We start from the raw sequence: 57,671 nt of genomic DNA on the forward strand, positions 1-57,671 counted from the left end.
GCGCCGCCGCGCTGGCCGGCACCGCCCTGGCGCGCCGCTTCGGGCCCGCCGCGGTCGAAGCCGACCGCGCCGCCCTCGACCTGCCCGAGGCCGACCTGCCCGCCCCCGCTCCCGGGCCCGGCGCCGACTTCGACGTCCCCGGCCTGGCACCGTGGCAGACCCCCAACGACGACTTCTACCGCATCGACACCGCCATCACCGCCCCCGCCGTCGAGGCCGACACCTGGCGACTGCGCGTCCTGGGCATGGTCGACGCCCCCCGCACCTACAGCCTCGACGACCTGCTCGGCCGCGAACTGATCGAACGCGACATCACCCTGTGCTGCGTGTCCAACCCCATCGGCGGCGACCTGATCGGCAACGCCCGCTGGCTCGGAGTCAGCCTCGCCGAGCTGCTCGCCGAAGCCGGACCCCGCCCCGAAGCCGACCAGCTCGTCTCCCGCTCGATCGACGGCTGGACCGCCGGCTCCCCCACCGGCCTGGTCTTCGACGGCCGCGACGCCATGATCGCGATCGGCATGAACGGGCAGCCGCTCCCGATCGACCACGGCTGGCCCGCCCGACTGATCATCCCCGGCCTCTACGGGTACGTCTCGGCCACCAAATGGCTCACCGAACTCGAACTGACCCGCTTCGACCGCTACGATCCCTACTGGATCCAGCGCGGCTGGGCCGGCCCCGGCCCGATCAAGACCGCCTCCCGCATCGACACGCCCGCGCACACCGCGCCGGCCGGCACCGTCACCGTCGCCGGCGTCGCCTGGGCCCAGCACCGCGGCATCAGCGCCGTCCACCTCCGCGTCGACGACGGACCGTGGACCGAATGCGAACTGGCCACCGCCCCCAGCGGCGACACCTGGCGGCAATGGCGCACCCAATGGGACGCCCCGACCGGCACCCACACCCTCACCGTCCGCGCCACCGACGGCACCGGAGCCGAACAGACCGAGAAGATCACCGCCGTCAAACCCTCCGGCGCCACCGGCCTCCACAGTGTCACCATAGAAGTCGAGTGAATTTCTCCGACCGAGCGACACCAAAAAGGCCCTACCGGCGGTAGATTGGCTCCATTACCGCCGACTCGGCATGGTCAGCCCCAGGCCGCGCCGATCGATCCCCAAACGACCGACCGGGAGCAGTGTGGTGAACGAACCAGACCACTACCGCGTCCTCGGGGTGAGCCCGCAGGCCCCACGAACCGAAATCCAGGCCGCCTACCGCCGCCGACTCCGCCAGACCCACCCCGACCACGGCGGCGACGAAACGGCCTTCCACCAAGTCCAGACCGCCTGGGAGACCCTCGCCGATCCCGACAGCCGCCGCGAATACGACCTGCTGCGATTCGGCCGCCGCGCCGCCAAACGCTACGGCCGCGCCGCCGCACGCCCGGCGCACCGCAAAGTCAAAGGCTGGAAAGTCAAACCCACCACCCCGCCGCCGTCGAACCCGGCCGCGCACAAGGCGCCCGGCGCACTCGTGGCCGTCCCCTGGTATGCGCGACTGCATAAACGCCGCCCCACCACCAAACCATCACTGTGGACAGAACTGGGTGTGTGCGCCGCCCTCTCGGCCGCATGGGCCGCCTCCGGCATCGCCTTCGTCCTCACCGCACTCGCCTCCACCGCCACACCCCTGCCCATCCGGGCCCTGTCGATCCCACTGGCGCTGGCATGGGCCCTGCTCACCATCGGAGCGGCCCTGCGCGGGCGCCGCAGACCCGCCTCCCCGGACCGCCCGACCCCGCCCAAAGCCCGCCTGACCGCCGCCGCGCTCGCCGCCGCGACCGCCGTCTGGGCCGCGGGCCCGACCTCACCGATCGGCTGGCAACTGGCCGCCTTCACCATCACCGGCGCCGCCCTGGTCTGGCCCGCCCGCCGCGTCCGCTGGGCCGCCGGACTGCGCCGCTCGGTCGGCGCCGCCCTGCGCGAATACAACGCCTTCGGCCCGGCCGGCACCCGACCCAAAGCCGACCGCCGCACCGGCCGGCTCCTGCGCGAAATCCTCACCAACCTCCCGGCCTCACGCCTGTTCGTCGCCCTCCCCGCCCACGAGCGCGCCCGCATCCCCCACGCCATCGTCTGCGGCGACCGCATCGCGCTGCTGTGCGCCCCGGTCGGCCGCGACAGCGACGACATCGACTCATCCGACCTGCCCGAAGCCGTCCGCACCCTCACCGCCGCGATCCCCGGCGCCCACATCCGAGGCTGGACGCTCTGGCCCACCCTCCCCGACACCGCCGACGGACACCGCGACGACGGCACCGACCACGCCGCGGTCGACACCGCCGCCGCCGACATCGGCCCCTGGCTCGCCGCCGGCGGCGACCACTACGACCTCAAGGTCCTGCTCGCCCTCCGCACCCGATTGGCCAACGTCCCGACCCAACGCGGCAACGACCGCGCCCCGGCCGTCAGGACCTGACCCAACCGGCGGGCCACACCGCACCAAAGTGAGTACAGTGCAAGGCGATGGACACCCACCGCCGCGCCGACGCGCTCGTCGCCGCCCGACTGCGCCTGGCCGCCGCCCGCGAACCGCTCCCCGGCACCCCCACCGGTCACACCGCCGCCGCCCTCGCCGAATCCCTCAGCGCCGGATCGCCCCACCAGGCCCGCTTCCAATCAGAGATCGCCGCCGCCGTCCACGGCACCGCCCTGGCCCTCCAGGCCGCCAGACCGCACCCGAGCGACCTGTGGGCCGCAGCGGCCCGGGCCCACCCCGACCCGTCGGTCTGGTTCGAACAGGCACCGGTCATCGGCCACCCGACCCACCCCCTCGCCCGCAGCCGCGGCACCATGACCGACGAGGAGATCCGCGCCTTCGCCCCCGAACACCGCCCCCGACTCGACCTGCCCCTCCACCCCTTCCCGACCGCCCGCACCAGCGCCGACTGGCCCGCTCGCACCCCACAGGCGCCCCTGATCCCCCTCCACCCCTGGCAAGCGGCCCGACACCACCTGACCGAACCGGCCGCAGCCTGGACCGACGCCGCACCCCTGATGAGCCTGCGCACCCTCTCGACCGGCCCGAGCCACATCAAATGCGCCATCGACCTCCAACTGACCTCCGCGATCCGCCACGTCTCAGCCGCCGCCTGCGCCAACGGCCCGGCCCTCACCCGAGCCCTGACCGGCCCGGCCCGAGCCGCCGGCATCACCCTCCTGCCCGAACAGTCCGCCATCCCCCACGACCACCACGGCAACGCCCGACCCGACCTGGCCGCCATCATCCGCCCCGCCCCCCACACCCTCGGCCACCACCGCGCCGTCCCCCTCGCCGCCCTGGCCGAACCATGCCCGGCCACCGGCCGCCCCATCGCCGCGGCCATCGCCGGCGACCGGCTCGACCAATGGTGGACGGCCCTGACCGCGCTCACCGCCGCCCCGCTGCGACTGTTCCAGGCCACCGGCGCGGCCCTCGAAGCCCACGGCCAGAACCTCCTGATCGCCTTCGACGGCGACCGGCCCACCGCACTGCTCTACCGCGACCTGGGCGGCGTCCGCGTCCCCACCGCCGGCTTCCCCCCACTCCAAGGCGACCTGCAGACCGACGACGAAGACGAACGCGTCCGCAAACTCCTCGCCGCCCTCTACCCCACCACCATGACCAGCCTCGTCGACGCCATCGCCGCCTGGACCCACACCGACCCGCTCCGCTGGTGGAAGACCGTCGCCGACACCGCACGCGCGGCCGCCGGCACCGGAGCGCTGGCACACGCCCTCCTCGAACAGCCATGGCCGCTCAAAGCCACCTGCGCCATGCGCCTGGCCGACCAGCCCACCCGCGACCTGTGGACGAGCGTCGACAACCCCCTGGCGGCCACGTGAACCTCACCGCCAAGACCCTCGCCGCCGCCTGGCGCGAAAACCTCGCCGCCTTCCGCGACCGGCCCACCGGCCTCGACTACACCGCCCACGAAGGCGCCTTCAACCAGCTCACCGTCACCCGCGCCCCCGACCTGCCGCCGCTGGAACTGCTCGAGACGATCCTCGGCACCCCGGTCCCCTCCCACCTGGCCGCCGAATACGCCAGCGCCGAAGTCGGCGGCGCCATCGCCGCCGCCCGCGCCCGCACCCGCGCCGCCCACCTCGCCGGCCTGGCCGCCCGCGCCGGCACCGGCACCCTGGTCGAACTGCTCGAACGGTGCAACCGCGGCGCCGACCAGACCGCCCGGCTCCTGGAGACCCTCGCCACCGACGGGCACCTGCTCCACCCCTGCGCCCGCACCAGACTCGGCTGGAGCCGAGCCGACTTCGAACGCTACGACCTCGAGACGCCCCGACCGTTCGGAGTGCGGCTGCTGGCCGACCCCACCGGGATACTGACCCGCTCCGGCGCCGACTTCCGCGACCACCCCATGCTCGCCGGCCTCGACCTGCCCGACCCGGTCGTCCCGGTCCACCCCTGGCAGCTCAAACACCGCATCCTCCCCACCCACCGCGAACTGTTCGCCGACTCCCGCCTCATCCTGCTCGACCAGCGCCTCCCGGCGTGGCCGACCGCCGCGATCCGCACCGTCAGCGGCCACACGGCCCCCGGCTACCTCAAACTCGCCCTCGGCATCCACATCACCTCCACCCGCCGCGACATCTCCCCGGCCACCGCCCAACTCGCCCCCGCCCTGACCGGCCGCATCGCCTCCCTCATCGAACCGGGCCACGCCCACGCCATCGCCGCCGACGAATCCGGCGCCCACCTGCCCGGCTCCCGCGACCTCACCGCGATCGCCCGCGCCTCCCTGGCCGAAGTCGCCCCGCCCGGCGCCGTCGTCGTCCCCGCCTCGGCCCTGACCGCCACCTCCCCGGTCTCAGGAGTGAGCCTGGCCGCCGAATACGCCCACCGCCACGGCGACCCCGACGCCTGGCTGCGCGCCTACACCGCCCTGGTCGTCCCCCCCGTCCTCCACCTGGCCTCCCACTACGGCATCGGCCTCGAAGCGCACCTGCAGAACACCCTCATCGCCTTCAACGGCCCGGCCCCGGCCCGCCTGATCACCCGCGACCTCGGCGGCGTCAGACTCCACCGGCCCGACCTGCCGTTCACCATCGACATCCCCGAAGGCAGCCCCGTGACCGCGCAGAGCCGCGACCAGGTCACCGCCAAGGTCGGGTACACCCTCTTCCAGAACCAGCTGGCCGCTATCGTGGACGTGCTCGAACGCGACTGCCGCATCCGACCGGCCCGGTTCTGGTCCGACCTGGCCGACCTGATCGCAGGCCTCGACCTGCCCGCAGCCGACCGCGACGCCTACCTGGCCGAACAAGTGCCGACCAAGGCCCTGCTGACCATGCGCCTCAAACCCGGCGCCGAAGCCGAGGCCACCGTGGACAACCCGCTGGCGAGGAGCCGCCGATGAACAACGTGGTCGAACTGGCCCGCACCCTGCCCTCCCCGGCGTGCGCGTGGATCTACACCCCCGCGGCCTTCCGCGAACGCCTCACCGCCCTCCGAGAGGCCCTGGCCGGACACCGCATCCTCTACGCGATGAAAGCCGGCCCCAACCCCGCGCTCCTGTCCGCGGCCGTCGAAGGCGCCGACGGGATCGAATGCGCCTCGGCCGGCGAGATGACCCAGGCCCTGGACGCCGGAGCGCGCCGCATCGCCCTGTCCGGCCCGGCCAAGACCGGCCGCGAATTCGCGCTCGCGGCCGAATCCGAAGCGCCCGTGTGCGTCCACGTCGAATCGATCGGCGAACTCCACGGCCTGGCCGAGGCCGGATTCGCCGGCTCGGCGGCCCTGCGCGTCAACCGCGGACCGGCCCTGCCCGGCACCCACCGCATGACCGGCGAGGCCACCCCCTTCGGCATCGACCCCGGCCACGTGAGCGATGCCGTCGACACCGCCCGCGGCCTCGGCATCGACCTGGTCGGCTTCCACCTCCACGCCGTCTCCAACTGCCTGGACGCCGACGCCTACGCCGACCACGTCGCCGACTCCCTGGCCTGGGCCCGCCGCACCGCCGCTTCGACCGGCATGGAGCTGCGCTACGTCAACGTCGGCGGCGGCCTCGGCGCCGACCCCCGCGGCGAGGTCATCGACCTCGACCGCCTCGCCGACCGCATCGACCGCATCGACACCGCCAGCGTCGAACTGGTCTTCGAACCCGGCCGGTACCTCGCCGCGCCCGCCGGCTGGTACCTCGCCGAGATCGTCGCCCTCAAGACCATCGCCGACCAGGCCTTCGCGCTGGTGCGCGGCGGCACCCACCACTTCCGGCTCCCCGCGGCCTGGGGCTACTCCCACCCGTTCACCGTCGTCTCGGTCGACCAGTGGCCGCACGAGCGCCCCAGAGACCGCTTCGACGAGGTCGACCTGCGCGTCTGCGGCGAACTGTGCACCCCCAGAGACGTCCTCAACGCCGGCCAGAGGATCAGTTCGGTCGCCGTCGGGGACCGGCTCCTGTTCGCCAACGCCGGGGCCTACGGTTGGGAGATCTCCCACGACCGTTTCCTCAACCACCCCCGGCCCCTCCAGATCACCGTCGACGGGCCCTGACCGACCACCCGCCCACTGCTTGTACCGCTCCCATTCCTTAAGGGCTGCAGCGAATATCACCATCGCCCGGGTCTACCATGAGGCGTCCGCCGCCCGGCCGATCGCCGAACGGGCGCTCCACCCGGCCCGACGTCGGCCACCGGCCCGGACTTCACCGAAGGTCGAGTGACCGGCACCAGGCGTCACATGACAATCTAAGAGCCTCTGTGATCCCCCTCCTACGAGGAGCAGTCATGCCCAACAAGCGTCACGCTCGGAAACTGCACCGGGACGCGGCGCGGCAGGCCTCCGCAGGCCACTTTCGGACTGCGCTGACCGTATACGGCCGCGCCGCCGACGAATACCGCGACCACCTGGCCACCCGCCCCGACGACCACACCGCCCGAACCGAATTCGCCGACCTCCTCGCCGCCATCGCCGACGCCCATCTGGCCCTCGACGACGCCGCCCGCGCCGTCGCGGCCCTGACCGAACGACGCGCCCAACTGATCGAGGCCGGCGCCCCCCGATCCCAGATCAGCGCCGTCGAACTCGACCTGGCCGAGGCCAACCTCCGCGCCGGCCGCCTCCTGACGGCCGCCACCGGCGCCGACAACGCCATCCGCGCCTACGACCGGCGCGACGCGATCGACCCGACCGGCCCCGGCTTCGCCGAACTGGCCGTCGCCCTGGCGCGCAACGCCCGCATCCTGCACCGCGCCGCCGACCCCGACCTGGCCGTCGGCGCGGCCGACCAGGCCGCGCGGATGCTGCTGGCGATCCCGGACCTGGAGAACGACGCCGAACGCATGGGGCACCTGCGGCGGACGTTGGCGCTGGCGGTGGAGTTGCATTCGGCCGCGGGCCGTTCGGCGCACGCCGCTGGTGCCGCGCGGCTGCTGGCCGCGCATTTCCCGGGGGTCGATCCGACGCCGCCGTCCTCGGAGCGGCCGTTGACGCTGCGTTCGGCGCTGACCGCGTCGCGGCGGCTGGGGGTGTTCGCCGATCCGGGCCTGGTGGACCGCTTGTGCCCCGACGCCGGGGCGCACGATGCGCCGCCGGCGATTTCGGCTCGCTGTGATCCGGGGCTGGCGCCGGTGGCGTTGCACGCGGTGCACGGGGCGGTGGAGGCGCTGCGGGTCTCGCACGCGCCGGTGGCGTGGCGGATGGCCACGGAGATCCATTACCTGTTGACCGCGGCCGATCGGCAGGGGGAGCGGAATCTGCGGCTGAATTTCCGCGATCACGGGCCGGTGTGGCTGGGCATGCTGCTGTGCCTGACCGACACGGCCGCCCGCACCGAGCCGCTGGGCGCGGACCTGGCGCAGGTGCTGGCCGAGCTTTTGGAGCGGCTGCGGTCGCGTCATGCCGCCGACGGGCACGGGCCGTTGGCGGCCTCGGCGACGAAGTTCATCGCGCGCTACCGGCGGGTCTGACCGGCCCCCGGCCAGGCCGGGGGCCGGTGGTGGCTAGGCGGCGCGGACGGCGGCTTTGCGGAAGTCGCGGTTGAGCTGCCCGATGACGTCGAGGCCGATCTCCTTGGGGCAGGCCGCGGCGCATTCGCCGGTGTTGGTGCAGCCGCCGAAGCCGGCCTCGTCGTGGGCGGCGACCATGCCGAGCACGCGGGTGTGCCGCTCGGGCTGGCCTTGCGGCATCCGGGCCAGGTGGGTGACCTTGGCGCCCATGAACAGCATGCCCGAGCCGTTGGGGCAGGCCGCGACGCACGCCCCGCAGCCGATGCAGGCGGCCGCGGCGAAGGCCGCGTCGGCGTCCTGTTTGGGCACCGGGGTGGCGTGGGCGTCGGGCGCGGTGCCGGTCGGCGCGGAGATGTAGCCGCCGGCGGCGATGATCCGGTCGAACGCCGACCGGTCGACCACGAGGTCTTTGACCACCGGGAAGGCTCCGGCCCGCCACGGTTCGATGTCGATCACGTCGCCGTCGCGGTACTGGCGCAGGTGCAGCTGACAGGTGGTGGTGGCCGCCTGCGGGCCGTGCGGCTGCCCGTCGATGACCAGTGAGCAGGCCCCGCAGATCCCTTCGCGGCAGTCGTGGTCGAACGCGACCGGGTCCTCGCCCTCGGCGATGAGGCGCTCGTTGAGCACGTCGAGCATCTCCAGGAACGAGGCGTCCTCGGAGACGTCGTCGAGCACGTAGGAGACCATGGCGCCTTCGGCCTCGGCGCCTGCCTGACGCCAGATTCGCAAAGTGAGTTTCACTTGTAGCTCCGTTGGGTGGGCTTGACGTATTCGAATTCGAGTGCCTCTTTGTGCAGCACGGGCCCGCCCTCGCCGGCCTCCCAGGCGGCGACGTAGGAGAAGCGCTCGTCGTCGCGGGCCGCCTCGCCGTCCTCGGTCTGGGATTCGGCGCGGAAGTGCCCGCCGCACGACTCGGTGCGGTGGAGCGCGTCGATGCACATCAGTTCGCCCAGCTCGAAGAAGTCGGCCACTCTGCCGGCCTTCTCGAGCTGCTGGTTGAGTTCGGCGCCGGTTCCGGGGACTTTGACGCGACGGTAGAACTCGTCCTTGAGGTCGCGGATGAGGCCGATGGCCTTGCGCAGGCCCTCGTCGGTGCGCTCCATGCCGCAGTACTCCCACATGATCTTGCCCAGTTCGCGGTGGAAGGAGTCGACCGAGCGGTCGCCGTCGTTGCGCAAGAAGAACTCGATGCGTTCGGTCACCGCGCCCTTGGCGGCCCGGACGGCCTCGTGGGTCTCGTCGATCTCGTCGAACGGGCCGTCGGCGAGGTAGTCGGAGATGGTGTTGGGCAGCACGAAGTACCCGTCCGACAGGCCCTGCATGAGCGCCGAGGCGCCGAGCCGGTTGGCGCCGTGGTCGGAGAAGTTCGCCTCGCCGGCCACGAACAGGCCGGGGATGTTCGACTGCAGGTCGTAGTCGACCCACAGCCCGCCCATGGTGTAGTGCACCGCCGGGTAGATCCGCATGGGCCGCTCGTACGGGTTCTCGCCGGTGATCCGCTCGTACATGTCGAACAGGTTGCCGTATTTGGCTTCGACGGCGTCCCTGCCGAGCCGGGCGATGGCGTCGGCGAAGTCGAGATAGACCCCCAGCCCGCCGGGGCCGACGCCGCGGCCTTCGTCGCAGACGGCCTTGGCCGCCCGGGAGGCGATGTCGCGCGGCACGAGGTTCCCGAACGCCGGGTAGCGCCGCTCGAGGTAGTAGTCGCGTTCGGCCTCGGGGATGTCGCCGGGCTCGCGGTCGTCGCCGCGCCGGACCGGCACCCACACCCGTCCGTCGTTGCGCAGCGACTCGCTCATGAGCGTCAGCTTCGACTGGTGGTCGCCGGACTGCGGGATGCAGGTGGGGTGGATCTGCGTGTAGCAGGGGTTGGCGAAGTAGGCCCCTTGCCGGTGGGCCCGCCAGGAGGCGGTGACGTTGCAGCCTTTGGCGTTGGTCGACAGGAAGAACACGTTGCCGTAGCCGCCGGTGGCCAGCACGACCGCGTCGGCGATCTCAGTGCTCGTCTCGCCGGTGACCAGGTCGCGCACGACGATGCCGCGGGCGCGCCCGCCTGCGACGATGAGTTCGAGCATCTCGTGGCGGGTGTGCAGTTCGACCGTCCCGGCCGCGACCTGCCGCTCCAGGGCCTGGTAGGCGCCCAGCAGCAGCTGCTGCCCGGTCTGGCCGCGGGCGTAGAAGGTCCGCGAGACCTGCGCGCCGCCGAAGGACCGGTTGTCGAGCAGCCCGCCGTATTCGCGCGCGAACGGCACGCCTTGGGCCACGCACTGGTCGATGATCTCGGTGGAGATCTCGGCCAGGCGGTGGACGTTGGACTCGCGGGCGCGGAAGTCGCCGCCCTTGATGGTGTCGTAGAACAGCCGGTGGACGCTGTCGCCGTCGTTGCGGTAGTTCTTGGCGGCGTTGATCCCGCCCTGGGCGGCGATGGAGTGGGCCCGCCTCGGCGAGTCCTGGAAGCAGTAGTTCGCCACCCGGTAGCCCAGTTCGCCGAGGGTGGCCGCCGCCGAGGCGCCGGCCAGGCCGGTGCCGACGACGATGACGCGGAGTTTGCGCCGGTTGGAGGGGTTGACCAGCCGCCCGGTGAAGCGGCGCCGCTCCCACCGTTCGTTGATGGGCCCGCCCGGGGCCTTGGTGTCGGCGATCGGGTCGCCGTCGGTGTAGTACTCGTTGTCGTTCATGCTCAGCTCACCAGCCCGAAGGTCACGGCCACCGGAACGCTCGCGAATCCGGCGGTGACGATGATGGCGACCGCCAGCGCGGCCGCCTGGGTGCGCCGGCGCCATCGGTGGTCGGGTCCGGCGATGGTCTGCACGGCCGACCAGATGCCGTGCCGCAGGTGCAGGCCGAGTGCGACCAGCGCCAGGAGGTAGAAGACGGTGACCGGCCAGCGGTCGGGCGCGAAGGTGGCCACGACCGCGCCGTAGGCGTCGGGGACGTCTTTGACGGGGTTGACGGTGCGGAAGGTCAAGTCCAGCAGGTGCCAGATGACGAACAGGACGATCACGACCGCGCCCCACCGCATGGTGGCGGCGGCGTGGCGGGATTCGCCGCGGGAGGGCCGGCGGTGGGCGTAGCGGACCGGGCGGGCCTCCACGGCGCGGCGGGTCAGGGCCACGGCCGCGGCGATGTGCGCGGCGGCCGCGGCGATGAGGCCGATGCGCATGACCCACAGCAGGCTTTCGTGGGGCAGCAGCGGGTGGCCGAAGGAGCGCAGCCCTTCGGCGTAGGCGTTCATCTCTTCGCGGCCTTCGAAGACGTGGAGGTTGCCGGCCATGTGGGCGATGATGAAGCCGACCAGGAGGATGCCGGAGACGGCCATGGTGACTTTCAGGCCGATCGTGGAGCGCAGTCGGCCCGCTCGGGCGCCTCGCGGCCGCGCGGGCGCTGTCGGGCGCGTTTTCAGATCCGTTGACACAGATGCCTACGCTAGACGCGACGCACGTCACGAGTCCAATTCATGGTGAGCGTCGGTTCCATGCCTATAGGTTATGAGGATGCGCGCCCAGCAACTCAGAGCCTTCCTCGCCGTCGCGCAAACCCGTCATTTCACGCAGGCGGCCGAAAACCTCGGTGTGACACAACCGTCATTGAGCAAGCAGATCAAGGCGCTCGAGAACGAACTGGGCGCATCGGTGTTCACCCGCGAGCGCGGACGCATCGAACTGACCGACATCGGCCACGCCCTCATCGGCCACGCCCGCCGCATCACCGCCGCCCACGAGGCGGCCCGATCCGACATCGACGACGTCCTGGCCGTCCGCGCCGGGCGATTGCGACTGGGCGCGACCCCGAGCCTGTGCTCATGGCTGATCGCCCCGCTCCTGCACCGCTACGCCGAAGCCCACCCCGGCGTCACCGTCACCCTCACCGAAGACGGCTCGGGACCCCTGACCGAACGCCTGGCCGCCGGAGACCTCGACCTGGCCTTCACCATCGGCCTGACCGGATCGGACGCCGGACTGTCCATCCGGCCGCTGCTGCGCGAAGCGCTCGTCGTCGCCTCGGCCGCCTCCCACCCGCCGCTGACCGGCCAGGCCCACATCGACCTGCCGCAGCTGCGCGAGCAGCCGTTCGTACTGCCCGCCCACGGCTACGACCTGCGCAACATCACCGTCACCACCTGCGAGGCGGCCGGATTCACCCCGATCGTCGCCGTCGACGGCGGCGCGACCGACGCCGTCGCCAGCCTCGTCGAGGCCGGCCTCGGCATCGCACTGCTGCCGGCGATGATCGCCGAGGCCTCCCCGGGCCTGCGCGCCACCCCCATCGCCCCGCCCGGCGCCAGCCGCACCATCACCCTGGCCGCCCGCGCCGAAGCGCCCCTGACCAAAGCCGCCGGCGCCTTCGCCGACTGCCTCGAAGCGCACCTGACCGACCTGCACGCCTGGGGCCGCCTACCCGAAGGCATGCAGACGGTCTAAATCGAACAGGTCCCGGTCGAACATCGCCGCGATCTGCCGCGCCGAAGGCGTCCCCGCATCCGGATCGGCCCCCGCCTCCAACAGCACGCCGACGACCGCCCCGAAATCCTTGAACACCGCCCCGGCCAACGGCGACTGGTCCCGGTCATTGCGCCGATCCACATCAGCGCCCCGGTCGATCAAGGCCCGCACCGTACCGGCATGACCGTGATAGGCCGCCAGCATCAACAGCGAATCACCGGTCCCGTTGACCAGATCCACCGGCACCCCGGCGTCCACGAACCGCGCCAACCGCTCAGTCTCACCGGCCCGCGCCAGATCGAACACCGCCTCGGCGATGTCACCGAAATCCTCATCCTCGCTCACGCCCAACAGCTTGACACAGCCGCCCCGGCACCGGCCCGACGATCGGTCAACTAACGGGTACCCGACACAGCACCGTCTCATCGGCCGTATACAGCGCATTCACCCTCCCCAGGGCCCAGGCGGGTATTGACATCGCCACACCACCATGGCGAAGATGGACCCGAGCGCGACCCCCGCCCCAGGCGGGAGCCTCGCGCCGCGACGGTGGGAAACGGACATGGTGAGGACCAGCGATGAACGAGCCGAAAATACTCGGGCAGTTCCAACTCGAACACCGCACCATCCAAGTCAGCGGCGACGACCACGGCACCACCGTCTGGCTCCGCAGAGTCCACCCCGACCCGCCCATGGCCCTCGGCTGCGTCGTCGAACTCGACACGGCCACCCCCCGGCTGCGCCTCTACCGCGCCGAATGGCCCCCCGCCCTGCGCGAATCGGCCAAAGCCCACACCATCGACATCTGGAACCGCTCACGCACCGGCACCTGACAGCGCCGCCACCACACCGCCGGCCTTCGACTCGGCCTCGGCGACCTCCGCGACCGGATCCGACCGCCACGTAATGCCACCACCGGCCCACACATGCACCCACCCGGCCTCGACCGCCACCGTCCGGATCGTCAACCCCAACCGCAACCGCCCGGCCGAACAGAACCCCATCGCCCCCATCGCCGGACCCCGACCCACCGGCTCCAGACCCGACAGCAACTCCAGCACCGACAACTTCGGCGTACCGGTCACCGACCCCGGCGGACACACCGCCCGCAACAACGCCGCCACGTCCGTGCCCGGCACCAGACGACACGACACCGCCGACTCGGCCTGCCACAGATCAGCCCACCGCCGCACCGTGAACAGCCCCGACACCGCCACCGAACCGGGCTGCGCCACCCGCGCCAGATCATTGCGCTCCAAGTCCACGATCATCACATGCTCGGCCCGCTCCTTCACACTCGCCAGCAGCGCCCGCCGGCCCGAGGCCGTCGCCGGAGCCGTCCCCTTGATCGGATACGTCACCGCCCGCCGGCCATCGGCCTCCAGAAAACACTCCGGCGACCCAGAGGCGACCATCCAGTCCCCGCCGGCCACCACCCCGCCCCAGACCGCGCCGCTCACACCGGCCACCGCCGAAGCCACCCCCGCCGCATCCCCGCGCCACCGCGCCCGCCGATGCCCGACCACGCACGCCTGATACACCTGACCGCGCCCGATCGCCTCCTGCACCGCCGCCACCGCCGCGGCATGATCGGCCTCACTCCACGACCGCCGCCACGGCCCCACCGCGAACGACCCCACCGGCCGATCCGGCACCGCATCCCCGTGCGAGTAAGCGACCAAAGCCACATCCGGCACCGCCGGGCACGGACTGGCCGCACCGACCGCCCCGCCGATCATCGCCGCCCCCGCCGCGGCCGACACCATCACCGCCACCCCGCACGGCTCCCCGACCCGCCCCGAATGCACCGACCCGTACCGGTCGCAGAAATCAGCGACCAACCCCGCCGGATCCCCGCCGTCGCCCACGCGCCACTCCAACCGGTCGACCTCCACCAACCGGCCGCCACACGCAGGGGGAACCCCCGGCGGGGCAACACGAACCCTCGAGAACATCGGCACCCCACCAGTGTGATCGGCCCACTCCGCCACCGCCCGGCCACAGCCACGCCAGTGCCTCAGTTCACCAACCGCTCCCGCAGATGCGCCACCAGACCACCCGAAGACGGCGCCGGAATATACGACCCGCCCGTCGCCTCGGCGATCGAGGTCAAATTCTCCACATCCGCATCCCCGAACCCGACCGTGTACACCGACACCGGACCCGACTGCTCAGCGGCCCGCTCGACCAACGCCGCCGTCGTCTCCTCGATCGTCGGCGCACTCACCTCATCGACCCCGTTCGCGGTCAACACCACGATCACATTGTCGGCCCCATCGACATAATTGCCGGCCATATAGTCATAAGCGGCCGTCACCGTATCGAACAGCGGCGAACCGCCCGGATACAAACCCGCATCCCCCAGCGACCACAACGCCGACTCCAACGACTCGGCATGATCCCCGCCAAGCTCGGCCGACTCGACCACCGAACGCCGATTGCCCTCACCGGCACCCACCCCGAACTCCCACAGACCGGCCCGCGAGGTCGACCCCAACTCCCGCACGAACGACACCGCCAACCGCAACTGCGCATCCGAAGCCGCCACCTGCTCACCCCCGTACTCCACCGTCTGCGAACCACCCCCCGCCGACCGGTCCACCACGACCAGCACATGCAGATCCCGCCGCATCAACTGCCACTGACGCACCGCCTCACGCACCGTCTCACCGGTGATCGGCGACTGCGAAGCCCCACCATCGGCCACCGGCGCCACACCATCGTCGGCGAACTCCGACAACGCCCCCGACGTCTGCAGATACTCACCGAACATCCCACCGATCGCCGCATCACTGGGCGAGACCCAACCGGCACCGTCCAACACCAGATACGGATACACCGCATCCAAACCCGTACCACTGGGCGTAATCGGCACCAACTCGAACTCAAGATCCGAACCCGCATTGAAATCCGCCACCTGATAATCCAACGCCGTGAACACATTCGCGAACGACCCCGGATCCTCGGCCTCACCCCACGCCGAGAACAACGCCTCCGCGCTCTCAGCGACCTGCCCCCGCTCGATCGCCGCGTTATACCGCTCCATCGCCTCCAGATCCACCCCACCGGACCCGTCACTGACCGCATTCAACATCGACTGCAGCCCCTCGGTCGACGTCCGCGGATTCGCCGCCGCCAACCGCACCTCCCCCGACTCCGAAGCCTCCAACACCGCATCCCACGACGGCGGCTGACCACCCAGCCAACCCAAATCCCCCGCCACCGGCTCCGGCACCGCCAACACCGTCTTCGACTGACCCAACACCACCGGCTCCGACGAGAACAGATCCGCCGTCGCCTCAGTACCGGTAACCCACTCCGGCCACACATCCGAATCCGGCACCCACGCGATCGGCCGCGGACCCAACGACACCGTGTCCCACTCACCGGTCAGACCACGAGACGCCTCCACCGCCGACAGCGCATGCACCTCCACCCCCACACACTGACCGTCCAACTCAGGAGCCCCCCGCTCCCACTCAGCGGCCAGATCATCCAACGTCCCGTGAATATTCCCCGCAGCCACCACCGACACCCGATACGTGTCCCCACCACAACCCGCACGCAGCAACATCACATACCCGGCCGTCAACGCCGACGCCACCAGCACACACGCCAACGTGATCACGATCCACGGCGCCACCGGCAACCGCGCACCGCCCTTCTTCCGCCGCCGCCCGGTGCGGTGCGACTTCACTGCGCGCGTATGCCCGAAAACCATCAGCTTCACTCCTGGGGGAACCGTCGGCAGCCAGTCTAAAGCCCACACCCCACCGCACCCCAGACGAGGCACCATCGGCCGAACACACGACCCACCCGACCCACCGGCCACAACCCCGCGCAACGAACGCGCCGAACAACGCACCGAAACGCGAACTAACCCCCGAACGCCTCCACCGGCGGACACGTACACGCCAGATGCCGATCCCCCCACGCATTGTCCACCCGACCCACCGGCGGCCAATACTTACCGCCGGACACCCCCACCGGCCACACCGCCTCAGCCCGCGAATACACCCGATCCCACTCCCCGGCCGTCACCGCCGCCGCCGTATGCGGCGCATGCCGCAACACCGAATCCTCCACCGACACCACCCCGGACGCGACCGCATCGATCTCACCGCGAATCGCGACCATCGCCGCACAGAACCGATCCAACTCCGCCAAATCCTCCGACTCGGTCGGCTCCACCATCAACGTCCCCCCCACCGGAAACGACATCGTCGGCGCATGAAACCCGTAATCGATCAACCGCTTCGCCACATCCTCGACCGTCACCCCCGTCTCCTTGGTGACCTGCCGAAGATCCAGAATGCACTCATGCGCCACCAGGCCATGCTCCCCCGCGTACAACACCGGGAACACCTCCCGCAACCGCGCGGCCACATAATTCGCCGCCAACACCGCCGACGACGTCGCCGCCACCACCCCATCAGGGCCCATCATCCGCAAATACATCCACGGAATCTGAAGAATCCCCGCCGACCCCCACCGGGCCTGCGCAACCGGACCGACCCCACCCGACTCGGCGGCCATCGGATCAGACGGCACGTACGGGGCCAGGTGCTCGGCCACCGCCACCGGACCGACGCCCGGCCCACCCCCACCGTGCGGAATACAGAACGTCTTGTGCAGGTTCAGATGCGACACGTCCGCGCCGAACCGGCCGGGCTTGGCCCAACCCAGCAGCGCATTCAGGTTCGCGCCATCGACGTACACCTGGCCGCCCGCATCATGGACCCTCCCGCACACCTCCACAATCGACGACTCGTACACCCCGTGGGTCGACGGATAGGTGACCATCAGCGCCGCCAGCGACTCGGCGTTCGCCCCGATCTTCGCCTCCAAATCCGCCAGGTCGATATTCCCCGCCTCATCACAGGCCACCACCACCACGCGCATCCCGGCGAGCACCGCCGAAGCCGCATTCGTACCGTGCGCGCTGGCGGGGATCAGGCACACGTCCCTGCCGCCCTCGCCGCGGTCCTCCTGCCAGGCCTTGATGGCCAGCAGACCGGCCAGTTCGCCCTGAGAACCGGCGTTGGGCTGAACACTCACGGCCGCGTAGCCGCACACCTCGGCGAGCCAGCCTTCGAGCTGGTCGATCAGCCGCCGCCAACCGGCCGTCTGGTCCTGCGGCGCCAACGGGTGCACATCGGCGAACTCGGGCCAGGAGACCGGCTCCATCTCGGCGGCGGCGTTGAGCTTCATGGTGCACGACCCCAGCGGGATCATGCCCCGGTCCAGCCCGTAGTCGGCGTCGGCCAACCGCTTGAGGTAACGCATCATCGCCGTCTCGGAGCGGTGCGAGGAGAACACCGGGTGAGTCAGGTAGGCGCTGTGGCGGCGCAGCGACGCCGGGATCGCCGGCTCCCGCTCGCCGGCCAGCAACTGCGCGCCGAAGGCCTCGCAGACGATCCGCAGATCCGACTCGCGCGTCGTCTCATCGCACGCCACGGCCACCGAGTCGGCGTCGACCCGGCGCAGATTGACACCACCGGCCGCCGCGGCGGCGACCACCGCCTCGGCCCGGCCCGGCGCGGCGGCCACGACCGTGTCGAAGAACGCCTCACCGTCCACCTCGACGCCCGCCGCCTCCAGCGACGCCGCCAGCCGCGCGGCCTTGCCGGCCACGTCCTCGGCGATGCGCCGCAGACCCTCGGGGCCGTGCCAGACCGCGTACGCCGAGGCCATCACCGCCGGCAGCACCTGCGCGGTGCAGATGTTGCTGGTGGCCCGCTCACGGCGGATGTGCTGCTCGCGCGTCTGCAACGCCAGCCGCAGCGCCGGCGCCCCCTCCGCATCCCGCGACACGCCCACCAGCCGACCCGGCAGCTGCCGCTTCAGGTCCTCGCGCACCGACATGTAGCCCGCGTGCGGCCCGCCGAAGCCCATCGGAACACCGAACCGCTGCGTGGTGCCCACCGCGATATCGGCGCCGAACTCCCCCGGCGGAGTCAGCAGCGCCAACGCCAGCAGATCGGCCGCGACGGCCACGGCCGCGCCCCGCTCATGGGCGGCCTCGACCGTCGCCGACCAGTCGCCGACGGCGCCGTCCGCGCCCGGATACTGCAGCAGCAGCCCGAACATCCCCTCCGGCAGATCCGAGACCTCCGCGCAGTCGGACACGATCAGCTCGATGCCCAGCGGCTCAGCGCGAGTCCGCAGCACCGCCAGCGTCTGAGGCAGCACTCCCGAATCGACCACGAAGACATCGCCCGCCCCGCGACCGGCGGCGCGTCGCGCCAAGAGCATGGCCTCGGCCGCCGCGGTGGCCTCATCGAGCAGGCTCGCCCCCGCGACCGGCAGACCGGTCAAGTCGGCGACCGCGGTCTGGAAGTTCAACAGCGCCTCCAGACGGCCCTGGCTGATCTCGGCCTGGTACGGCGTATAAGCGGTGTACCAAGACGGGTTCTCGAGAATGTTGCGGCGGATGACCGCCGGCGTGTGGGTCCCGTAATAGCCCAGCCCGATCATCGAGCGCATGGGCCGATTGGTCTCGGCGATCGCCCGCAGCTCCGCCTGCGCCTCGGCCTCCGAGACCCCCTGCGGCAGGTCCAGGCCCCCGGCGGTACGAATCAGCTCGGGCATGCAGGCGTCCATGAGCGCCTCGACACTCGGATAACCGACGACCTTGAGCATGGCGTCGCGGTCGGCGGCGCTGGTGCCGATGTGGCGCTCAGGAAACGAAGACGAGAACACGGAAAAACGACCTCCGGCGACAGTACGTGCGATTACGTCCCCTCATCTGTCACCGGCGTGCCCGGTTTCAGAGCGGCCAATTCCCGGCGGTCCTGGTACCTGAGAGCTTCGGAGAGGGACTTGCCCCTTCGGTGCCGCGCCCGGCCGCTGCACTTGCCTCAGCGAACCCGCGCGGTCTCTCCCGCCTGGTTTTCCGGCTCTGAACCCATCGTATGTCAGGAGGCGCTGCGTCGTCGATGCGGCACGGGACCGGATTCAGGGCCCCGCCGCGAGGCCAGCTGCTCCGGCGGCGAGACCGGGATCTCGGCGCCCGGCAGCGCCGCCAGGCGCCCCATGACCTCGGTGACCGTCGAACGCACCGCGATACCGAAGACCCCCTGCCCACCGCGCAGCAGATCGATGACCTCACCGGCCGAGCGGCACTCATAGACCGTCGACCCGTCCGACATGAGCGTGATCTCGGCCAGATCCTTCACCCCGCGGCTGCGCAGCGCCTCGACGGCCTTGCGGATGTTCTGCAACGACACCCCGGCGTCCAGGAGGCGCTTGATGACCTTCAGCACGATGATGTCCCGGAAGGAGTAGAGACGGTTCGAACCCGACCCGCTGGCGCGCCTGATGCTCGGCTCGACCAGACCGGTGCGCGCCCAGTAGTCCAACTGCCGGTAACTGATGCCCACGACCCGACAGGCGGCCGTACCGCGCCAACCGCGGATCTGGGTCGGTGCCGCCGTGCTCCGGCCGCTCGATTCACTGTGGGCATCCATCGCGTCCTCCGCACCGTCGGGCTCTACGAAGGTGAGAGTAACGCGCAGACTCAGCACAATGGGCCGAACGAGGATATTGACCGGCAGGTCAGAACCGACGCAACTCAGTGATGTTCATCGAAGTCTTCGGGCGAGACCTCTTCGAGGAACTCGCGGAATTTCTCCACTTCGTCCTCCTGCGTGTCCGGCAGGACCACACCGGCCTCATCGAGGACCTCATCGGCACACCAGATCGGAGCATCCGCCCGCAACGCGAGCGCGATCGCGTCCGAAGAACGCGAGGACACGCGAGTCTCGCCGTCGAGGACCAGCTCGGCGTAATACACCGTGTCACGCAGCTCGGTGATCTCCACCGACGACAGCGACACCTCCAGCGCCTCCAGCACATCCCGCATCAAGTCGTGCGTCAGCGGCCTCGACAGCTGCACGTCCTGCTGCTGATACGCGATCGCCGCCGCCTCGACCGTGCCGATCCAGATCGGGAGGTAGCGGTTGCCGTCGGTCTCCTTGAGCAGGACCACCGGTTGGTTGCTCGGGAGTTCCACGCGGACCCCGACTACGGTCATCATCCGCACCGGTTCGCCTCCAACGGGTGCCGTCGTCGCTGATGCCGGACCCGCCCCGGGTGAGACCCGGGCGGGCCCTGTGTCTCTCAGCCTACTCGCAAATCGTTCGACTTGATCCGAGCGGACGCCCATCGGGGCGTCTGGGTCAGGCCGCGGCCGGCTTGGGACCGCTGATGAAGACCAGACGGAACTTGCCGATCTGGACCTCGTCGCCGTTGCCGAGCGTGGCGGTCTCCACGCGCTCGCGGTTGACGTAGGTGCCGTTGAGGCTGCCGACGTCGCGGACGGTGAAGCCCGAGACGTCGCGGTGGAACTCGGCGTGGCGCCGGGAGACGGTCACGTCGTCGAGGAAGATGTCGGAGTCGGGATGGCGGCCGGACGTGGTCACTTCCGTGTTGAGCAGGAAGCGGGCGCCGGCGTTCGGTCCACGGCGGACTACCAGCAGCGCGGTTCCCGCCGGCAGGGAGTCTGCCAGCCTCGCAGAGTTCAGCTCCGCGTCGACCTCTCCGCTCTCCTGCAAGGCGGAGAGGTTCATCGTGGCCGTCACATCCGGCGGAGGGAACTCGTCATTCGAACGCGTCATGGATTGCCACCTTCTACAAGTCTGGACCCTCTGGTCACTCCGTAAGCTTCGCATACGCAGCGGCGTCGAGCAAAGCGGTGAGCGAGCCCGGATCGTCGACTTCGATGTCGAACATCCAGCCCGCCTGATAGGGGTCGCTGTTCACCAATTCCGGGGATTCCGACAATTCGTCATTGCGTGCGGTAATCCTACCGGTTACAGGAGCGTACACGTCCGAGACGCTCTTGGTCGACTCGACTTCGCCGACCACGTCCCCCGCCTGCACCTGCGAGCCTGCCTCCGGGAGCTGCACGAAGACGACGTCTCCGAGCGCGTTCTGGGCGAAGTCGGTGACGCCGACGCGGACGACGTCGCCGTCGCGCCGCTCGACCCACTCGTGTTCCGCGGTGTAACGCAGCTGCTCCGGATTCACCTGTGCTCCCCTCTACGCCCGCCTGGAAGCGGATCGGCCGCACATGACCGTATCGCCAAGGCCGCCGGCCCCGTCGGCGGGTCCGCGTTTGCGTGATCATGACAATCTATGTGTTCGCCGTGCAACGGTTCGCATCGGCCCGGGCGTCAGGCCGCCACGCCGGACCGTGAGCGCTTCTCGCGGATGAGTTCGGCGGCCTGGCGGACGTAGACGAAGGCGGCCAGCCAGTACAGGCCCAGGCCCCACCAGGCCAGTGCCCACCCCAGCGGGGCGGCCCAGACGGCGGCGTCGTTGACCAGTCCGGCGACGACCAGGACCGGGAACGACATGAACACGACGGTGGTGGCGCACTTGCCGAGGAAGTGCACCTGTGGCGGGGCGTAGCCGTGCCAGCGGAGGATGACGACCATGCTGACCAGGACCGCTTCACGGGCGAGGACGGCGATGGTGAACAGCCACGGCAGCAGGCCGACGAAGGTCAGGGCCAGCAGCGCGGTGAGGATGTAGAGGCGGTCGACGAACGGGTCGAGCAGGCGGCCGAGCTTGGAGACCTGGTTGAGGCGGCGGGCCAGCTGCCCGTCGACCCAGTCGGTGCCGCCGCCGACGGCCAGCACGACCGCGGCCTGCCAGTAGTACTCGGTCGCCAGCAGCAGGTAGCAGAACAAGGGGATGCCGAGCAGCCGGACGGCGGTGACCAGGTTCGGCCACGTCCATACCCCCCAGCCGGCGGGCGCTGCTGCGTTGTTCAAGTCGGTCCTCTCAGCGGCTGCGGAAGCCGTGGTTCCTTTGTGCTCGGCCCAGTGCGAGCGTGTCGTCGACGGGTGTGCGGTGGGTGTATCGCGATTCTAGCCGCAGGGGTCCGACGGTGTATTCCGTAAATTGCGAGCCGGTGTGGGGTCGCTGACGGGCGAAGCCCGGCGATATCGGACCTTTGCGGTGCAGACGGCGTCGGATTCGACCGAGGTTCGAAACCTCGGTGTCGATATATCTCTAGTTAAAAGAGTGATAGAAAACAACCCGGGCCGGAGTGCGGCCCGGGTTGCGCGGTTCGGTCCTTACTGGGGCGGGGCTCCGGGGATGTACTGCTGCGGCGGCTCCTTGCGGAAGTACGCGTTCGAGGCCGGCACGGCCAGCAGGATGATCACCAGCAGCGAGCCGACCGTCGCCAGGAGGATCACCGCCCAGTCGACGATGACGCTCCACGCCGGGTAGGCGCTGTAAGCGGCGTCGACCAGGGCCTGGGCGTCGAGGCTCTCGAGCTGCTCGTCGCCGGAGTTGTCGAAGGTCCACTGCATCAGCTGGGCGGCGAAGACGCTGCCGGCGAAGATGAAGCCGCCGCAGATGAGGATGAGCGGCTGGAAGATCCAGGTGAGGATGCGTCCGGGACGGTTGCCGGCGGCGTTCAGCAGCCCGAGCACGATCAACAGGACGGCGAGGATGCCCGGGAAGATCAGGTTCGCGGCCGAGTCGAAGCCGCCGGCGCCGGCGGCCATCTCGTTGCCGCCGACGCCCTGGGCCGCCAGCTCGTTCTCGAACGCCTCCTGGGCCTCGGCACCGTACAACAGGCCGAGCACGCCCGAGACGATCAAGACGGCCGCCAGCGCCAGCTGCAGCACGACCGCGACGGTCACGGAGCCTGGGCGGGGCTTCTTCTCCTGGGCCTGGGGTGGGTTGGTCATGGTCTCCTCCAAGGTTCGGGTGTCCTCAAGCTACCAATTGCCCACCACCGCCGCTGGAAGGAGCTCCCTTCCTCCTCGAGCAGGACTCGTCTCTAGGATTGGCGGGCTTCCAGGCGGCGGCGCACCGCCAGGGCGGCGCCGGCCAGGCACCCGCTCATGGGGACGAAGAGGATCCACAGCGCCCAGGTGGAGACGACGAGGACGAGCAGCCCGCCCAGGAGGATGCCGGTGCCGGTCAGGTCGCTCCTGGCGTCTTCAACGGCGGTGGCGAACAGGTCCTTCCAGGAGGCACCCGGACGCCAGGAGGCGCCGGCACGGAGCAGGACGGAGGCCGCGGCGGCGGCCACGGCCATCGTCAGCACGGCGACGACCGGGCGGCCGGGGACTCCCTCGATGGTGAGCAGCGCCAGGTCGCCCCCGATCAACAGCGCCGCGCCGAGGACGGCCAGGCCGGCCTTCCAGCCGCCGCCGGTCCAGGCGGTGCGCAGGTCCCGCAGGAAGATGCGCAGCGACGCCGGCGTGCCGTCGAGGAAGGCCGCCAGGTGGCGCGTCGAGGCGGCGAGGGCGGCCGGGGCCGTGACCACCGCGAGCGAAGCCGCGGACAGCCACAGTCCGGTGAGCACGCACTCGGCGAAAAGCGCGAACGGTCGCGTCTCGTCGTCACCTCGGCCGCGCGCTCTTCCGGTCGCCCTCGCCATGTCGGCCTACCCCTTGACACCGGAGGTGGCGATGCCGCGGATGAGGAACTTCTGGAACACCAGGAAGAACAGCACCACCGGCACCAGCGACAGCAGCGTCATGGCCATCATGCCGCCCCAGTTGGTGACCCCTTCGGAGTTGTTGTAAGCCTGGAGCAGGCGGGGCAGCGGGAACTTCTCCATGTCGTACAGGTAGATCAGCGGCCCCAGGAAATCGTTCCAGGACCAGATGAACGTGAAGATCGAACTGGTCACGACCGCCGGCCGCATCAGCGGCAGCAGGATCGAGAAGAAGATCCTGAAGTGCCCGGCCCCGTCGATCTTCGCGGCCTGGTCGAGCTCCCTGGGGATGCCGCGCATGAACTGGATGTAGAGGAACACGAAGAACGCGTCCAGCGCAAGGAACTTCCCGATCACCAGCGGCACGTACGAGTTGGTCAGATCCAGCTCGGAGAAGATCAGGTACTGCGGGATCAGCATCACTTGGCCGGGCAGCAGCAAGGTGGCGATCACGATTCCGAACATCGCCGTCCGGCCGGGAAATCGCAGCCGTCCGAGCGCGTAGGCGGTCATCGAGCACGAGGCCACCACCCCGACCACCGAGAGCACGGCGATCAGCGTCGAGTTCCAGAAGAAGCGCCATAGCGGGACGCCGGCGAGGCCGTCGAAGGCGTCCGCGAAGTGGTCCCAAGTCATCGTCTGCGGCCACAGAGACGTGTCGGTGATGATGTCGGCGTTGCCCTTGACCGAGGCGGTCATGACCCACAGCAGCGGATACAGGACGACGGCGAGCACGATCAGCAGCGACACGTGCCATACCACCGATTTGGCCCGCTCGGAGGCCGGGGGCGTGTTGCGGACCAGCTCCCGGCCCCCGGCGGTCTTGACGACGCTCATCGGTCCTCCCCCGCGTAATACACGAGCCGTTTGGCGGCCCGGAACATGAACAGCGTGACGATCCCGACGGCGATCACCAGCATCCAGGCGTACGCCGAGGCGTAGCCCATCCGGAAGTCGGTGAACGCCAGGGTGTAGATGCGCACGGTGTAGAACAGCGTCGACCAGGCCGGGGCGCCCGACTCGCCGCCGATGATGTAGGCCGGCCCGAACAGCTGGAACGCCCCGACCGTCTCCATCAGCACGTTGAAGAAGATCACCGGCGACAGCATCGGCAGCGTGATGTGGAAGAACTTCCGCACCTTACTGGCCCCGTCGACGTCGGCGGCCTCGTACAGCTCCTGCGGCACCTGCATCAGCCCGGCCAGGAAGATCACCATCGGAGCGCCGAAACTCCACACCGCCAGCAGTACCAGCATCAGGATCGACACCGACGGATTCCCCAGGAACCCGCCGCCGTCCCACCCGAACCGGCTCATGACGCTGTCCTGGACGCCGTTGTTGGAGAACAGGGCCCGCCAGATCAACGCCACCCCGACGCTCATGGCGATCAGGGAGGGCATGTAGAACGCCGCTCGGTAGAAGCCCATCCCGCGACGGCGCTGTGACAGCAGCATCGCCACCGCCAGCGACGCGACCAGCTTGATCGGCACCGACACCAGCACGTAGACGAGCGTCACCCGCACCGCGCGGCCGAACATCGGATCGGAGAACATCGCCGTGTAGTTCGCCAGGCCGATCCACTCACCGCCGCGGACCAGGTGGTAGTTGGTGAACGACAGGTACAGCGACCAGGCCATCGGCCCGATCGTCAGCACCGCGGTGCCGATCAGCCACGGGAGCATGAACGTATAGCCGGCCAGGCGCTCACCGCCGCGGACCGCCGTGGAGCGGCGTTTGGCCGCCCCACGGCGATTCCCGCGATCCGGCGGTGCCTCGGCCTCGACGACGGACCCGGTGCCCGGGTCGGTCGCGGTGGAGGGAGAAGCAGGCACGGTCACAATTCCTTAATACTGGCTACTGTTCGGATTCGAGCAGAGTAGCGGCCTCGGTGAAGAAGGCGCTGACGGCTTCTTCGACCGACTGTTCTCCGTACAGCACCGTCTCGTAGAGCTCGGCGAACTTGACCTCGATGGCTCCGGTCGCGGCCGGCGGGGCCGGCGGCGGCGAAGTCAGGTACTGCGAGACGCTCTCCTCGTAGTCGAGGACCTTCTGCGAGATCTCGTCGATCTCGACGTTCTCGCGTCCGACGTTGGTGGCCGGGATACCGCGGTTGGTGCCGAGGATCTTGATCGCCTCCGGATCGGTCAGCAGGAACTCGATGAGCCGTCCGGCCTCTTCCGGGTGCTCGGTGTTGGCACCGATCGTCAGCTGCATCGCGGGCTTGAGGTAGAGGCCGATGTTGTTCGGGTCCTCGGTCGGCGGAGCCATCAGGCCCAGTTCGCCGCCGTTCTCGGCGACGGCCGGGGCATGCCAGGCCAGGAAGTTGTCCCAGCCGATCTCCGAGGCCTGCGCGTCGAGCACCAGAGCGTTCTCCTCCCACTGGGAGGTGATGTCGACCGGCGGCACCGCGCCGCTCTCATGCAGGTCGGCGGTCTTCTGCCACCATTCGGTCAACTGGGCCTCGTCGAAGTTGAGCGCCGTGCCGTCCTCGGTGTAGAAGCTGCCGCCCTGCTGGCGCAGCCACAGCTCCATGAAGTGGTACTGGCCGGCGTAGTCGCCGCCGCCCCACTGCTCGTCGGTGCCCCAGGCGGCGGTGACCTCGGCCATCGCCTCGTGGTAGTCGTCCCAGGTGTATCCGGCCTCGAGCTCTACTCCGGCGTCTTCGAACACGTCGGTGCGGTAGATCAGGCTGAGGGTGTTCCCAGCGATCGGGACGGCCACGAGCTCGTCGTTCACGTACCCGGTGTCGAGGAAGCCCTCGACGAAGTCGGAGGTGTCGACGTAGTCCTCGAGGGGCAGGAGCATGCCGTTGTCGCCGAACTGCAGCAGCCGCGAGTAGTCCATGTTCATGACGTCCGGCAGATCCCGAGCGGCCATGCGGGTCGTCATCGACGACCAGTAGTCCGGGAAGTCGGCGAAGTTGGTCTGGACTTCGATGCCCGGGTTCTGCTCCTCGAACAGGTCGACCGCTTCCTGGGTGATCTCGGCGCGGTCTTCGTTGCCCCACCATTCGAAACTGATGGTGATCGGGTCGTCGGCGGTGCCCGCCGGACCGTCGTCGCCGCATGCGGCGACGGTGCCGAGCAGCGCTGTCGCGCTCACACCGGCCACGACGGCGCGCCGTGTGGCGTTGGATCGGATGCGGATCATCGTTGATGCTCTCCTTCTATGCGAGGGGTCCCGCTCTCGCGGGCCTTCGGGATCTATTCGGTTGTTCCCCGGCTCGCGCCGGGGAGGTCGGTGAGTCGGGCCGACGCGGCCCGCCATTGGTCGGACGTTCCGGCCGGCTCGAAGCGTCGCGGCCGCGCGGAGGCTCGGGCGGCGTGCCGCCGGGCCTCGGCTCCCGGTCCGATCAGGCCGAGGGCCTGAGCGGTCACCAGGGCGTTGCCGAGCGCGGTGGCCTCGTCGGGCCCGGCCAGGACGGTCCTGCCGGTCGCGTCGGCGGTGAGTTGGCACAGCAGCTCGTTGTTCGAGCCGCCGCCGACGATGTGGATCAAGTCGACCTCGGCGCCGCCGAGCGCCTCGAGCCGTTCGACGGCCCCGCGGTGGGCCAGTGCGAGCGAGTCGAGCACGCAGGCGGTGATCTCGGCGGGCGTCTCGGGGACGCGCTGGCCGGTGCGGGCGCACCAGTCGCGGATGCGCCCGGGCATGTCGCCGGGTTCGGCGAATGACGGGTCGTCGGGATCGACGATCGAGCGCAGGCGCGGGGCCTTGGCCGCCTCGGCGATGAGGTCGCCGAGGTCGAGGCCGAGTCCGGCCCGTTCCCAGGTGCGCAGCGACTCTTGGAGGAGCCACAGCCCCGCGACGTTGCGCAGGAAGCGGACCGACCCGTCGGCGGCGCGTTCGTTGGTGAAGCCGGCCTCCATGGCCTCGGCCGAGAGGATCGGCCGGTCGCGTTCGACGCCGACCAGGGACCAGGTGCCGCACGAGATGTAGGCGGCGTTGTCGGTCTCGTAGGGGACGGCGGCCACCGCCGAGGCGGTGTCGTGGCTGGCGGTCGCCACGACCTCGGTGCCGCGGGCCAGGCCCGTCACTTCCGCGACCGCGTCGGTCACTCCTCCCAGGACGGTGCCGGTCGGAGTGATCTCGCCGAGCAGGCCGGGCCGGACGCCGGCCAGGGCGCACAGTTCGTCGCTCCAGGTGCCGGTGGTTTGGTCGACCAGGCCGGTGGTGGAGGCATTGGTGGCCTCACAAGCGGTGTTATCGGTCAGCCAGTACCCGAAGAGGTCGGGGACGAGCAAGAGCCGATCGGCCGCTTGGAGCGTCTCGGCCCGCTCGGCGGCCAGCTGGAAGACCGTGTTGAACGGCTGTGGCTGGATCCCGGTGCGCGAGTAAAACGTTTCAGCGCCGGTCTCCGCCAGGAGCGCGTCCCGCGCGGCTCTGCCGCGCGGGTCCCGGTAGCACACGGGGGTGCCGACCAGGTGGCCGTCGGCGTCGATCAGGGCGTAGTCGACCGCCCAGGAGTCGACGCCGATCGCCGCGGCCGAGCCGAGGGAGCGGAGTCCTTCGATGACGCCGTTCCACAGTCCGAAGACGTCCCAGTAGAGCCGCCCGGCCGCTGAGACGGCGCGGTTGGGGAACCGGGCGGCCTCGGCCAGCTCGATCCGGTCCCCGTCGACGGTGGCGGCCATGACCCGGCCCGAGGAGGCTCCCAGGTCTACCGCGGCCAAGACAGTACTCATCAGCGCTCACACCTGTCTGGGGAGAGGCGCCGCGAAGCGCGCCGGCGGGTGGGGCGACGGGTGCGGGTCATCGGAGGAATCCCTGCGGGTTGCCGGAGTCCACGGGGATGTGGACGCCGGTGGTCAGTCCGAGGTCGGGTCCGACCAGGGCGTAGACGGCGTCGGCGACCGATTCCGGCAGCACCTCTTTCTTCAGCAGGGTCCGTCCGGCGTAGTACTGGCCGAGTTCCTCCTCCTTGACGCCGTAGACGGCCGCGCGCTGCGCGCCCCAGCCTCCGGCGAAGATGCCCGAGCCGCGCACGACCCCGTCGGGGTTGACGCCGTTGACTCGGATGCCGTGCTCGCCCAGTTCGGCGGCGAGCAGGCGCACCTGGTGGGCCTGGTCGGCCTTGGTGGCCGAGTAGGCGATGTTCTTGGGGCCGGCGAAGACGGCGTTCTTGGAGACGATGTAGACGATGTCGCCGCCCAGGCCCTGGGCCATCATGAGCTTCGCGGTCTCGCGGGAGACCAGGAAGGAGCCCTTGGCCATGACGTCGTGCTGGAGGTCCCAGTCGGCGGCGGTGGTCTCGACCAGCGGCTTGGACTGCGACAGCCCGGCGTTGTTGACCACCAGGTCGATGCCGCCGAAGGCCAGGGCCGAGCGGGCGATCGCCCCGGTGATCGCCGCTTCGTCGGTGACGTCGGCGGCGACGCCGACGGCGACGTCGGCGCCCCCGATCTCGGCGGCGGCCGCGGCGGCCTTCTCCTGGTCGAGGTCGGCGACGACGACGCAGGCGCCTTCGGCGGCCAGGCGCCGGGCGGTGGCCTTGCCGATGCCGCCGGCCGCGCCGGTCACCAACGCGATCCGGCCGGCCAGCGGCTTGGGCGCGGGAAGTCGCTTGAGCTTGGCCTCTTCGAGGGCCCAGTACTCGATGCGGAACTTCTCGGACTCGTCGATCGGCCGGTAGGTCGAGATCGCTTCGGCGCCGCGCATGACGTTGACGGCGTTGACGTAGAACTCGCCGGCCACGCGGGCGGTCTTCTTGTCGGCTCCGAAGGAGAACATGCCGACGCCCGGCACCAGGACGATCGCCGGGTCGGCGCCGCGCATCGGAGGGCTGTCGGGTTCGGCGTAGCGCTCGTAGTAGGCCCGGTAGTCCTCGCGGTAGGCCGCGTGGCGTTCCTTGAGGTGCTCGATGACCTCCTCGAGCGGCGCGTCGGCCGCGGTCTCGAGGACCAGGGGCCTGACCTTGGTGCGCAGGAAGTGGTCCGGGCATGAGGTTCCCAGCGCCGCCAATGCCGGCATCTTCTCGCGTGAGAGGAATTCGAGGACCGCGTCGTCGTCGCAGAAGTGCCCGACCTGGCGGCGGTCGGTGGAGACCAGACCGCGAATGACCGGGGCCAGGGCGGCGGCGCGCTCGACGCGAGCGGCGTCGTCCAGCGGAGAGCGCCCGGGGACGGTCCGGCCGAAGGGGTCGGACCTGCCGCGCTCGGCGATGAACGCCTCGCAGCCGCGGATGATCTCCAGGGAGGCCGCTTCGCACTCCTCGGAGGTGGCGCCCCAGGCGGTGATGCCGTGGCCGCCGAGGATGCAGCCGATGGCCTGCGGGTTCTCACGCTTGATCTGCGCGATGTCGAGGCCCAGTTGGAAGCCGGGGCGGCGCCAGTCCACCCAGACCACGCGGTCGCCGAAGCACTCCTTGGTCAGCGCAGGCCCGTCGACGGCGGTGGCGAAGGCGATGCCGGAGTCGGGGTGGAGATGGTCGACGTGGGGCGCGTCGACCAGGCCGTGCATGGCCGTGTCGATCGACGGCGCCGCTCCCCCGCGTCCGTGGAGGCAGTAGTCGAAGCGGGAGACCATCTCGTCTTCACGTTCGAGGCCGGGGTAGGTGTCGACCATGGCGCGCAGGCGGTCGAGCCGCAGGACGGCCAGGCCTTCGGGTGTGAGGGTGCCGAGGTCGCCGCCGGAGCCCTTGACCCACAGCAGTTCGACGTCCTCGCCGGTGACCGGGTCGACTTCACCGCCCTTGGCGGAGGTGTTGCCGCCGGCGAAGTTGGTGTTGCGCTTGTCGGCGCCGAGGCGGTTGGACCGCGCGATGAGGTCCTGCATCACGTCGTCTCCCATTCCTTAAGCACCCCATCCCGCCTGAGCGCCGCCGATGCGCTCGTTCTTGATCTTCTCGGCGTAGCCGCTGGCGGCGTAGGCGGCGATCGGGTCGGCCTCCAGGCCCTGCCCGGCCCGCAGCTCGGCCAGCAGCGGCCGCACGTCGGTGTTGAACGCGTCCATCAAGACCGCGTTCGCGCCCAGCACGTCGCCGGAGGCCTGGGCCGATTCGAGTGCGTCGCGGTCGACCAGCAGCGCCTTCGCCGTGGCCTCCTGCACGTTCATCACCGAACGGATCACCGCCGGGATCTTCGGCTCGATGTTGTGGCACTGGTCGAGCATGTAGGCGATCCCCGAGTCCGCACCGATCGCCTCGCGCAGCGCGAGTTCGTGCATGATCCGGAACAGCTGGAACGGGTCGGCCGAGCCGACCATGAGGTCGTCGTCGGCGTAGAACCGGGAGTTGAAGTCGAAGCCGCCGAGTTTGCCCGAGCGCAGCAGCACCGCCACGATGAACTCGATGTTGGTGCCGGGGGCGTGGTGGCCGGTGTCGATGACGACCTGGGCCTTGTCGCCCAGCGCCTCGCAGTGGGCGAACGCGGTACCCCAGTCGGGCACGTCGGTGTGGTAGAACGCCGGCTCGAACAGCTTGTACTCCAGGAGCATCCGCTGGTCGTCGCCGAGGCGGGCGTACACCTCGGACAGGACCTCGGCCAGGCGGTCCTGCCGGGCCGCGATCGAGTCCTGGCCCGGGTAGTTCGTGCCGTCGGCGAACCAGAGCTTCAGGTCCTTCGAGCCGACCGCGTCCATGATCTCGATGCATTCGAGCAGGTGATCGGTCGCCTTGCGTCTGATGCCGGGATCGGGATGGCAGACACTGCCGACCATGTAGTCGTCGTCCTGGAAGGTGTTGGAGTTGATCGTCCCGATCCGCACGCCCTGATCGGCGGCGAAGGCGGCCAGGTCGGCGTAGTCCTCGACCTTGTCCCACGGGATGTGCAGCGCCACCGAACCGGCCGCGCCGGTGAACCGGTGCACCTGTGCGGCGTCGGCGATCTTCTCGTAGGGGTCGCGCGGCACGCCCTCCTGGGCGAACACCTTGAACCGCGTCCCCGAGTTGCCGAACGCCCACGACGGCGTCTCCACACTCTGACCGGCCAGCACCGACCTCGCATACCCGACACGATCACTCATCTACCGGCTCCTTCACCGCTCGCCGCCGCCAATTGGTCCTCGAGGTTGAATACCTCCGGAAGCACTTCGAACGACTCGTCGGCCGCGGCTCCTCCGGTCCCTTCGAAGAAGGGGGCCATCTCGGACTGCCAGCGGTCGTTGACGTCGCGCTCGGCCATGGCGGCCCGTGCGGCGTCGAAGTCCTCGGTCTCGAGATAGCCGACGAGGAGTCCGTCGTCGGACAAGAAGAGCGAGTAGTTGCGCCAGCCGGTCTCCTCCAGGGCATGGAGGAACTCGGGCCACACCGCGGCGTGACGCTCGCGGTATTCGTCGAGGCGGTCACGGCGCACTCGAAGTGTGAAACACACTCGCTGTGTCACGGGGTACCTCCCTGAGGTCGTGGTCACGATTATTACACCGGTGATTTTGAATCGTTTCACGTGGGGTCTGGTTAACATAGAACGCACTGGCCAGCCCTGTCAAGAACCGTCCCGTGACTTTTCAGTGACTTGCTCGCGATATGCTGCCACTGCTCTCCGCGGCGGGTTGAGTCGTTTCAAACCCCCCGGCTCCGCTCCGGCGCGGGGACGCGGCCACGGCTCATGAGCGTCGCCCCGACCGGTCCGGCAACCCAGGAGCCTCTGGATAGACTCGATGAGGTGACGATGACCACTAGCAGCATGAAAGACGTCGCGCGCGCCGCCGGCGTCTCCGTCGGAACGGTCTCCAATGTGCTCAACCGGCCCGAAGCCGTCGCCGAGAACACCAGACGGCGGGTGCAGGCCGCGATCGCCAAACTCGGCTACGTTCGCAACGACTCGGCGAGGCAGCTGCGGGCCGGACGCAGCCGGAACGTCGCCATCGTGGTGCTGGACGTGGCCAACCCGTTCTTCACCGACGTCGTGCGCGGCGCCGAACCCCTCATCGACTCGGCAGGCGGCGTGGTCACCGTCTGCGACTCCGGCGAGGACGTGGCCAGGGAGCAGCGCCAGCTCGAGATCCTCGAGGAGCAGCGCGTGCTCGGCCTGCTCATCACCCCGGTGGACAACTCCTCCCCCGAGCGACTGGAGCGGTTGACCAAGCACGACATCCCGGTGGTCCTGGTCGACCGCGGCGCCGGTCTGCACCCCCATTGCTCGGTCGCGGTCGACGACGTGCACGGCGGCCGTCTGGCGGCGCGGCACCTGGTCGACAAGGGACATACTTCGATCGCCTTCGTCGGCGGTCCGACCTCGATCCCGCAGGTCGGCGACCGTCTCGCCGGATGCCGCGAGGTCTGCGACGAGGCGGGGGTCGCCCTGAAGACGTTCACCTCGTCGAGCTTGAACGTGGACGGCGGCCGCGAGGCGGTCGAGCAGATGCTCGCCGGACCCCGCCCGCCCACTGCGGTCTTCTGCGCCAACGACCTGGTCGCGCTCGGCGCGCTGCAGGGGCTCACGATGCACGGGGTTAAGGTCCCCGAGGAGTGCGCCATCGTCGGCTACGACGACATCGACTTCGCCGCCGCCGCGGCCGTGCCGCTGACCTCGATCCGCCAGCCGCGCGCCCAGCTGGGGCGCACGGCCGCCCAGCTGCTGTTCGACGAGATCTCCGAGGGGCCGGGCCACACGCACCGCAACGTGGTCTTCCAGCCCGAACTGGTGGCGCGTGCGTCGACGGACGCCGAGATGTAGTATGTCGCCGGTATATTTACCGATAAAGTGCTTGGCGGCCCGGTGGCGGCTTCGCACGCGCATCGGTCCGGAACCTCCTGGGAGGCAGACATGGCGCAACAGCACAGCGCACGCATCGCATTCGACCCCCGATTCACCGTCGCAACCGTCCCCGACCGGCTCTTCGGCTCCTTCGTCGAGCACCTGGGCCGGTGCGTCTACACCGGGATCTACGAGCCCGGTCACCCGACGGCGAACGCCGACGGGCTCCGCGGCGACGTGCTCGACCTGGTGTCCGAGCTGGGCGTGACGATGATCCGCTACCCGGGCGGCAACTTCGTCTCCGGCTACCGCTGGGAGGACGGGGTCGGCCCGAAGTCCGAGCGCCCCCGCCGCCTCGACCTGGCCTGGCGCGTCACCGAGACCAACCAGTTCGGGCTGAGCGAGTTCATGAAGTTCTGCCGCACCGTCGGCGTCGAGCCGAACATGGCCGTCAACCTCGGCACCCGCGGCCTCCAGGAGGCCCTGGACCTGCTCGAGTACGCCAACCACCCCGGCGGCACGTACTGGTCGGACCTGCGCCGCTCCCACGGCGACGAGGAGCCCTACGGCATCAAGCTGTGGTGCCTGGGCAACGAGATGGACGGACCCTGGCAGATCGGCCAGATGACCGCCGGCGAATACGGCCGCATCGCCGACCAGACCGCCCGCGCCATGCGCATGTACGACGGCGGACTCGACCTGGTCGCCTGCGGCTCCTCGTCCCGCGCGATGCCGACCTTCGGCGCCTGGGAGGAAGAGGTGCTCACCAATGCCTACGAGTCGGTCGACTACATCTCCGCCCACGCCTACTACCACCCCGGCGACGGCGACGTCGTCAGCTTCATGGCCAGCGCCCAGGACATGGAGCTGTTCATCGACGGCGTCATCGCCACCGCCGACGCGGTGGGCGCGAAGCTCAAGAGCGACAAGAAGATCGACATCTCGTTCGACGAGTGGAACGTGTGGTACCAGAACGAGTGGGAGCACAACGCGCAGTACGAGCTGTGGTCGGAGGCGCCGCGCCAGCTCGAGGACCGGTACTCGGCGATGGACGCGGTGGTGTTCGGGTCGCTGCTGATCACGCTGCTGCGCCGCAGCGACCGGGTGACGGCCGCGTGCCTGGCGCAGTTGGTCAACGTGATCGGGCCGATCATGACCGAGCCGGGCGGTCCGGCCTGGCGGCAGACGACGTTCTACCCGTTCGCCGAGGCCAGCAGGTTCGGGCGCGGTCGGGTGCTGCACGTCGACGCCGAGTCCCCGCAGTTCGCGACCGACAAGTACGGCTCGGTCTCGGCGCTGCATTCGGTGGCCGTGGCCGCAGAGGACGGTTCGGTGACGGTGTTCGCGGTCAACCGCGATCTGGAGGCGCCGATGACGCTCGAGGTCGACGCCGGGGCGCTGCCGGGTGTGGGAGAGGTGACGTGCTCGACGCTGACCGACGCGGACCCGGATGCGAAGAACACGCTGGAGGATCAGGAGCGGGTGACGCCCTCGGCGAACGGGACGGTGGCCGTCGCCGACGGGAGGATCACCGTGGAGTTGCCGGCGATGAGCTGGAACACGATCCGGATCCTGCCCGGTTAGCGCGCTGCGAGCTTCGGGGCCGGACGCGACGCGTCCGGCCCCGGTTTCGTTCATTGGGCGAAGTGCCCGATGAGGTCGTAGAGGGCGGCGGCGTCGGATCGGTCGCCGTCGACGGTGACCGCGTCGGCCGGGCGGCGCCGCCACAGCCACATGAGGATGTCGCCGGGGGTGCCGGAGACGGTCGTCGGCGCTTCGGGGGCCCGGTCGTCAGTCGTCGCGATGCGGCCGGCGCCGACGCGGACGGTCCAGGAGCGCGCTCCGGCGTCGATGCCGACGGTCAGGCCGTCGTGGTGGCTGAGCGGCTCGGCGACCCACTGGCGGTGGGCGCGGCTGCCCCAGTCGAGCATGATCGCCAGCATCTCGTCGATCGCGTCGATGGCCAGTCCGGGGTCGACCGGTCCGATGGGGCCGCCGGCGGCGAGTTCGGCGTCGGCGCGGTGGACGACGGTCTCGCAGGCCATGCGGCGGATCCAGAAGCCGACGGTCTGGTCGGGGCCGTACCAGGTGTGGGCGAGGCTGTCGGGGCCGCGTTCGTCGATCTCGGTGAGCAGTTCGGCGAGGGCGGCCTCGAACCGTTCGGTGGGGCTGCCTTTGCGGTGGAGCCGTTCGGTGTCGTCGGGTTCGCGCAGGAGCCGGATGCATTGGATCTTGTGGTCGTAGACGGCGGTGACGTGGTCGAGCAGGTCGGCCGCGGTCCACTCGGGGCAGGTGGGGACCTGGACGGCGGGTCCGGCCGCGGCGACGGCGGTCTTGAACCGGGAGGCCTCGTCGATGAGGTGGGACCGGTGAGCGGTGGTGTCCATGCCAGCGATCCTTCCACACGGGCCGGATCGGTTCAGGCGCACTGCATGGTGCACACGGTGCGGTCGAATCGCTGCGCGGCGAGGTCGGGCGCCTGGATGAGCCAGTAGAGCATGCCGGCGTCGCCCCAGGTCATGGCGGATCCGTCGTCGGTGTCGATCTGGGCGAGCAGGAGCCAGCGGTCGGGGTCGGCGTATGCGGGGTCGCCGTCGGCGTCGGGTACTTCGGCGGCCGCCTCGGCCGCTTCGTATTCGACCGGGCCCTGGATCGACAGCGGGTGGCCGCCGACCTGGTGGCAGATGCTGACCGAGACCTCTTCGTAGACGGCGTCGATGAAGGTCTCCTCGTCGACCGGGTGGCCGGGTCCGCGTTCGGCGCCGAAGACGGCCTGGATGCGCGGGCTCTGGGGTTCGGGGGCGGTCACGATCGGCTCGGCGCGCAGCTGCTGCAGTGGGTACGGCTTGATCGGCTCGGGTGCGGTGCGGGGCTCGACTGCGGTTCCGGCGGGGACGTACAGGACTCGGGCTCCCGCTTGCGTGCCCGGTTCGAAGGCGCCGACGACCGCTGCGCCGTCGTCGACCTGGCCGTCGAAGTAGAAGAACAGCAGTGTTCCGTCCGCCGGCAGCGGGAATCGGTCGATGCTCAGTCGGGTGCAGTCGAAGGAGCCGATGAAGCTCAGCGGGCCGTGCCGCTCCCATTCGGGCCACGGCTCGGCGGGCGGCAGCTCCGGTTCGCCGCCGAGCTGTGCCGCGACGAGGTCGTTATCGGCGGCTCGACCGAACTGGATCGCCGGCCGCAGCAGCGTCTTCCACCGCTCGGCGATCTCAGGCGGCAGATGCTGGTCGGCCAGCGCGGCGAGCTCCTGAGTATCCGTCATCAGGGCACCGTAGCGCATGTGTGCGACATCAGTGTGGCGTGCGTGGCCGGTCGTCCGAACCGGTCGCTTCGGCCGGTGGCGTCAGCTCAGGTGCTCGCGCCAGCCTCCTGCGGTGGTGATGTCGGTGCCGGAGGGCTGGTTGGCGATGAAGCCGGTGGCCCAGGTGCCGTCGGACAGTTCGACTTTGCCGAGTGTCATCGGGGCGGGCAGGTCGGCGAGGAACCGCCCGAGGGCGGCGGGGCTGAGCAGCCAGCGTTCGCCGGGCAGGCTCGCGCCTTCGCCGGTGCGGACGACGAGCGGCTTGGGCGGGTCGGTGTCGAGTTCGTACATCCGGTGTCGGGGTGCGGTGGTCACCTGGCCGGCGTATCGGGCGCCGAGGTCGGTGAGCTGTCCGTTGAGGGGCATGCCGGTCATGTGGGCGCCGAAGAGGACCAGTTCGGTGCCGGCGGGGGCGAGCAGGGGCGCCGCTTCGCCGGTGAGTCGGGCGGCGAGGTCGACGGCGATCTGGTCGTCGAAGGCCGGGACGATGAGGCTGACGCCGAAGCCTTTGGCGCCGGCGCCTCCGGCGGGGACGGCTACGGCGGCCATGTCGAGGAGGTTGACGAAGTTGGTGTAGGTGCCGAGTTTGGCGTTGACCGCGATGGGGTCGTCTTGTACTTCGGTGATCGTGGGGTGGGTGGGGGCGGTGGGCAGCAGGAGGGCGTCGAAGTCGGCCAGGAGTGCTCGGGTGGCGGTGCGGGCGCCGCGGAGCCGCTGTTGGTCGGCGGCGAGGTCGGCGCCGGTGAATTTTGCGGCGCCTCTGACGATTTCGGCCACGGTCGGGTCGACTTCGTCGGGCCGGGCGTCGATGTGCTCGCCGAAGGCGGCGAACCGTTCGGCGATGAGTGCGCCGTCGTAGAGCAGGAGGGCCGCTTCCAGGAAGGGGCGCACGTCGATCGGGACGCATTCGACGCCTGCGGCTTCGAGCCCGGCCACGGCGTCGGCGAAGAGTGGGCGGAAGTCGGCGTCGACCGGTGCGAGGTCGGCTTCGCGCGGGATGGCCACGCGCGGGGTCGGGCCGGCGGCGAGCGGGGTGTCGCCGGGCCAGTCCCTGGAGAGCGGGTCGGCGTCGGTGGGGCCGGTCATGGCCCGCATCGCCGCGACCGCGGTGGCCAGGTCGGGGGCGAAGGCGGTCACGCAGTCGTAGGAGTGGCAGGCGGGGACGACGCCGTCGACGGGGACGAGGCCGAGGCTGGCTTTGACGCCGACGATGCCGTTGAGCGCGGCGGGGACCCGCCCGGATCCGGCGGTGTCGGTGCCGAGCGCGAAGTCGCAGACGCCGAGCGCGACGGTGACGGCCGAGCCGGAGGAGGAGCCGCCGGAGATCAGTTCGGGGTCGGCCGTGCCGCGCACGGCCCCGTAGGGGCTGCGGGTGCCGACCAGGCCGGTGGCGAACTGGTCGAGGTTGGTCTTGCCGAGGCAGACCGCGCCGGCGGCGCGGAGGCGGGCGACGGCGGTGGCGTCGTGTTCGGGCTGGTAGGCGAACGACGGGCACGCGGCGGTGGTCGGCATTCCGGCGACGTCGATGTTGTCCTTGGCGGCGTAGACCTTCCCTGCCAGTGGCAGGTGCTCGCCGGCCCGGGCGGCGGCGTCGACGCGTGCGGCTTCGGCGAGGGCGTCGGTCTGGTCGCGCAAGGTGATCCAGGCTTCGGGCCGGTCGACCCGGGCGATGCGGTCGAAGGCCGCCCGGACTCGTTCGGTGGCGTTCACGTACTCCCCTGTCTCGTGCGGTTCCAAGGCTATTCGGTGATGACCAGCAGCGGCGTGCCCGGAGCGGCCTGGTCGCCGGGGCGGGCCAGGACGCGGGTGACGGTGCCCGAGACCGGGGCGGCGACGGGCATCTCGAGTTTCATCGCCTCGAGCACGACGACGGTCTCGCCGGCGGTGACGCGGTCGCCTTCGGCGGCGCCGACGCGCCAGACGCTGGCGGCCATCGGGGCTTCGAGGAGGGTCTGGCCTTCGGTCAGGGGAACGGCGGCGGCCGCGGGCGCGGGTTCGGCCAGGTCGCGGTCGAATTCGCCGGCGTCGGCCCAGCGCTGCCGTTCGGCTTCGAACGCCTCGGCCTGGCGGGCGGTGAAGGCGGCGATCGAGTCGGCGTTGTCGGCCAGCAGTCGCCGGTAGTCGGCGTAGGCGAACGATCCGTCGCGGATGTCGATCTGGCGCCTGCCGGCGGCCAGTTCGCGGCGGATCTGGGCGAGTTCGTCCTCGGTGACGGGTTCGAAGAGGACGCGGTCGAAGAACCGCAGGAGCCAGGGCAGTCCGTCTTGGAACGAGGCGAGGTCGCGCGGGCCGGCCCAGATGGGGGCGGTGCGGCCGACCAGTTGGTAGCCGCCGGGCGAGTCCATGCCGTAGACGCACATGTAGGACCCGCCGATGCCGACGGTGCCTTCGGCGGTCCAGGTGCGGGCGGGGTTGTACTTGGTGGTGACCAGGCGGTGGCGCGGGTCGACGGGGACGGCCGCGGGGGCGCCGAGGTAGACGTCGCCGAGGCCGAGGACGAGCCATTGGGCCTCGGTGGCGATCCTGGCGACGTCGGCGACGGAGTCGAGGCCGTTGATGCGGCGGATGAACTCGATGTTGGACGGGTTGTAGAGGGCGTCGTCGCGGACGTTGGTGGCGTAGCGGGCGATGGCCTCGTCGACCACGGAGTCGTTCCAGGAGATCGGCAGGCGCACTTCGCGGGAGGGCACGACCATGTCGTCGATCGCGGGCAGGTCGGCTTCGAGTTCGGTCAGCAGGCCGGCCAGGGTCCGGATCGGCATCACGTCGGGGTCGACGTGCAGGTGGAGGGACCGCACGCCGGGCGTGGTGTCGATGATCCCGGCGGGGGCGGCGGCCTGGAGCGCGTCCATGAGCGCGCCGACGCGCATCCGCAGCCCCAGGTCGAGGTGCATGGGTCCGTATTCGATGAGGATCGCGTCGTCGCCGGCTCGGCGGTAGGCGACCGCCGGCCGTGAAGCATCGGCGTCGATATATCCCAATGTCGCGTCGTCGTCGGCCGCGCCGGTCAGCGGCACGGGGGCGGCCACCGGCGAGGCGCGGAGCCGGTCGGCCTCGTCCTCGGCCACCGGCACGAAGGCGACGGTGTCGCCGGGGCGCAGCTGCCCGAGCTTCCACCGGTCGGCGGTGGTGACGGTGAACGGGCAGGCGAAACCACCCAGGCTCGGACCGTCGGGGCCCAGGAGCGCGGGGGTGTCGCCGGTGAAGTTGACGGTGCCGACCGAGTAGGGGTTGTCGTGCAGATTCGACGGGTGGAGACCGGCTTCTCCCCCGTCGGCCCTGGCCCACTTCGGCCGGGGCCCGTCGAGCCGGACGCCGGAGCGACCGGCGTGGACCTGGACGGTCCACCGCGCCTCGTAGATCCGCTCCATGTCCTCGCGGGTGAAGTAGTGCGGTGCGGGCTGCGGCCCGGGGGTGACGGTGAGCTTCCACTCGTGGGCGAAGACCGGACGGTCCTCGACCGGGACCGGCGCCGCCCGGCCGGCTCCCTCGCCGGGGACGAGGCGGTCGCCGACCCGCAGCTGGTCGCCGGTGTAGCCGCCGATGCGGCCGGGCGGGAAGGTCGAGGCCGAGCCGAGGAACACCGGGACGTCGAGGCCGCCTTGGAAGAGCACGTAGGTGCGGGCCCCCGCGTCGTCGACCGCGCCGACGGCCAGCTCCCCGCCGGCGGGCACGGCGATCGGGACCCACTGCTCGACCGCCTCGCCGTCCACGGTGACCGGCGCGGGCGCTCCGGTGACGCACACGGTCGCGGCGACGCCGAACCGCAAGGTGGGGCCCGCGATCGTGCATTCGAGGCCCGGGACGCCCTCGTCGTTGCCGAGGGCGCGGTTGCCCAAGCGGAACGAGTAGTCGTCCATCGGTCCCGACGGCGGGACGCCGACCTGCCAGTGCCCGACGCGGCCGGGCCAGTCCTGCACGGTCGTCATGACCCCGGGAGCGATCACGTCGATGCGCGGCGAGGCGTCGATGATGTCGGCGACGGTGGCCGTGGTGTGCTCGACTCGGGCCACGCGGGGGTCGACCGCCGCGGCTTTGAGCTGGCCCAGGTTGGTGTGGACCCCTTCGATGCGGGCCACCTCGAGCGCGTCGGCGAGCGCGGCCCAGGCCGCCTCGCGGTCGGCTCCGGCGGTGACGATCTTGGCGAGCATCGGGTCGTAGACGGCCGGGACGTCGACGCCCCGCTCGATCCAGGTGTCGACGCGGGCCGCCTCCGGCAGGTCGACGCACGTCAGCAGGCCGGCGCTCGGCAGGTGGTCGCGGGCCGGGTCCTCGGCGTAGACGCGGGCCTCGACCGCGCAGCCCGAGACCGGCGGGCCCTCGTCGGGCAGGCCGTCGAGGAAGGCCGTGTCGCCGGCGGCGGCGCGGATCATCCACTCCACCAGGTCGATGCCGAGGATCGCCTCGGTCACGGGGTGCTCGACCTGGAGGCGGGTGTTGAACTCCAAAAAGGACGCTTCGCCGCGGTCGGCGTCGTAGATGAACTCGACCGTCCCGGCCGATCGGTAGGCCGCCTCGGCGGCCAGGGCGCGGGCCGAGGCGTGCAGCTCGGACCGCACCGCCTCGGGCAGTCCCGGCGCGGGGGCCTCTTCGATGACCTTCTGGTGGCGGCGCTGGAGCGTGCAGTCCCGGTCGGCGAGGCTGACCACGCGTCCGTTCCCGTCGCCGAAGACCTGGACTTCGATGTGGCGGGCGCGGCGGACGTAGCGTTCGAGGTAGACCGCGTCGTCGCCGAAGTTGTCGGCGGCCGATCGCTTGACCGAGTCGAAGACCTCGGCGAGCTGGGCGGGGTCGTCGGCGCGCCGCATGCCGATGCCGCCGCCGCCCGAAGAGGCCTTGGCGATGACGGGGTAGCCGATCGCCTCGGCAGCGGCCAGGGCCGCCTGGGTGTCGGGCAGGGCCTGCGTGCCCGCGGCGAGGGGGACTCCGGCGCGGGCGGCGGCCCGGCGGGCGGTGACCTTGTCGCCGAACGCTTCGAGATGCTCGGGCGCCGGGCCGATGAACACCAGTCCGGCCTCGGCGACGCGGCGGGCGAATTCGGCGTTCTCGGCGAGGAACCCGTATCCGGGGTGGACGGCCTGGGCGCCGGTGTCCTTGGCGGCCGACAGGACCGCGTCGATGTTGAGGTAGGACTCGGCCGGGGCGGCCGGTCCGATGCAGACGGCTTCGTCGGCGTCCTTGACGTGGAGGGATGCGGCGTCGGCCTCGGAGTAGACGGCGACGGTGCGGACGCCGAGCCGGCGGGCGGTGCGGCCGATGCGGCGGGAGATCTCGCCGCGGTTGGCGATGAGGATGCGGTCGAACATGGCGGCTTCCAATCTCGGCGAGTTCAGGGCCTGACGGCGTTGGCGAGCGACGCCCAGGTCAGTGCGGCCTCGGCGCGGGTGACGACGATCGAGCGGGAGGTCTCGATGTGGCCGGTGAGGATCTTGGTGGCCTCTTCGTAGCGGCCCTCGAGCGCGCCCTCGGCGATGGCGATGTGCTCGGCGATGGTGGTGGCCATCCGTTCGTCGGTGAAGTAGTCGAACATGCGGGCCGGTCGGATGCGGTTGTTGACCGCCTCGAGGGCGCGGGCCAGCTGCGGGTTGCCCGAGGAGGCCAGGAGCGTGAGGTGGTAGCGCTCGTCGGCGTCGACGAACCCGGCGTCGGGCCGGGGCGGGGCCTGGCGGAGCCGGTACCAGCGGTCCAGCTCGGGGCCGAGGAGGTCGCGGTCGTGCTCGACCGCGGGGTCCGCCTCGGCGCGGGCCAGACCCCGAAGCTCCAGGGTGAGGCGGACTTCGTACAGGTCGTTGAGCTGGTCGATGCGCGGCCGGTACGGGTAGAGGCCGTCGGTCTCCCGGGCGACGAGTCCGTCGGCGCTCAAGCGGCTGAGGGCCTCGCGCACCGGGGTGCGGGAGACGCCGTAGTTCCCGGCGAGGCGTTCCTCGCCGAGGCGGCGGCCCGGCTCGTATTCGCCGGCCATGAGATCGGCGCGCAGGGCGACGTAGACGCGGGCGGCCAGCGGCTCGTCGGTGTCGGGCAGGTCGGAGTACGGCGCGCTCATATGGCCAGGGCCTCTCGGACTCGGGTGTCGGCGCCGGCCCCTGCCGGGCCCTGGGAGGCGATCCGGCCCGACCGGAGCACGTAGTAGCGCTTGGCGGCCTGCAGTGCGAAACCGAGGTGCTGTTCGACCAGGAGGACGGACGGGCCGCCGGCGGCGAGGTCGACGATGGCCCGCTCGATGTCGGCGACGACGTTGGGCTGGATGCCTTCGGTCGGTTCGTCGAGGATGAGCAGGCGCGGTTCGGTGATGAGGGCGCGGGCGATGGCCAGTTGCTGGCGCTGGCCGCCTGAGAGCAGTCCGGCCTGGCGGCCCAGCAGGGGCCGCAGCGCCGGGAAGCGGTCGAGCTGCTGGTCGATGAGGGCCTTGCCGCGTTCGCGGCCGTCGGCGACGAGGCGGAGGTTCTCGGCGCAGGTCAGGTGGGCGAAGCACTGCTGGCCTTGGGGCACGTAGGCCATGCCGGCTTTGACTCGCCGGTTGGCGGGCCGGCCGGTGAGGTCGGCGCCGTCGAATTCGACGGTGCCGGTGGCCGCGGGAAGGAGGCCGACGACCGCGCGCAGGAGCGTGGTCTTGCCGGCGCCGTTGTGGCCCATGACCGAGACGACTTCGTCGGCGCCGACCTCGAGGGCGATGCCGTGGACGACGGTGGTGCGGCCGTAGCCGCAGGTAAGGTTACGCAGCCGCAGCATCGACGCGCTCCTTCGCTCCGCCGGTGCCGAGGTAGACCTCTTGCACGCGGGGGTCGGCCGAGACCTCGTCGACGCCTCCGGCGGCGAGGACGGCTCCGGCGTGGAGGACGGTGACGCGTGAGGCGGTGGCGCGCATGAAGTCCATGTCGTGTTCGACCACGGCGACGGCGCGTTCGGCGGCGATGTCGTGGAGGAGTCGCCCGGTGGTCTCGCGTTCGTCGTGGCCCATGCCGGCGATCGGCTCGTCGAGCAGGAGGACGTCGGCGTCGCCGACCAGGAGCATTCCGATCTCCAGCCACTGCTTCTGGCCGTGGGCGAGCGTGCCGGCGAGGGCGTCGGCGCGGTGCTGCAGGCCGATGCGTTCGAGGGTGTCGGTGACGGTCTCGGGGAGGGTCTTGCGGCGGCGCAGGAGCGTCCAGGGGCCGCGTGCGGCTCCGGCGGCGATGTCGAGGTTCTGCGCGACGGTGAGGTTCTCGAAGACCGCGGCGGTCTGGAAGGTGCGGCCGACGCCGCTGCGGGCGATCTGGTGGACTTTCCTGCCGCGCAGCTCTTCGCCGTCTTTGAGGACCGATCCGGTGTACTTGGCCAGACCGGTGACGGCGTCGACGAGGGTGGTCTTGCCGGCGCCGTTGGGGCCGATGAGGAAGTGGACCTCGCCTCGGCGCAGTTCCAGGTCGACGCCGTCGACGGCTTTGAACCCGTCGAAGTCGACTTCGATGTTCTTGCAGGTGAGTGCGGTGCGGTTCATGCGGTGGCCTCCACGGTGGCGGCGGTGTTCTTTGAGCGGATGCGGCCGGCCAGGGCGGGGATCGAGGCGATGCCACCCGGCAGGAGGGCGATGACGACGACGAACAGCAGGCCCTGGGCGTAGGTCCACGCCGAGGGGAACTGCTCGGACAGGGCGGTCTGGGCCCAGGCGACGGCGAGCGCGCCGACGACCGGGCCGACCAGGCCGGCGCGGCCGCCGATGGCGACGCCGAGGATGAACATGATCGAGGGGACGATGCCGATGCTGGCCGGGGAGATGATGCCGACCACCGGCACGAACAGGGCCCCGGCGATCGCGGCGAAGACGGCGGCGACGGCGTAGGCGACGACTTTGACGGTGGCGGCGTCGTATCCGAGGAAGCGGACGCGCTCTTCGGCGTCGCGGACGGCCACGAGCAGTTCGCCGTAGCGGGACCGGCGCAGCTGCAGGGAGACGGCGACGACCCCGAGGAGGACCGCGGCGGTGATGAAGTACAGCATCCGCTGGTTGACCGGGTCGTTGATGGTGAACCCGAAGAAGTACCGGAAGTAGCTGAGCCCGTTGAACCCGCCGAGGGACTGCTGTCCGATCAGGAGGATCGCGAAGGCGCCGGCGAGGGCCTGGGAGAGGATCGCGAAGTAGGCGCCCTTGACGCGGCGTATGAACACCGCCAGTCCGAGCGCGACGGCCAGGCCGGCCGGCAGCAGGAGGATCATGGCGATGGTGAACACCGGTGAGGCGAAGGGGACCCAGTAGGCGGGCAGTTCGCGGATGCCGGCCAGCGCCATGAAGTCCGGGACCGCTCCGGGTCCGTTCGCGAACTCGGCGTCGGCCATTTTGAGGTGCATGGCCATCAGGTAGGCGCCCATGCCGAAGAAGACCCCTTGCCCCAGGGTGAGCATTCCGCCGCGGCCCCAGGCCAGTCCGATGCCGACCGCGACGATCGCGTAGCAGATGAACTGGGCGAACAGGCCGAGCCGGAACCCGGACAGCACGAGCGGGGCGAGGCCGAACAGCACCGCCGCGGCGGCGGCGAAGCCCGACCAGGTGCCGAGTCTCGATTGCAGGAACGTGCTCATGCCAGGCTCCTTGTCCTCAGGGTGAACAGGCCTTGGGGCCGCAGCTGGAGGAAGACGACGATGACGACGAAGACGCCGACCTTGGCCAGGGACGCGGTCGAGTAGGTCTCGAAGACCGCTTGGAGCGCACCGAGTGCGACCGCGGCGACCACCGCGCCCTTGATGCGGCCCAGTCCCCCGGCCACGACCACCAGGAAGGCGTCGACGAGGTAGGACTGGCCGGTGGTGGGGCTGGTCGAGCCGATGAGGGTCAGCGCGACCCCGGCGACGCCGGCCAGGCCAGAGCCGATGAAGAACGTCCCGGCGTCGACCGCTCGGGAGGAGATCCCGGCGGTCTCGGCCAGGTCGCGGTTGCCGACCACGGCGCGGATGCGCCGCCCGGCCGGGGTGAAGCGCAGGACCAGCGCGACCGTGGCGACCGCGACCACGGCCAGCGCCATGATGAACAGCCGCGTCTTGGGGACGGTGGTGCCGAGGATCTCGACGCCGCCGCGCAGGGCCTCGGGGACGGTCACGTTGACCGCCGGGGCGCCGAAGACGTCCCGGGCGAGCTGCTGGAGGATCAGGCCGACGCCGAAGGTCACCAGCAGGGTGTCGAGGGGCCGGTGGTAGAGGTGCCTGATGAGCAGTGCCTCGAGCACCAGGCCCATGGCGCCGCCGACGGCGAAGCCGAGCGGGAGGGCGATCAGGAGGGAGACCTCGGCGTCGCCGATGATCTGCTGGGTGACGTATGCGGTGTAGGTGCCGGCCATGATGAACTCGCCGTGCGCCATGTTGATGACGCCCATCTGCCCGAAGGTGAGCGAGAGGCCCAGGGCGGCCAGCAGCAGGATCGAGCCGGTGCTCAGGCCGGTGAACAGCTGTCCGACGATGAGGTCCATTGCGAGGTCTCCTTCCCGGTCGCGGTGGTGTTACTCGCCGACGCTCAGGTCGGCGGCCCACTCGTAGCCGTCGAGGAACGGGTCGGGCTCGATGGGCCCGTCGGATTCCCAGACGGTGTAGAGCAGTCCGTCGGACTCGATGACGCCGATGCGCGCGGTCTTGGAGACGTGGTTGTTGTCGCCGTCGATGACGACGGTGCCCTCGGGGGCGTCGAAGGACACGCCGCCGGCGGCCGTCTGCACGTCGGCGACGGCGAACGAGCCGGCCTTCTCGACCGTGGCGGCCCACAGGTGGACGGAGTTGTAGGCGGCCTCCATCGGGTCGGAGGTGACGCGTTCGTCGCCGTACTCGGTCTTGAACGCCTCGACGAACGCGGCGTTGGCGGGCGAGTCGATCGTCTGGTAGTAGTTCCAGGCCGCCGGCTGGCCTTCGATGTTCTCGATGCCGATGCCGCCGACCTCCTCTTCGGCGATGGAGACGCTCATGACCGGCATGTCCTCGGGCGTGAGGCCGACGTTGGCGTACTCGCGGAAGAACGCGACGTTGGAGTCGCCGTTGAGGGTGTTGAAGACCGCGTCGGCTTCGGCGGCGTGGACCTGCTGGACGATGGTGGAGAACTCGGTCGAACCGAGGGGCACGTAGTCCTCGCCGAGGATGTCGATGCCGTGGGCCTCGGCGTAGGCGTTGATGATGGCGTTGGCGGTGCGGGGGAAGACGTAGTCGCTGCCGACCAGGTACATCGATTCGACGCCGGTCTCGGCGAGGTAGTCGAGGGCGGGGATGATCTGCTGGTTGGTGGTCGCCCCGGTGTAGAAGATGTTCTCCGAGGCCTCCAGGCCCTCGTACTGGACCGGGTAGTAGAGCAGGGCGTCGTTGTCCTCGAAGACCGGGAGCATGGCCTTGCGGGAGGCGGAGGTCCAGCCGCCGAAGACGGCGGCGACGCAGTCTTCGCGGATGAGCTTCTCGGCCTTCTCGGCGAAGACGGTCGGCTCGGAGGCGCCGTCTTCGGCGACGATCTCGATCTGCTTGTCGAGGACGCCTCCGGCGGCGTTGACCTCCTCGACGGCGAGGTAGATGGCGTCGCGGACGGTCGTCTCGGAGATGGCCATGGTGCCCGAGAGCGAGTTGAGGGCGCCGACCTTGACCGTGTCGCCGGAGGTGTCCAGGCAGGATTCGGCGGCTGCGGTCTCGTCGCCGGCGCGAGCGCCGCCGCAGGCGGCTGACGCTGCGGTGACGAGGAGGGCCGCCGAGGCGGCCAGTGCGCGGGCCGATCGCGCGGTGCGGTGTGTGGAGCGGTGTGGCATGCGGTGTTGACCTTTCGCAGAGGAGTGTCCCGGCCGCTGGGGGCGGCGGGGCCTGCATCGGCACCGTCGCAGGCAGCGGCGGTGTACGAGCGCGTATACAACGTCGTATCCGCTTTCAGGCCAAGCTAGGCGCGGGATGTTTCGCCCCAATACCTGTCAAGTACAGGCCCGTGAACTGTCGTTGCCCGGGTGTAAAAAAGCCCGCACCGTCACCGTTCGCATCGGTGTGTGCGGGCGTGGGTGACGTGCCTCAGACCGAGACTCCATCGTCGAACGACAGTCGCCGCAAGCCGGGGACGCCGGACCGGACGGGGTTCGGTTCCCGGCCGGCTGTCGGGTGGTGCGCGGGTTTCGAGGCGGCGATGACGAGGTGGGAGGGCGCTCGGGGTTTGGTTCCCGGCTGGCCGGTGGTGCGTAGCCCTGGCCCTTTGGCGGCGACGACAAGGCAGAGGGGCCTTTGGGGTTGTGTCGTCGTGGCCGGGCCTGGGCCGGGGTTGATGCCGAGCCTGTTCGGAGTGTCGCTCGGCTTTCCGCTTGGGCCCCAGGCGATCCGGGGCCGGAACATGAAAGTATCCGCACCCCAAGAGTGATGGCAAACGGCTCCTGGCCTGGGATCATTGAGGTATCGGGCGAACAAGCCACCGGAAACCGGTAGGACGTTCGAACACCGGACACCGCGAGGAGGTGTGGCACATGGCAGGCACGCGAGCATCGAGTCAGGAACGATCGGTCAAGTCCGAGGCCATCCACACCAGTCTCGACCAGGCCGCCGCCCTGATCAACTCCGTGCACGCCCGGGTGCTCGCCGAGGTGATCGAGGCCCAAGCCTGGCGGATCCACCGCGAGATCGACGGGTACTCGGCGGTGCGGGCTTGGCTGGTCGCGAAGTTCGACTTCACCGACAAAACCGCCTCAGACATCGCCGCCATCGCCCGCACCGCTAAGAAATTCACGGTGCTCACCGACACCGCGGTCTCCGGTGCTGCCCGGATCGACGCGGTCGCCGCCGCTACCCGCAGGCTCGAACAAACCCGGGCCCTGCGCGACTACGCCACCACCCCCTACCGCCAGCCGGTGTCCTCCCCGTTCAACCCGGCCGTGGTGTGTGCGTCGCCTGAGGTGTTGATCGGGCAGTATTGCGCGCACACCAGCGTCAAAGCCGTCCACGCCCTCCTCGACGAACTCCAAGCCGCCCTCGACTCCGGCGAGGAGCTCCTCGATGGGCTCTCGGAGCAGTCGCTGCAGCGCCTCGACTTGGTCCCGGTCGGAGGCGGCATGTGGGACCTGCGAGCGACCCTCTCATCGGAGACCGGTCAGATGCTCGCCAAGGCCCTGGAGACGGCCGTCCCGCCTCCGCGTCAGGACCAGACCGACCAGCACGACCTCCTGCCGCCAGCGGCGAACCGGCGGGCCGAGGCCCTCCACCAGGTGCTGGCGGTGTACGGGGCCGACCCGAAAGCGCACACCCGCCACGGGCACACCACCAGGCTCCACTTGACCGTCGACATCGAGACCCTGCAGGGCAGGGACACCGGGCGGGTGCCGCTCTTGGAGGGCCAACCGATCAGCCTCGCCAAGGCGCGGTTGCTGGCCTGCGATGCCGGACTCATCGTCCCGGCGGTGTTCGACTACGCCACCGGCGAAGCGGTCGAGTTGGGTCGGGCCGAACGCCTCCCCACCGTCGCGCTGCGCAGGAAGCTCGAACTCGAACAGCCCTGGGGGTGCGCCTGGCAGGGCTGCGATGCGCCGCTGGCGTGGACTGAGGCACATCACCTCCGCCACTGGGCCGATGGGGGTGAGACGACCGCCGAGAACCTGGTCCTGTTGTGCCGGTTCCACCACGGCCGCGTCCACACCCCCGGCTGGACGGTCACCAAAACCGGACCCGGCAAGGCGTTGATCGTCCACCACGACGGGCACGAGGGGGCCGACACCGACCTCAGGTGCGGATGCGCCGACTGGCGCACCGCCGAAGACCTCGACGCCGAGTTCGCCGGTGATGCGGCGAACGTGTTCCCGACCGGGCTGTTCCCCGACGAATGGGGCCCGGCCCTCCGCGAGGAGCTCGACGGCTGGGCCGAGCACATCAGCCTCGACCAGGACTTGAGAGCCGCACGCGACGCTCGCAGCAGAGCACGAGCCCGGTTCAGCAACGACACCGGCCAGCCCGCATCAGCCCCCAAGCAGGCGAAGAGCCCTCGGATGACGGAGCGCGAACCCGAACCCTCCCCACCACCCGGCACCCCACCGGCAGCAGCACCACCGGCACGACCTGAGACCGCCTCCCGAACCCTCCCCGACCCCACACCGACACGACCGAACCCGACCACACCGCCACCGCCGCTGGGGATCAAAGGCGAACGCGACTCAGCACACGAACCAATCCCCTTTTTAGCTCGCCCGTCGCGGGAAAGGACCTGCGGCGGGGGAAGCGATAAGCATCGCAGCCCGAACCCCACCAAGGGTCCGGGCACTCCCCCATGCCCGGCAACCGAATGAGCACCCCGGCCCAGCCACGAACACCCCACACCAGACACCCAGTCACATCTTTGTCGCCGCCAAAGACCCCGCGCCATCCGGCAGCCCGCAGCCCGAAACCATGACCCCGACCGAGCTCCTACCTCGTCATCGCTGCCATGCCACCGCAGCCATGCACCACTCGGAAGACGACAACCGACCTGAATCGCCCCTCTCACTCGGGACCCGGCGAGTCCGAGACCATTTTCTCCTCGGGCGGCGGGCGAGCGCTGGTGCGCCAGCCCGCCGCACCGCCATGCACGAATCGCGCTCTACCGCCCCTTGCAACAAGCCGTTCCCCCAAGCTGAGAAGGTGGACAAGGGCCGTATTCCCAAGACTGAGAAAGGTGTGGACGGCTTCACTGATGCGATTGCTCGTCTTCGGGGCCAGCGGCCACCTGGGCGGCGAGGTCTATCGGCGGGCCCTCGCTCTCAGACACGATGTCGCGGGGGACCAGCTCGCGGCCCGGGATCGCGGGCCTCGTGCGGGTCGACGTGCGCGCTCCTGATGCGGTCGAGCGGATCGTCGTAAAAGTTCGAGCCGACCGCGGTCGTGAACACGACCTCCGACATGAAGATATGGGACACCACCGCCGTGGGTCCGGTACACATCGCCGCGGCCTGCTCGCGCCTCGGTGCGCGACTGGTCCATCTCTCGTCCGACGCCGTGTTCTCCGGCGGCCCCGGCTGGTACGACGAGTCGGCCTCGCCGACACCTGCCACCGTCTATGGCGCGGCGAAGGCCGAGGTCGGGGTGGCCGCCGCGACCGACGACGCGGTGGTGTTGCGGACCTCCTGGATCGTCGGCCGCCACTCGTGGTTCGAGCGCTTCGTGCGCGACCTTGGCATCCGGCGAGGCAGACGGTGTGCTCTTCGACGACGACGTCCGCTGCCCCGTCCACGTCGCCGATCTCGCCGAGGCGGTGCTCGAACTGTGCGGGTCGGACTATTCCGGCCTGCTCCACGCGGGCGGGTCCGACCCGCTCACCCGATATGAGCTCGGATGCCTGCCGACCCAAAGGGACGGACTCGAGACTCGGGCCCTGCCGAGAGGCGGCAGGGCCGAGTCGGGACTTCCGAGTGCGGCAGTGCGCCTCGATTCGGGCAGGGCTCGATCGCTTTTGTCGGTGAGGTTGCGGGGGGCGCGGGAGTTCTCCGCCCAGGGCTTATAACTCGGTGCCGATATATATCAGGGTTTTGAGGATGTGTTTGCCCGGTTCGAGCAGGCCTCGCAGTACCGGCAGCGCGGTCTGCGGCCAGTACAGGTGCGTGCCCTCCATCGGTTCGATCAGGGCCGGTTCGCGGCCTCCGCTCGCGTCGATGACGTCGCTGCGGACGCCGCCGCCGGTCACCGAGACCTGGTTGTCGCCGATGTCGGCCACATGGCCCGGGCGCGGGACGCACCAACCGCCCTCGCCGGTGTGCAGCGTCCGGTCGGTCTCGATGATGTGGATCCGCGCGTGCCAGCCGTCCACGGCCGCTTCCAGCGACGTGGTGATCGAGACGTCCTCCCACGGCTGCCAGTCGACGGTGAGGACCCCCTTGCCGTCGATCTCGCCTTCGGAGGAGTCCTCGCGTCCGCGCCAGTGCCTGCCGTCCTCGGACAGCACCAGGGCCCCGTCGGGCACCGCGCACTCCAGGCCCGGCCCGCTGACCGCGTGCGAGAATCCCGCTAGCGTCGAATAGGCGAACTTGCCGTAGGCCTCCTGGCCGCCGCGCGCCCACGGGTGCCACGCTTGTCCGTTGAGCCGGGTGACGTGGCCGGCGCGGTCGCGGACGTGCACGGCGCGGGCGGCCTTGTGCGGCACGATGCCCGATTCCGGCACGGTCGCCTCGGCCGTCCAGAATGGGTGGTCGGCTCCGGCCAGGAGCCCGGTGAAGATCTTCATGGCCCACCACGGCGAGCCGGCGGTCAGGTACTGCTCCACCAGCGAATTGTTGGGATAGCCGTAGCCGACCGTCAGGCGCCCTTCGGGGTCGAGGATCGGCTTGTCCCACCACCACTGGAGATGGCGCCGCGCGAACCCCGCCGCCTCGCCCCACGGCACGGCCTCGACGTCGGCCGCGGCCAGCGCGCCCCACAGCGAACCCTGGGCGAAGCGGTAGCCCATGCTGCGGCCGTAAGGGACCGCGGCGCCGTCGGCGGCGAACCAGGCCCGGAACCTGCGCGCGAACTCCGCGGCGGGCTTGACGTAGCGGTCGTCGCCGCTGAGCTTGTAGTGCAGCAGCGCGTAGGTGTGGAAGGCGAAGGGGTTGTAGTAGTCGACCCGGCCGCCGGGGCCGTCCTCGAACACCGAGTCGCCGAGTTGGAACTCCCCCATCCGCTCCAGGTGTGCGGTGGCGACCGAGGCGTCGCGTTCGACGCCGATCCGGTCGAGGCCGTGGCCGGCGAAGACCGGGAAGTAGTGCCAGTTGCAGTCGGCCACGTCGGTGACGTAAGCGGTTTGGAGCCAGGCGGCGACCTTGTCTTTGGTCTTGGGCGCCAGGGGTTCCCACAGGTGCTGGGGGGCGAGGGCGAGGCCCCAGCCGACGGCGGCGGCTTCGACGAGGCGCTGGCTGGTGCCGGCGGGGTCGCCGACGTACCAGGGGTCGTCGGGGTCGAGCGCTCGGGTGAGGCTTTCGCGGGCGGCGGTCCAGAAGGTTTCGGGGACGGCGTCGCCGGCGGCGGCCAGGCCCCACAGCGGTCGGGTGAGCAGCTCGAACCAGTTCTCGGCGTGGGAGTGGTTCGACATGGTCACCGGCATCGCCTCAGGGCCCTTGGCGGCCAGTTCGAGGGCGGGGCGGCTGATCGAGGCGGCGGCGGCGTTCCAGCCGGCGTGCGTGTGCTCGAGCGGACCGAACGTTCGCAAAGGTGAAGTCACACCCGCCGACGCTATCAACGGCCGCGGTGGCCCGTGGCCCCGGATCAGTGCTCTTCGCAGGGCCTGAGGTTGGACTCGAGTCGTTCCAGGACGCGTTCGAGCTGTTCGCGCTCGTCGTCGCTGAACCCGGCGCAGGTGATCTCGTCGAGGCGGCGCCAGCGCTCCTCGATCTGGGCGAGGAGGTCGCGTCCGGTCTCGGTGATGTCGACGACGGTGACGCGTCGGTCGGTCGGGTCGGGGCGGCGTTCGACCAGGTGCTGCTTCTCGAGGCGCTGGAGCATCTTGGTGACCGTGGAGGGGTCGATGCTCAGTTCGATGACCAGGCGTGACTGGCGGGTGCGGCCGTGGTCGGCGAGGTGGCCGAGCATGATCTCCTGGCCGGGGTAGAGGCCGATCTCGCGCAGCAGGCGGGTCGCGGCGGCGCGGTGGGCTCGGGCGACGCGGAACAGGGCGTGGCCGACGGGGCCGACGCGTGCTTCGGTGTCGCAGACGTCGGTTGCGGGTTCGGTGGCGGCCGGTGTCGTTGCCATGGGTCCAAGCCTAGCAATACTTGGTCGACCAATGATATCGTTGGCTGGCCAAACATCTAAGGCTGGACGACTCGAGGAGGCCCTCATGCCAGCAGTGACCGCGCCCGACATCCTCGCGCTCCCGCGCCTCGACGCTCCGGCGCTGGAGTCGCGACCGCGGACGGTCGCCAAGATCGTCGATTCGATCCGCACCCTCGAAGGCGGCGGCTTCCCGGTCCGTCGGCCGTTCCCCGGCCCGAGCCTGATCGACGACGCCGACCCGTTCCTGCTGCTCGACCACATGGTCGCCGCCTACGAGCCCCACGAGGCCAAGGGCGCGCCCTGGCACCCGCACCGCGGCTTCGAGACGGTCACCTACCTCATGGACGGCACCTTCGTGCACACCGACTCGCACGGCGGCGGCGGTGTCATCCGCGGCGGCGACACCCAGTGGATGACCGCCGGGTCCGGCCTGCTCCACGACGAGCTGCCCTCGGAGAAGCTCGTCATGACCGGCGGCGACTTCGACGGCGTCCAGCTGTGGGTCAACCTGCCCAAGTCCGCGAAGTGGAACCCGCCGAACTACCAGGACATCAAAGGGCAGGGCCTGACGCTCGCGAGTTCGCCCGACGGCGGCTCGCTGGTCCGCATCATCGCCGGCGAGCTCGGCTCGCACACCGGGCCGGGCCGCACGTACACGCCGATCACGCTCGCGCACGCCTCGCTGTCCCCCGGGGCCGAAATCCGGATCCCGTGGCGACGGCGCTACTCGGCGCTGGCGTTCGCCCTCCACGGCGACGGCACCGCCGGCGACGAGCGGCGGCCGCTGCGCGAGTCGCAGCTGGCGTCCTTCGCGCCCGGAGGCGACTACCTCACCGTCGCCGCCGCACCGGAGCAGCACCACACCACCGGGCAGATGGAGGTGCTGCTGCTCGGCGGCGAGCCGATCAACGAGCCGGTCGCGCGCTACGGCCCGTTCGTCATGAACACCAGGTCCGAGATCGTCCAGGCCGTCGAGGACTTCCAGGCCGGGCGCATGGGACACATACCCGCCGGCCGCGAAGGGCGCCAGTACGCCCCCGACCCAGGGGACCCGTACGTCGGCGGCTGCGAGCAGGTCTGAGTGAAGGGCGGCCCGCACGGGCCGCCCTTCAACGTTCGGCGGGTTCGACCGGTGCGCCGCGGGCCCACCAGCCCAGGACCAGGCTCAAGGCCACCACCGACGTGACCGTCGTGGCCGCCGACAGCAGCCCGGGCCCGAAGATCCAGCCGATCAGCAGGCCGACGCCGACCATGTAGCAGGCCCACACCGCTGCGGCGACCGCCGCCATCCTGGTGTGCGGATAGTCCGGCGTGGCGACCGCCGCCCAGGCCAGCGCGGTCCGACCGGCCGGCATGAAGCGGGCCACCACGGTCGTCCACCTCGGGCGTCGCCGCAGGGTGGCGCGCAGACGCAGCTCCAGATGGACGATGCGCGCCGACCCGAGGATGGGGCGGCGCAGGCGGGCCCTGGCGTGCCGCAGGGCGTGGTAGCCGAGCACGTCCCCCAGCCATGAGGCCAGTGCGGCGCAGGCGATGAGCCCGGCGATCATGAGACTGTTGCCGACGAGGAACCCGGCCACGGTGGCGAGCGTGGTGGCGCTCGGCAGCATCGGCACGAAGAAGTCGGCTATCACGAGCGCGGCCAGCAGCAGGACCGCGAACAAGAGGCTGAGCATCATTGTCGACTCGATATTCACTTCGGGAGGTCGAACGGGGGCGGGACGGCGCCCGCCCCCGTTCGGCTACTTCACCGAGGCTCCGACGAGCTCGCGCTCGTCGTCGGAGCGGTTTTCGGCGAGTCGCCGCTGCAGGCGCTCGCCCTCCACGTCGACGTTCGGCAGGATGCGGGCCAGCCACCTGGGGAGCCACCAGCCGCCGCGGCCCAGGAGCGCCATCACCGCGGGGATGATCGCCATGCGGACCACGAAGGCGTCGAAGGCGACTGCCGCGGCCAGGCCGAAGCCCATCGAGGCGATGAACACCTCGCCGCTGAAGATGAACGCGGCGAAGACGCTGATCATGATCAGCGCCGCCGCGACCACGACGCGCGCGGAGTGGGCGTAGCCGTCCTGGATGGCCTGCTTCGGCGTGTCGCCGTGGACGTAGGCTTCGCGGACCCTGGTGAACAGGAAGATCTGGTAGTCCATCGCCAGGCCGAAGACGAGGCCGATCATGATGATCGGCATCATCGACATGATCGGGCCGGGCTGTTCGACGCCGAACACGTCGGCCAGCCAGCCCCACTGGTAGACCGCGACCAGGGCGCCCAGGGCCGCCATGACGCTCAGCACGAACCCGAGCGTGGCGGTGATGGGCACCATGACCGAGCGGAACACCAGCAGGAGGATCAGCGTCGCCAGTCCGACCACGACGAGCATGTACGGGACCAGGGCGTCGTTGAGGGTGTCGGAGACGTCGATGTTGATCGCGGTGCCTCCGGTGACCGCCCAGTCGGCGTCGCCGCTGTCGGCGAGCACGTCCCGGATGGAGTGCACCAGGTCGTTGGTGTCCTCGTCGGCCGGCCCGGTCTCGGGGATGAGGCTGACCAGGACGGTGTCGCCGGCCTCGTTCGGGAACGCCTGGCCGACCATGGCGACGCCGTCGACCGCGTTCAGCTCGGCGGTGACGTTCTGGGCCGCGGCCATCGGGTCGGCGCCGTCGGCGAGGTCGCCGACGATCAGGAGCCGCCCGTTGAAGCCCGGGCCGAAGCCTTCGCTGATGAGGTCGTAGGCGCGCCTGGCGGTGTTGTCCTCGGAGAACGACCCGGCGTCGGGCATCCCCAGCTCCAGGTCGGTGGCGGGGAACGCGATGGTGCCCAGGCCGATCACGCCGACCAGTCCGACCAGGATCGGGTGGCGGGCGACGAAGCCGCCCCAGCGGCGTCCGCGGTTCGGCTTGTCGTCGTGGCGGCCTTCGGCGATGCGGGCGCGCTGGCGGCGGGTGAAGACCCGCCTGCCGGTGAACCCGGCCAGCGCCGGCAGGAGCGTCACGGCGATGACCACCGCGATGAGGACGGTGATGGCGGCCGCGACGGCCATTTCGGTGAGGAACGGGATGTTGACCACCGACAGGCCCAGGAGGGCGACGATCACGGTCAGGCCGGCGAAGAACACCGCCGAGCCGGCGGTGCCGACGGCGCGTCCCATCGCGTCGGCGCGGGCCGACCGGTCGTCGAAGCGGCCGTCGGCGGCGAGCTCGTTGCGGTAGCGCGAGAGGATGAACAGGGCGTAGTCGATGCCGACGGCCAGGCCGATCATGGTGGCGAGGGTGCCGGTGTCCTCCGAGACGTCCATGAAGGACGTGGCCGCCACGATGCCGCCGGTGGTGAGCATGACGCCGAGGACGGCGGTCACGATCGGCAGACCGGCGGCCAGCAGCGCGCCGAAGGTGACGATGAGGACCAGCAGCGCCACGGCGATGCCGATGAGCTCGGTGGTGCCGCCGACTTCGAACTCTTGGAGGACGTCGCCGCCGACTTCGACGGTCAGACCGGCGTCGCGCGCCTCTTCGACCGCTTCCTCGAGGTATTCGACGGTGCCTTCGTCGAGTTCCATCGTCGGCTCGGTGTAGGTGACGTCGAGGACGCCGATGGTCTGGTCGGCCGAGATCATGCCGATCGGGTTGCCCTCGGGGTCGGTCGCGAAGGGACCGACCACGCCGCCTTCGCGGACCTGGGGGGAGTCCATCATGGTCGCGGTCATCGACTCGATGATCGCGGCGTTGCCTTCGTCGGCGAGGGTCTCGCCTTCGTCGGCGGCGAAGACGATCTGGGCGCCGGCGCCGTCGGCGCTCATCTCCGGGAAGCGTTCTTCGAGGAGGTCGAAGGCCTCCTGCGACTCGGTTCCGGGGAGGGTGAACTCGGGGTTGGTCTCCTGCTGCAGGGCGGCCGCGGCGGCGCCGACGACGCCGACGACGAGGACCCAGGCGACGAGGACGAGCCATCGCAGCCGGTAGGACCCTCTGCCGAGTCGGTAGAGGAAGTTTGCCACGCTCGGGTGCTCCAATCAGTGCTCCCACCCGGCCCCGCCGGGGATTGTGGGTGTGGCGGCGGAGCCGGGCGGGCCGGTGGTGTTTCGCCGACGTCTTCGGCGGCGGGTTTCCTGGTGTTTCGCTTATTCGGTTATAGGTCTGGTGACGCCGGCCTCGAACTGCGCGAAGGATCTGGTGATGACCGTTTCGAGCGGTTCGGCGTCCGGGTCGGCGAGCCAG

Annotated in this window: 49 protein-coding genes and 1 riboswitch (1 of these 50 running past the window's edge); of the genes, 13 read left to right on the forward strand and 36 right to left on the reverse strand. The window is 70.4% G+C overall.

Going from position 1 to position 57,671, the window contains the following annotated elements; genetic code table 11:
- From ACYVL2_RS14240 to ACYVL2_RS14265, 6 genes are all read left to right on the forward strand, one after another.
- The coding region (locus ACYVL2_RS14240; protein WP_460544415.1) for a molybdopterin-dependent oxidoreductase at positions 1 to 1,016 on the forward strand (1,016 nt) is incomplete at its 5' end.
- A gap of 127 nt (positions 1,017 to 1,143) precedes the next feature.
- Complete coding sequence (locus tag ACYVL2_RS14245; protein WP_460544417.1) at positions 1,144 to 2,421, forward strand: J domain-containing protein; 1,278 nt, start codon at positions 1,144 to 1,146, stop codon at positions 2,419 to 2,421.
- Positions 2,422 to 2,468: 47 nt separating this feature from the next.
- Positions 2,469 to 3,827, forward strand: a complete 1,359-nt coding sequence (locus ACYVL2_RS14250) for an IucA/IucC family siderophore biosynthesis protein (protein ID WP_460544419.1) — start codon at positions 2,469 to 2,471, stop codon at positions 3,825 to 3,827.
- Positions 3,824 to 5,356, forward strand: a complete 1,533-nt coding sequence (locus tag ACYVL2_RS14255) for an IucA/IucC family siderophore biosynthesis protein (RefSeq protein ID WP_460544421.1) — start codon at positions 3,824 to 3,826, stop codon at positions 5,354 to 5,356. The genes ACYVL2_RS14250 and ACYVL2_RS14255 overlap by 4 nt, the downstream gene beginning before the upstream one ends.
- Positions 5,353 to 6,495, forward strand: a complete 1,143-nt coding sequence (locus tag ACYVL2_RS14260; RefSeq protein WP_460544423.1) for a type III PLP-dependent enzyme domain-containing protein — start codon at positions 5,353 to 5,355, stop codon at positions 6,493 to 6,495. Before ACYVL2_RS14255 ends, ACYVL2_RS14260 begins: the two co-directional genes overlap by 4 nt.
- A 233-nt stretch (positions 6,496 to 6,728) precedes the next feature.
- On the forward strand, positions 6,729 to 7,910 hold the full coding sequence (locus ACYVL2_RS14265; RefSeq protein WP_460544426.1) for a hypothetical protein: 1,182 nt from the start codon (positions 6,729 to 6,731) through the stop codon (positions 7,908 to 7,910).
- Positions 7,911 to 7,943: 33 nt separating this feature from the next.
- Here the strand turns inward: ACYVL2_RS14265 and ACYVL2_RS14270 are convergent, their stop codons facing one another.
- From ACYVL2_RS14270 to ACYVL2_RS14280, 3 genes are read right to left on the reverse strand one after another with little or no spacing between them, the layout of a single operon-like run.
- Positions 7,944 to 8,690: a succinate dehydrogenase/fumarate reductase iron-sulfur subunit gene (locus tag ACYVL2_RS14270; protein WP_460544428.1), complete on the reverse strand. Its 747-nt coding sequence runs from the start codon at positions 8,688 to 8,690 to the stop codon at positions 7,944 to 7,946.
- On the reverse strand, positions 8,687 to 10,627 hold the full coding sequence (locus ACYVL2_RS14275) for a fumarate reductase/succinate dehydrogenase flavoprotein subunit (protein ID WP_460544430.1): 1,941 nt from the start codon (positions 10,625 to 10,627) through the stop codon (positions 8,687 to 8,689). The genes ACYVL2_RS14270 and ACYVL2_RS14275 overlap by 4 nt, the downstream gene beginning before the upstream one ends.
- 2 nt (positions 10,628 to 10,629) lie before the next feature.
- Positions 10,630 to 11,298 (reverse strand): succinate dehydrogenase cytochrome b subunit, encoded by a 669-nt coding sequence (locus ACYVL2_RS14280; RefSeq protein ID WP_460544607.1) that lies wholly within the window; start codon positions 11,296 to 11,298, stop codon positions 10,630 to 10,632.
- Between the two features lie 145 nt (positions 11,299 to 11,443).
- On the opposite strand from ACYVL2_RS14280, the gene ACYVL2_RS14285 reads away from it, so the two are divergent.
- Entirely contained in the window at positions 11,444 to 12,370 is a 927-nt protein-coding gene (locus ACYVL2_RS14285; RefSeq protein ID WP_460544432.1) for a LysR family transcriptional regulator, read from the forward strand.
- Here ACYVL2_RS14285 and ACYVL2_RS14290 read toward each other — a convergent pair.
- Entirely contained in the window at positions 12,344 to 12,736 is a 393-nt protein-coding gene (locus tag ACYVL2_RS14290) for an ankyrin repeat domain-containing protein (protein ID WP_460544434.1), read from the reverse strand. The two genes, ACYVL2_RS14285 and ACYVL2_RS14290, sit on opposite strands and share 27 nt — an antisense overlap.
- Before the next feature lie 233 nt (positions 12,737 to 12,969).
- Between ACYVL2_RS14290 and ACYVL2_RS14295 the strand changes: the two genes are divergently transcribed.
- On the forward strand, positions 12,970 to 13,224 hold the full coding sequence (locus ACYVL2_RS14295; RefSeq protein WP_460544436.1) for a hypothetical protein: 255 nt from the start codon (positions 12,970 to 12,972) through the stop codon (positions 13,222 to 13,224).
- Here the strand turns inward: ACYVL2_RS14295 and ACYVL2_RS14300 are convergent.
- The 17 genes from ACYVL2_RS14300 to ACYVL2_RS14380 all read right to left on the reverse strand — a co-directional run bounded on the left by ACYVL2_RS14300 (position 13,207) and on the right by ACYVL2_RS14380 (position 32,176).
- Entirely contained in the window at positions 13,207 to 14,346 is a 1,140-nt protein-coding gene (locus ACYVL2_RS14300) for a chorismate-binding protein (protein ID WP_460544609.1), read from the reverse strand. The genes ACYVL2_RS14295 and ACYVL2_RS14300 overlap by 18 nt on opposite strands.
- A gap of 62 nt (positions 14,347 to 14,408) precedes the next feature.
- Positions 14,409 to 16,121 (reverse strand): vWA domain-containing protein, encoded by a 1,713-nt coding sequence (locus ACYVL2_RS14305; protein WP_460544438.1) that lies wholly within the window; start codon positions 16,119 to 16,121, stop codon positions 14,409 to 14,411.
- 146 nt (positions 16,122 to 16,267) lie between these two features.
- Positions 16,268 to 19,093: an aminomethyl-transferring glycine dehydrogenase gene (gene gcvP / locus ACYVL2_RS14310; protein ID WP_460544440.1), complete on the reverse strand. Its 2,826-nt coding sequence runs from the start codon at positions 19,091 to 19,093 to the stop codon at positions 16,268 to 16,270.
- 77 nt (positions 19,094 to 19,170) lie between these two features.
- Positions 19,171 to 19,287: riboswitch (glycine riboswitch) on the reverse strand.
- Positions 19,288 to 19,308: 21 nt separating this feature from the next.
- Positions 19,309 to 19,860 (reverse strand): MerR family transcriptional regulator, encoded by a 552-nt coding sequence (locus ACYVL2_RS14315; RefSeq protein ID WP_460544442.1) that lies wholly within the window; start codon positions 19,858 to 19,860, stop codon positions 19,309 to 19,311.
- 104 nt (positions 19,861 to 19,964) lie between these two features.
- The gene (locus tag ACYVL2_RS14320; protein ID WP_460544443.1) at positions 19,965 to 20,435 is read right to left on the reverse strand and encodes a bifunctional nuclease family protein; all 471 of its coding nucleotides are present in this window, start codon (positions 20,433 to 20,435) and stop codon (positions 19,965 to 19,967) included.
- Between the two features lie 136 nt (positions 20,436 to 20,571).
- Positions 20,572 to 21,009: an FHA domain-containing protein gene (locus ACYVL2_RS14325; protein WP_460544445.1), complete on the reverse strand. Its 438-nt coding sequence runs from the start codon at positions 21,007 to 21,009 to the stop codon at positions 20,572 to 20,574.
- A 34-nt stretch (positions 21,010 to 21,043) separates the two neighbouring features.
- The gene (gcvH, locus tag ACYVL2_RS14330) at positions 21,044 to 21,421 is read right to left on the reverse strand and encodes a glycine cleavage system protein H (protein ID WP_460544447.1); all 378 of its coding nucleotides are present in this window, start codon (positions 21,419 to 21,421) and stop codon (positions 21,044 to 21,046) included.
- A 146-nt stretch (positions 21,422 to 21,567) separates the two neighbouring features.
- On the reverse strand, positions 21,568 to 22,170 hold the full coding sequence (locus tag ACYVL2_RS14335) for a CDP-alcohol phosphatidyltransferase family protein (RefSeq protein ID WP_460544449.1): 603 nt from the start codon (positions 22,168 to 22,170) through the stop codon (positions 21,568 to 21,570).
- A 306-nt stretch (positions 22,171 to 22,476) separates the two neighbouring features.
- On the reverse strand, positions 22,477 to 23,100 hold the full coding sequence (locus ACYVL2_RS14340; RefSeq protein WP_460544451.1) for a hypothetical protein: 624 nt from the start codon (positions 23,098 to 23,100) through the stop codon (positions 22,477 to 22,479).
- A 92-nt stretch (positions 23,101 to 23,192) separates the two neighbouring features.
- Positions 23,193 to 23,723 carry a hypothetical protein gene (locus ACYVL2_RS14345; protein ID WP_460544453.1) on the reverse strand — a complete coding sequence of 177 codons (531 nt, stop codon included), beginning with the start codon at positions 23,721 to 23,723 and terminating at the stop codon, positions 23,193 to 23,195.
- 81 nt (positions 23,724 to 23,804) lie between these two features.
- Positions 23,805 to 24,695: a carbohydrate ABC transporter permease gene (locus tag ACYVL2_RS14350; protein WP_460544456.1), complete on the reverse strand. Its 891-nt coding sequence runs from the start codon at positions 24,693 to 24,695 to the stop codon at positions 23,805 to 23,807.
- Positions 24,692 to 25,699, reverse strand: a complete 1,008-nt coding sequence (locus ACYVL2_RS14355) for a carbohydrate ABC transporter permease (protein WP_460544611.1) — start codon at positions 25,697 to 25,699, stop codon at positions 24,692 to 24,694. Before ACYVL2_RS14355 ends, ACYVL2_RS14350 begins: the two co-directional genes overlap by 4 nt.
- 13 nt (positions 25,700 to 25,712) lie before the next feature.
- On the reverse strand, positions 25,713 to 27,008 hold the full coding sequence (locus ACYVL2_RS14360) for an ABC transporter substrate-binding protein (protein WP_460544458.1): 1,296 nt from the start codon (positions 27,006 to 27,008) through the stop codon (positions 25,713 to 25,715).
- 53 nt (positions 27,009 to 27,061) lie between these two features.
- A complete protein-coding gene (locus tag ACYVL2_RS14365) occupies positions 27,062 to 28,540 on the reverse strand; it encodes a rhamnulokinase (protein WP_460544461.1) in 1,479 nt (492 codons plus the stop codon).
- Between the two features lie 67 nt (positions 28,541 to 28,607).
- Positions 28,608 to 30,644 (reverse strand): bifunctional aldolase/short-chain dehydrogenase, encoded by a 2,037-nt coding sequence (locus ACYVL2_RS14370; RefSeq protein ID WP_460544464.1) that lies wholly within the window; start codon positions 30,642 to 30,644, stop codon positions 28,608 to 28,610.
- A 3-nt stretch (positions 30,645 to 30,647) separates the two neighbouring features.
- A complete protein-coding gene (rhaI, locus tag ACYVL2_RS14375) occupies positions 30,648 to 31,817 on the reverse strand; it encodes an L-rhamnose isomerase (RefSeq protein ID WP_460544466.1) in 1,170 nt (389 codons plus the stop codon).
- Complete coding sequence (locus ACYVL2_RS14380; RefSeq protein ID WP_460544468.1) at positions 31,814 to 32,176, reverse strand: L-rhamnose mutarotase; 363 nt, start codon at positions 32,174 to 32,176, stop codon at positions 31,814 to 31,816. Before ACYVL2_RS14380 ends, rhaI begins: the two co-directional genes overlap by 4 nt.
- A 285-nt stretch (positions 32,177 to 32,461) precedes the next feature.
- On the opposite strand from ACYVL2_RS14380, the gene ACYVL2_RS14385 reads away from it, so the two are divergent.
- Positions 32,462 to 33,469, forward strand: a complete 1,008-nt coding sequence (locus tag ACYVL2_RS14385) for a LacI family DNA-binding transcriptional regulator (RefSeq protein WP_460544470.1) — start codon at positions 32,462 to 32,464, stop codon at positions 33,467 to 33,469.
- Positions 33,470 to 33,559: 90 nt separating this feature from the next.
- Positions 33,560 to 35,074, forward strand: a complete 1,515-nt coding sequence (gene arfA / locus ACYVL2_RS14390; RefSeq protein WP_460544473.1) for an alpha-N-arabinofuranosidase — start codon at positions 33,560 to 33,562, stop codon at positions 35,072 to 35,074.
- Positions 35,075 to 35,124: 50 nt separating this feature from the next.
- On the opposite strand, the gene ACYVL2_RS14395 is transcribed toward arfA, so the two are convergent.
- The 10 genes from ACYVL2_RS14395 to urtA form a co-directional block, all read right to left on the reverse strand.
- Positions 35,125 to 35,877 (reverse strand): maleylpyruvate isomerase family mycothiol-dependent enzyme, encoded by a 753-nt coding sequence (locus tag ACYVL2_RS14395; protein WP_460544475.1) that lies wholly within the window; start codon positions 35,875 to 35,877, stop codon positions 35,125 to 35,127.
- Positions 35,878 to 35,909: 32 nt separating this feature from the next.
- Positions 35,910 to 36,752, reverse strand: coding sequence for a YwqG family protein (locus tag ACYVL2_RS14400; RefSeq protein WP_460544478.1), 843 nt, complete (start codon positions 36,750 to 36,752; stop codon positions 35,910 to 35,912).
- Between the two features lie 81 nt (positions 36,753 to 36,833).
- On the reverse strand, positions 36,834 to 38,501 hold the full coding sequence (gene atzF / locus ACYVL2_RS14405; protein ID WP_460544480.1) for an allophanate hydrolase: 1,668 nt from the start codon (positions 38,499 to 38,501) through the stop codon (positions 36,834 to 36,836).
- A gap of 29 nt (positions 38,502 to 38,530) precedes the next feature.
- The gene (gene uca, locus ACYVL2_RS14410; RefSeq protein ID WP_460544482.1) at positions 38,531 to 42,097 is read right to left on the reverse strand and encodes an acetyl-CoA carboxylase biotin carboxylase subunit family protein; all 3,567 of its coding nucleotides are present in this window, start codon (positions 42,095 to 42,097) and stop codon (positions 38,531 to 38,533) included.
- A gap of 23 nt (positions 42,098 to 42,120) precedes the next feature.
- Positions 42,121 to 42,834, reverse strand: coding sequence for a GntR family transcriptional regulator (locus tag ACYVL2_RS14415; protein ID WP_460544485.1), 714 nt, complete (start codon positions 42,832 to 42,834; stop codon positions 42,121 to 42,123).
- Positions 42,831 to 43,520, reverse strand: a complete 690-nt coding sequence (gene urtE, locus ACYVL2_RS14420) for an urea ABC transporter ATP-binding subunit UrtE (protein ID WP_460544487.1) — start codon at positions 43,518 to 43,520, stop codon at positions 42,831 to 42,833. Before urtE ends, ACYVL2_RS14415 begins: the two co-directional genes overlap by 4 nt.
- Positions 43,504 to 44,268 carry an ABC transporter ATP-binding protein gene (gene urtD, locus ACYVL2_RS14425; protein WP_460544489.1) on the reverse strand — a complete coding sequence of 255 codons (765 nt, stop codon included), beginning with the start codon at positions 44,266 to 44,268 and terminating at the stop codon, positions 43,504 to 43,506. The genes urtE and urtD overlap by 17 nt, the downstream gene beginning before the upstream one ends.
- The gene (gene urtC / locus ACYVL2_RS14430) at positions 44,265 to 45,347 is read right to left on the reverse strand and encodes an ABC transporter permease (protein WP_460544492.1); all 1,083 of its coding nucleotides are present in this window, start codon (positions 45,345 to 45,347) and stop codon (positions 44,265 to 44,267) included. The genes urtD and urtC overlap by 4 nt, the downstream gene beginning before the upstream one ends.
- Positions 45,344 to 46,228 carry an ABC transporter permease gene (gene urtB, locus ACYVL2_RS14435; protein ID WP_460544494.1) on the reverse strand — a complete coding sequence of 295 codons (885 nt, stop codon included), beginning with the start codon at positions 46,226 to 46,228 and terminating at the stop codon, positions 45,344 to 45,346. The genes urtC and urtB overlap by 4 nt, the downstream gene beginning before the upstream one ends.
- Before the next feature lie 30 nt (positions 46,229 to 46,258).
- Entirely contained in the window at positions 46,259 to 47,533 is a 1,275-nt protein-coding gene (gene urtA, locus ACYVL2_RS14440) for a type 1 periplasmic-binding domain-containing protein (protein ID WP_460544497.1), read from the reverse strand.
- 693 nt (positions 47,534 to 48,226) lie between these two features.
- On the opposite strand from urtA, the gene ACYVL2_RS14445 reads away from it, so the two are divergent.
- Positions 48,227 to 50,032, forward strand: coding sequence for an HNH endonuclease signature motif containing protein (locus tag ACYVL2_RS14445; protein WP_460544499.1), 1,806 nt, complete (start codon positions 48,227 to 48,229; stop codon positions 50,030 to 50,032).
- A 589-nt stretch (positions 50,033 to 50,621) separates the two neighbouring features.
- Positions 50,622 to 51,047, forward strand: coding sequence for a sugar nucleotide-binding protein (locus ACYVL2_RS14450; protein WP_460544613.1), 426 nt, complete (start codon positions 50,622 to 50,624; stop codon positions 51,045 to 51,047).
- A 169-nt stretch (positions 51,048 to 51,216) separates the two neighbouring features.
- Here the strand turns inward: ACYVL2_RS14450 and ACYVL2_RS14455 are convergent, their stop codons facing one another.
- Together ACYVL2_RS14455 and ACYVL2_RS14460 are read right to left on the reverse strand one after the other, a co-directional pair.
- Positions 51,217 to 52,911 carry a DUF2264 domain-containing protein gene (locus ACYVL2_RS14455; protein WP_460544501.1) on the reverse strand — a complete coding sequence of 565 codons (1,695 nt, stop codon included), beginning with the start codon at positions 52,909 to 52,911 and terminating at the stop codon, positions 51,217 to 51,219.
- Between the two features lie 44 nt (positions 52,912 to 52,955).
- Entirely contained in the window at positions 52,956 to 53,441 is a 486-nt protein-coding gene (locus ACYVL2_RS14460; RefSeq protein WP_460544503.1) for a MarR family winged helix-turn-helix transcriptional regulator, read from the reverse strand.
- 85 nt (positions 53,442 to 53,526) lie between these two features.
- On the opposite strand from ACYVL2_RS14460, the gene ACYVL2_RS14465 reads away from it, so the two are divergent.
- Entirely contained in the window at positions 53,527 to 54,543 is a 1,017-nt protein-coding gene (locus ACYVL2_RS14465; protein WP_460544505.1) for a pirin family protein, read from the forward strand.
- A 28-nt stretch (positions 54,544 to 54,571) separates the two neighbouring features.
- Here ACYVL2_RS14465 and ACYVL2_RS14470 read toward each other — a convergent pair whose 3' ends face one another.
- The 3 genes from ACYVL2_RS14470 to ACYVL2_RS14480 form a co-directional block, all read right to left on the reverse strand.
- Positions 54,572 to 55,141, reverse strand: a complete 570-nt coding sequence (locus ACYVL2_RS14470) for a hypothetical protein (RefSeq protein WP_460544507.1) — start codon at positions 55,139 to 55,141, stop codon at positions 54,572 to 54,574.
- Positions 55,142 to 55,204: 63 nt separating this feature from the next.
- Positions 55,205 to 57,451, reverse strand: a complete 2,247-nt coding sequence (locus ACYVL2_RS14475; protein ID WP_460544509.1) for an MMPL family transporter — start codon at positions 57,449 to 57,451, stop codon at positions 55,205 to 55,207.
- Between the two features lie 123 nt (positions 57,452 to 57,574).
- Positions 57,575 to 57,671, reverse strand: partial view of an acyl-CoA-like ligand-binding transcription factor gene (locus ACYVL2_RS14480; protein WP_460544511.1) — the 3' end only. The gene runs 512 nt beyond the window's last position; only the last 97 of its 609 coding nucleotides appear in the window; the start codon falls outside the window, past its right edge; the stop codon is at positions 57,575 to 57,577.

The organism is Glycomyces halotolerans (assembly GCF_054779575.1).

Coding starts and splice junctions, on each gene's coding strand:
- ACYVL2_RS14250 (WP_460544419.1), top strand. CDS start 2,469: ATGGACACCCACCGCCGCGCCGACGCGCTCGTCGCCGCCCGACTGCGC.
- ACYVL2_RS14260 (WP_460544423.1), top strand. CDS start 5,353: ATGAACAACGTGGTCGAACTGGCCCGCACCCTGCCCTCCCCGGCGTGC.
- ACYVL2_RS14265 (WP_460544426.1), top strand. CDS start 6,729: ATGCCCAACAAGCGTCACGCTCGGAAACTGCACCGGGACGCGGCGCGG.
- ACYVL2_RS14275 (WP_460544430.1), bottom strand. CDS start 10,627: ATGAACGACAACGAGTACTACACCGACGGCGACCCGATCGCCGACACC.
- ACYVL2_RS14285 (WP_460544432.1), top strand. CDS start 11,444: ATGCGCGCCCAGCAACTCAGAGCCTTCCTCGCCGTCGCGCAAACCCGT.
- ACYVL2_RS14295 (WP_460544436.1), top strand. CDS start 12,970: ATGAACGAGCCGAAAATACTCGGGCAGTTCCAACTCGAACACCGCACC.
- ACYVL2_RS14300 (WP_460544609.1), bottom strand. CDS start 14,346: ATGTTCTCGAGGGTTCGTGTTGCCCCGCCGGGGGTTCCCCCTGCGTGT.
- ACYVL2_RS14315 (WP_460544442.1), bottom strand. CDS start 19,860: ATGGATGCCCACAGTGAATCGAGCGGCCGGAGCACGGCGGCACCGACC.
- ACYVL2_RS14325 (WP_460544445.1), bottom strand. CDS start 21,009: ATGACGCGTTCGAATGACGAGTTCCCTCCGCCGGATGTGACGGCCACG.
- ACYVL2_RS14340 (WP_460544451.1), bottom strand. CDS start 23,100: ATGACCAACCCACCCCAGGCCCAGGAGAAGAAGCCCCGCCCAGGCTCC.
- ACYVL2_RS14350 (WP_460544456.1), bottom strand. CDS start 24,695: ATGAGCGTCGTCAAGACCGCCGGGGGCCGGGAGCTGGTCCGCAACACG.
- ACYVL2_RS14360 (WP_460544458.1), bottom strand. CDS start 27,008: ATGATCCGCATCCGATCCAACGCCACACGGCGCGCCGTCGTGGCCGGT.
- ACYVL2_RS14365 (WP_460544461.1), bottom strand. CDS start 28,540: ATGAGTACTGTCTTGGCCGCGGTAGACCTGGGAGCCTCCTCGGGCCGG.
- ACYVL2_RS14370 (WP_460544464.1), bottom strand. CDS start 30,644: ATGGGAGACGACGTGATGCAGGACCTCATCGCGCGGTCCAACCGCCTC.
- rhaI (WP_460544466.1), bottom strand. CDS start 31,817: ATGAGTGATCGTGTCGGGTATGCGAGGTCGGTGCTGGCCGGTCAGAGT.
- ACYVL2_RS14385 (WP_460544470.1), top strand. CDS start 32,462: ATGACCACTAGCAGCATGAAAGACGTCGCGCGCGCCGCCGGCGTCTCC.
- arfA (WP_460544473.1), top strand. CDS start 33,560: ATGGCGCAACAGCACAGCGCACGCATCGCATTCGACCCCCGATTCACC.
- ACYVL2_RS14395 (WP_460544475.1), bottom strand. CDS start 35,877: ATGGACACCACCGCTCACCGGTCCCACCTCATCGACGAGGCCTCCCGG.
- ACYVL2_RS14400 (WP_460544478.1), bottom strand. CDS start 36,752: ATGACGGATACTCAGGAGCTCGCCGCGCTGGCCGACCAGCATCTGCCG.
- uca (WP_460544482.1), bottom strand. CDS start 42,097: ATGTTCGACCGCATCCTCATCGCCAACCGCGGCGAGATCTCCCGCCGC.
- ACYVL2_RS14415 (WP_460544485.1), bottom strand. CDS start 42,834: ATGAGCGCGCCGTACTCCGACCTGCCCGACACCGACGAGCCGCTGGCC.
- urtE (WP_460544487.1), bottom strand. CDS start 43,520: ATGCTGCGGCTGCGTAACCTTACCTGCGGCTACGGCCGCACCACCGTC.
- urtD (WP_460544489.1), bottom strand. CDS start 44,268: ATGAACCGCACCGCACTCACCTGCAAGAACATCGAAGTCGACTTCGAC.
- urtC (WP_460544492.1), bottom strand. CDS start 45,347: ATGAGCACGTTCCTGCAATCGAGACTCGGCACCTGGTCGGGCTTCGCC.
- urtB (WP_460544494.1), bottom strand. CDS start 46,228: ATGGACCTCATCGTCGGACAGCTGTTCACCGGCCTGAGCACCGGCTCG.
- urtA (WP_460544497.1), bottom strand. CDS start 47,533: ATGCCACACCGCTCCACACACCGCACCGCGCGATCGGCCCGCGCACTG.
- ACYVL2_RS14445 (WP_460544499.1), top strand. CDS start 48,227: ATGGCAGGCACGCGAGCATCGAGTCAGGAACGATCGGTCAAGTCCGAG.
- ACYVL2_RS14450 (WP_460544613.1), top strand. CDS start 50,622: ATGAAGATATGGGACACCACCGCCGTGGGTCCGGTACACATCGCCGCG.
- ACYVL2_RS14460 (WP_460544503.1), bottom strand. CDS start 53,441: ATGGCAACGACACCGGCCGCCACCGAACCCGCAACCGACGTCTGCGAC.
- ACYVL2_RS14465 (WP_460544505.1), top strand. CDS start 53,527: ATGCCAGCAGTGACCGCGCCCGACATCCTCGCGCTCCCGCGCCTCGAC.
- ACYVL2_RS14470 (WP_460544507.1), bottom strand. CDS start 55,141: ATGATGCTCAGCCTCTTGTTCGCGGTCCTGCTGCTGGCCGCGCTCGTG.